The sequence below is a fragment of the Pseudomonas sp. R11F genome, from assembly GCF_050312575.1.
Classification (GTDB): Bacteria; Pseudomonadota; Gammaproteobacteria; order Pseudomonadales; family Pseudomonadaceae; genus Aquipseudomonas; species Aquipseudomonas palleroniana.
The window spans coordinates 57,316-112,455 of record NZ_JBNPJU010000006.1 but is presented as its reverse complement, the minus strand read 5'-3'; the positions used below and the strand labels follow the sequence as shown (position 1 = coordinate 112,455).

Annotated in this window: 52 protein-coding genes (1 of these 52 only partly in view); 24 read left to right on the top strand and 28 right to left on the bottom strand. The window is 59.2% G+C overall.

Annotation, left to right across the window (positions count from 1 at the left end; translation table 11 throughout):
- Positions 1 to 28 precede the first annotated feature (28 nt).
- Together sulA and lexA are read right to left on the bottom strand one after the other, a co-directional pair.
- Complete coding sequence (gene sulA / locus ACQRBV_RS01485; RefSeq protein ID WP_090366160.1) at positions 29 to 502, bottom strand: SOS-induced cell division inhibitor SulA; 474 nt, start codon at positions 500 to 502, stop codon at positions 29 to 31.
- A gap of 10 nt (positions 503 to 512) precedes the next feature.
- Entirely contained in the window at positions 513 to 1,121 is a 609-nt protein-coding gene (gene lexA / locus ACQRBV_RS01480; RefSeq protein WP_060753147.1) for a transcriptional repressor LexA, read from the bottom strand.
- Positions 1,122 to 1,383: 262 nt separating this feature from the next.
- Here lexA and ACQRBV_RS01475 point away from each other — a divergent pair, with 262 nt between their 5' ends.
- Together ACQRBV_RS01475 and nagZ are read left to right on the top strand one after the other, a co-directional pair.
- On the top strand, positions 1,384 to 2,091 hold the full coding sequence (locus ACQRBV_RS01475) for a TetR/AcrR family transcriptional regulator (RefSeq protein WP_053255043.1): 708 nt from the start codon (positions 1,384 to 1,386) through the stop codon (positions 2,089 to 2,091).
- Positions 2,092 to 2,244: 153 nt separating this feature from the next.
- Positions 2,245 to 3,255 carry a beta-N-acetylhexosaminidase gene (gene nagZ, locus ACQRBV_RS01470; protein ID WP_411984501.1) on the top strand — a complete coding sequence of 337 codons (1,011 nt, stop codon included), beginning with the start codon at positions 2,245 to 2,247 and terminating at the stop codon, positions 3,253 to 3,255.
- A 111-nt stretch (positions 3,256 to 3,366) separates the two neighbouring features.
- On the opposite strand, the gene ACQRBV_RS01465 is transcribed toward nagZ, so the two are convergent.
- The 3 genes from ACQRBV_RS01465 to mfd are packed head-to-tail and all read right to left on the bottom strand — an operon-like array spanning position 3,367 to position 10,097.
- On the bottom strand, positions 3,367 to 6,057 hold the full coding sequence (locus tag ACQRBV_RS01465; protein WP_244697968.1) for a DEAD/DEAH box helicase: 2,691 nt from the start codon (positions 6,055 to 6,057) through the stop codon (positions 3,367 to 3,369).
- 9 nt (positions 6,058 to 6,066) lie between these two features.
- Complete coding sequence (locus ACQRBV_RS01460; protein ID WP_411984502.1) at positions 6,067 to 6,636, bottom strand: CsiV family protein; 570 nt, start codon at positions 6,634 to 6,636, stop codon at positions 6,067 to 6,069.
- An 11-nt stretch (positions 6,637 to 6,647) separates the two neighbouring features.
- On the bottom strand, positions 6,648 to 10,097 hold the full coding sequence (gene mfd / locus ACQRBV_RS01455) for a transcription-repair coupling factor (protein ID WP_411984503.1): 3,450 nt from the start codon (positions 10,095 to 10,097) through the stop codon (positions 6,648 to 6,650).
- A gap of 340 nt (positions 10,098 to 10,437) precedes the next feature.
- Between mfd and ACQRBV_RS01450 the strand changes: the two genes are divergently transcribed.
- Entirely contained in the window at positions 10,438 to 11,901 is a 1,464-nt protein-coding gene (locus ACQRBV_RS01450) for a glyceraldehyde-3-phosphate dehydrogenase (RefSeq protein ID WP_411984504.1), read from the top strand.
- A 62-nt stretch (positions 11,902 to 11,963) separates the two neighbouring features.
- Here the strand turns inward: ACQRBV_RS01450 and ACQRBV_RS01445 are convergent, their stop codons facing one another.
- The gene (locus ACQRBV_RS01445; RefSeq protein WP_060753153.1) at positions 11,964 to 13,256 is read right to left on the bottom strand and encodes an MFS transporter; all 1,293 of its coding nucleotides are present in this window, start codon (positions 13,254 to 13,256) and stop codon (positions 11,964 to 11,966) included.
- A gap of 359 nt (positions 13,257 to 13,615) precedes the next feature.
- Here ACQRBV_RS01445 and sthA point away from each other — a divergent pair, with 359 nt between their 5' ends.
- Complete coding sequence (gene sthA, locus ACQRBV_RS01440) at positions 13,616 to 15,010, top strand: Si-specific NAD(P)(+) transhydrogenase (protein WP_060753154.1); 1,395 nt, start codon at positions 13,616 to 13,618, stop codon at positions 15,008 to 15,010.
- Positions 15,011 to 15,052: 42 nt separating this feature from the next.
- Here the strand turns inward: sthA and ACQRBV_RS01435 are convergent, their stop codons facing one another.
- Both ACQRBV_RS01435 and ACQRBV_RS01430 read right to left on the bottom strand, forming a co-directional pair.
- Positions 15,053 to 15,775, bottom strand: a complete 723-nt coding sequence (locus tag ACQRBV_RS01435) for a glycerophosphodiester phosphodiesterase (RefSeq protein WP_060753155.1) — start codon at positions 15,773 to 15,775, stop codon at positions 15,053 to 15,055.
- 43 nt (positions 15,776 to 15,818) lie between these two features.
- Positions 15,819 to 16,403 (bottom strand): PilZ domain-containing protein, encoded by a 585-nt coding sequence (locus tag ACQRBV_RS01430; RefSeq protein ID WP_411984505.1) that lies wholly within the window; start codon positions 16,401 to 16,403, stop codon positions 15,819 to 15,821.
- A gap of 94 nt (positions 16,404 to 16,497) precedes the next feature.
- On the opposite strand from ACQRBV_RS01430, the gene ACQRBV_RS01425 reads away from it, so the two are divergent.
- The 3 genes from ACQRBV_RS01425 to ACQRBV_RS01415 are packed head-to-tail and all read left to right on the top strand — an operon-like array spanning position 16,498 to position 19,742.
- The gene (locus tag ACQRBV_RS01425) at positions 16,498 to 17,748 is read left to right on the top strand and encodes a lipoprotein-releasing ABC transporter permease subunit (RefSeq protein WP_060753157.1); all 1,251 of its coding nucleotides are present in this window, start codon (positions 16,498 to 16,500) and stop codon (positions 17,746 to 17,748) included.
- Between the two features lie 7 nt (positions 17,749 to 17,755).
- Positions 17,756 to 18,439 carry a lipoprotein-releasing ABC transporter ATP-binding protein LolD gene (gene lolD, locus ACQRBV_RS01420; protein WP_162843511.1) on the top strand — a complete coding sequence of 228 codons (684 nt, stop codon included), beginning with the start codon at positions 17,756 to 17,758 and terminating at the stop codon, positions 18,437 to 18,439.
- 58 nt (positions 18,440 to 18,497) lie between these two features.
- On the top strand, positions 18,498 to 19,742 hold the full coding sequence (locus ACQRBV_RS01415) for a lipoprotein-releasing ABC transporter permease subunit (RefSeq protein ID WP_161548747.1): 1,245 nt from the start codon (positions 18,498 to 18,500) through the stop codon (positions 19,740 to 19,742).
- A 105-nt stretch (positions 19,743 to 19,847) separates the two neighbouring features.
- Here ACQRBV_RS01415 and ACQRBV_RS01410 read toward each other — a convergent pair whose 3' ends face one another.
- A complete protein-coding gene (locus ACQRBV_RS01410; protein ID WP_411984506.1) occupies positions 19,848 to 21,194 on the bottom strand; it encodes a heavy metal sensor histidine kinase in 1,347 nt (448 codons plus the stop codon).
- On the bottom strand, positions 21,191 to 21,871 hold the full coding sequence (locus tag ACQRBV_RS01405; RefSeq protein ID WP_411984507.1) for a heavy metal response regulator transcription factor: 681 nt from the start codon (positions 21,869 to 21,871) through the stop codon (positions 21,191 to 21,193). The genes ACQRBV_RS01410 and ACQRBV_RS01405 overlap by 4 nt, the downstream gene beginning before the upstream one ends.
- A 156-nt stretch (positions 21,872 to 22,027) precedes the next feature.
- Between ACQRBV_RS01405 and ACQRBV_RS01400 the strand changes: the two genes are divergently transcribed.
- Both ACQRBV_RS01400 and queF read left to right on the top strand, forming a co-directional pair.
- Positions 22,028 to 22,549, top strand: a complete 522-nt coding sequence (locus tag ACQRBV_RS01400; RefSeq protein WP_411984508.1) for a cupredoxin domain-containing protein — start codon at positions 22,028 to 22,030, stop codon at positions 22,547 to 22,549.
- Positions 22,550 to 22,618: 69 nt separating this feature from the next.
- Positions 22,619 to 23,449 (top strand): NADPH-dependent 7-cyano-7-deazaguanine reductase QueF, encoded by an 831-nt coding sequence (gene queF, locus ACQRBV_RS01395; protein ID WP_244384029.1) that lies wholly within the window; start codon positions 22,619 to 22,621, stop codon positions 23,447 to 23,449.
- Positions 23,450 to 23,524: 75 nt separating this feature from the next.
- Here the strand turns inward: queF and ACQRBV_RS01390 are convergent, their stop codons facing one another.
- Together ACQRBV_RS01390 and ACQRBV_RS01385 are read right to left on the bottom strand one after the other, a co-directional pair.
- Positions 23,525 to 23,791 carry a DUF4404 family protein gene (locus tag ACQRBV_RS01390; RefSeq protein WP_060753164.1) on the bottom strand — a complete coding sequence of 89 codons (267 nt, stop codon included), beginning with the start codon at positions 23,789 to 23,791 and terminating at the stop codon, positions 23,525 to 23,527.
- Positions 23,792 to 23,901: 110 nt separating this feature from the next.
- Positions 23,902 to 24,510: an HAD family phosphatase gene (locus ACQRBV_RS01385; RefSeq protein WP_244384028.1), complete on the bottom strand. Its 609-nt coding sequence runs from the start codon at positions 24,508 to 24,510 to the stop codon at positions 23,902 to 23,904.
- Positions 24,511 to 24,757: 247 nt separating this feature from the next.
- Between ACQRBV_RS01385 and ACQRBV_RS01380 the strand changes: the two genes are divergently transcribed.
- A complete protein-coding gene (locus ACQRBV_RS01380) occupies positions 24,758 to 25,396 on the top strand; it encodes an MlaA family lipoprotein (RefSeq protein ID WP_372241670.1) in 639 nt (212 codons plus the stop codon).
- Positions 25,397 to 25,458: 62 nt separating this feature from the next.
- Here the strand turns inward: ACQRBV_RS01380 and ACQRBV_RS01375 are convergent, their stop codons facing one another.
- The gene (locus tag ACQRBV_RS01375; RefSeq protein WP_060753167.1) at positions 25,459 to 25,755 is read right to left on the bottom strand and encodes a PilZ domain-containing protein; all 297 of its coding nucleotides are present in this window, start codon (positions 25,753 to 25,755) and stop codon (positions 25,459 to 25,461) included.
- 276 nt (positions 25,756 to 26,031) lie between these two features.
- Between ACQRBV_RS01375 and rssB the strand changes: the two genes are divergently transcribed.
- Complete coding sequence (gene rssB / locus ACQRBV_RS01370; protein ID WP_060753168.1) at positions 26,032 to 27,213, top strand: two-component system response regulator RssB; 1,182 nt, start codon at positions 26,032 to 26,034, stop codon at positions 27,211 to 27,213.
- A complete protein-coding gene (gene rssC, locus ACQRBV_RS01365) occupies positions 27,213 to 27,695 on the top strand; it encodes an anti-sigma factor antagonist RssC (protein ID WP_010212025.1) in 483 nt (160 codons plus the stop codon). Before rssB ends, rssC begins: the two co-directional genes overlap by 1 nt.
- A 197-nt stretch (positions 27,696 to 27,892) precedes the next feature.
- Here the strand turns inward: rssC and tal are convergent, their stop codons facing one another.
- Positions 27,893 to 28,819 carry a transaldolase gene (tal, locus tag ACQRBV_RS01360; protein WP_411984509.1) on the bottom strand — a complete coding sequence of 309 codons (927 nt, stop codon included), beginning with the start codon at positions 28,817 to 28,819 and terminating at the stop codon, positions 27,893 to 27,895.
- 410 nt (positions 28,820 to 29,229) lie between these two features.
- On the opposite strand from tal, the gene ACQRBV_RS01355 reads away from it, so the two are divergent.
- The gene (locus tag ACQRBV_RS01355) at positions 29,230 to 29,970 is read left to right on the top strand and encodes a hypothetical protein (RefSeq protein ID WP_411984510.1); all 741 of its coding nucleotides are present in this window, start codon (positions 29,230 to 29,232) and stop codon (positions 29,968 to 29,970) included.
- Between the two features lie 110 nt (positions 29,971 to 30,080).
- Here ACQRBV_RS01355 and dusA read toward each other — a convergent pair whose 3' ends face one another.
- The 3 genes from dusA to ACQRBV_RS01340 form a co-directional block, all read right to left on the bottom strand.
- Complete coding sequence (dusA, locus tag ACQRBV_RS01350; RefSeq protein WP_411984511.1) at positions 30,081 to 31,067, bottom strand: tRNA dihydrouridine(20/20a) synthase DusA; 987 nt, start codon at positions 31,065 to 31,067, stop codon at positions 30,081 to 30,083.
- A gap of 317 nt (positions 31,068 to 31,384) precedes the next feature.
- The gene (locus ACQRBV_RS01345) at positions 31,385 to 32,398 is read right to left on the bottom strand and encodes a hypothetical protein (protein WP_411984512.1); all 1,014 of its coding nucleotides are present in this window, start codon (positions 32,396 to 32,398) and stop codon (positions 31,385 to 31,387) included.
- A 108-nt stretch (positions 32,399 to 32,506) separates the two neighbouring features.
- Positions 32,507 to 33,832, bottom strand: coding sequence for a hypothetical protein (locus tag ACQRBV_RS01340; RefSeq protein WP_411984513.1), 1,326 nt, complete (start codon positions 33,830 to 33,832; stop codon positions 32,507 to 32,509).
- A 596-nt stretch (positions 33,833 to 34,428) separates the two neighbouring features.
- Between ACQRBV_RS01340 and ACQRBV_RS01335 the strand changes: the two genes are divergently transcribed.
- Positions 34,429 to 34,794 carry a DUF6124 family protein gene (locus ACQRBV_RS01335; RefSeq protein WP_411984514.1) on the top strand — a complete coding sequence of 122 codons (366 nt, stop codon included), beginning with the start codon at positions 34,429 to 34,431 and terminating at the stop codon, positions 34,792 to 34,794.
- Between the two features lie 151 nt (positions 34,795 to 34,945).
- Here ACQRBV_RS01335 and ACQRBV_RS01330 read toward each other — a convergent pair whose 3' ends face one another.
- A complete protein-coding gene (locus ACQRBV_RS01330; RefSeq protein ID WP_411984515.1) occupies positions 34,946 to 36,025 on the bottom strand; it encodes an SDR family oxidoreductase in 1,080 nt (359 codons plus the stop codon).
- Between the two features lie 74 nt (positions 36,026 to 36,099).
- On the opposite strand from ACQRBV_RS01330, the gene ACQRBV_RS01325 reads away from it, so the two are divergent.
- The gene (locus tag ACQRBV_RS01325; protein WP_060753175.1) at positions 36,100 to 36,504 is read left to right on the top strand and encodes a MerR family transcriptional regulator; all 405 of its coding nucleotides are present in this window, start codon (positions 36,100 to 36,102) and stop codon (positions 36,502 to 36,504) included.
- A gap of 128 nt (positions 36,505 to 36,632) precedes the next feature.
- A complete protein-coding gene (locus ACQRBV_RS01320) occupies positions 36,633 to 36,854 on the top strand; it encodes a hypothetical protein (protein ID WP_060753176.1) in 222 nt (73 codons plus the stop codon).
- Between the two features lie 76 nt (positions 36,855 to 36,930).
- Here ACQRBV_RS01320 and ACQRBV_RS01315 read toward each other — a convergent pair whose 3' ends face one another.
- Complete coding sequence (locus tag ACQRBV_RS01315) at positions 36,931 to 38,118, bottom strand: MFS transporter (RefSeq protein WP_090366124.1); 1,188 nt, start codon at positions 38,116 to 38,118, stop codon at positions 36,931 to 36,933.
- Between the two features lie 484 nt (positions 38,119 to 38,602).
- On the opposite strand from ACQRBV_RS01315, the gene mqo reads away from it, so the two are divergent.
- Positions 38,603 to 40,249 carry a malate dehydrogenase (quinone) gene (mqo, locus tag ACQRBV_RS01310; RefSeq protein ID WP_060753178.1) on the top strand — a complete coding sequence of 549 codons (1,647 nt, stop codon included), beginning with the start codon at positions 38,603 to 38,605 and terminating at the stop codon, positions 40,247 to 40,249.
- A 66-nt stretch (positions 40,250 to 40,315) separates the two neighbouring features.
- Here mqo and ACQRBV_RS01305 read toward each other — a convergent pair whose 3' ends face one another.
- Positions 40,316 to 41,029 carry an NADPH-dependent F420 reductase gene (locus ACQRBV_RS01305; RefSeq protein ID WP_411984595.1) on the bottom strand — a complete coding sequence of 238 codons (714 nt, stop codon included), beginning with the start codon at positions 41,027 to 41,029 and terminating at the stop codon, positions 40,316 to 40,318.
- A gap of 50 nt (positions 41,030 to 41,079) precedes the next feature.
- On the opposite strand from ACQRBV_RS01305, the gene ACQRBV_RS01300 reads away from it, so the two are divergent.
- Positions 41,080 to 41,976: a LysR family transcriptional regulator gene (locus ACQRBV_RS01300; protein WP_411984516.1), complete on the top strand. Its 897-nt coding sequence runs from the start codon at positions 41,080 to 41,082 to the stop codon at positions 41,974 to 41,976.
- Positions 41,977 to 42,104: 128 nt separating this feature from the next.
- Positions 42,105 to 42,434 (top strand): YXWGXW repeat-containing protein, encoded by a 330-nt coding sequence (locus ACQRBV_RS01295; protein WP_060753181.1) that lies wholly within the window; start codon positions 42,105 to 42,107, stop codon positions 42,432 to 42,434.
- 7 nt (positions 42,435 to 42,441) lie between these two features.
- On the opposite strand, the gene ACQRBV_RS01290 is transcribed toward ACQRBV_RS01295, so the two are convergent.
- From ACQRBV_RS01290 to ACQRBV_RS01270, 5 genes are all read right to left on the bottom strand, one after another.
- Positions 42,442 to 42,786 carry a hypothetical protein gene (locus ACQRBV_RS01290; RefSeq protein WP_060753317.1) on the bottom strand — a complete coding sequence of 115 codons (345 nt, stop codon included), beginning with the start codon at positions 42,784 to 42,786 and terminating at the stop codon, positions 42,442 to 42,444.
- A gap of 100 nt (positions 42,787 to 42,886) precedes the next feature.
- Complete coding sequence (locus ACQRBV_RS01285; protein ID WP_104995849.1) at positions 42,887 to 43,282, bottom strand: PIN domain-containing protein; 396 nt, start codon at positions 43,280 to 43,282, stop codon at positions 42,887 to 42,889.
- Positions 43,279 to 43,536 carry an AbrB/MazE/SpoVT family DNA-binding domain-containing protein gene (locus ACQRBV_RS01280; RefSeq protein ID WP_060753183.1) on the bottom strand — a complete coding sequence of 86 codons (258 nt, stop codon included), beginning with the start codon at positions 43,534 to 43,536 and terminating at the stop codon, positions 43,279 to 43,281. Before ACQRBV_RS01280 ends, ACQRBV_RS01285 begins: the two co-directional genes overlap by 4 nt.
- 286 nt (positions 43,537 to 43,822) lie before the next feature.
- Positions 43,823 to 45,196, bottom strand: coding sequence for a nucleotide 5'-monophosphate nucleosidase PpnN (ppnN, locus tag ACQRBV_RS01275; RefSeq protein WP_060753184.1), 1,374 nt, complete (start codon positions 45,194 to 45,196; stop codon positions 43,823 to 43,825).
- 151 nt (positions 45,197 to 45,347) lie between these two features.
- Positions 45,348 to 46,172: an aspartyl/asparaginyl beta-hydroxylase domain-containing protein gene (locus ACQRBV_RS01270; protein WP_060753185.1), complete on the bottom strand. Its 825-nt coding sequence runs from the start codon at positions 46,170 to 46,172 to the stop codon at positions 45,348 to 45,350.
- Between the two features lie 263 nt (positions 46,173 to 46,435).
- Here ACQRBV_RS01270 and fabV point away from each other — a divergent pair, with 263 nt between their 5' ends.
- A complete protein-coding gene (gene fabV / locus ACQRBV_RS01265; protein ID WP_411984517.1) occupies positions 46,436 to 47,629 on the top strand; it encodes an enoyl-ACP reductase FabV in 1,194 nt (397 codons plus the stop codon).
- Positions 47,630 to 47,775: 146 nt separating this feature from the next.
- Positions 47,776 to 48,399, top strand: a complete 624-nt coding sequence (locus ACQRBV_RS01260; protein ID WP_198761434.1) for an HAD family hydrolase — start codon at positions 47,776 to 47,778, stop codon at positions 48,397 to 48,399.
- On the opposite strand, the gene ACQRBV_RS01255 is transcribed toward ACQRBV_RS01260, so the two are convergent.
- Positions 48,396 to 49,301: a LysR family transcriptional regulator gene (locus ACQRBV_RS01255; RefSeq protein WP_198761435.1), complete on the bottom strand. Its 906-nt coding sequence runs from the start codon at positions 49,299 to 49,301 to the stop codon at positions 48,396 to 48,398. The two genes, ACQRBV_RS01260 and ACQRBV_RS01255, sit on opposite strands and share 4 nt — an antisense overlap.
- A gap of 103 nt (positions 49,302 to 49,404) precedes the next feature.
- Here ACQRBV_RS01255 and ACQRBV_RS01250 point away from each other — a divergent pair, with 103 nt between their 5' ends.
- Complete coding sequence (locus ACQRBV_RS01250) at positions 49,405 to 50,574, top strand: aspartate aminotransferase family protein (protein WP_411984518.1); 1,170 nt, start codon at positions 49,405 to 49,407, stop codon at positions 50,572 to 50,574.
- A gap of 38 nt (positions 50,575 to 50,612) precedes the next feature.
- Here ACQRBV_RS01250 and punR read toward each other — a convergent pair whose 3' ends face one another.
- Positions 50,613 to 51,527 (bottom strand): DNA-binding transcriptional activator PunR, encoded by a 915-nt coding sequence (punR, locus tag ACQRBV_RS01245; protein ID WP_060753190.1) that lies wholly within the window; start codon positions 51,525 to 51,527, stop codon positions 50,613 to 50,615.
- Positions 51,528 to 51,649: 122 nt separating this feature from the next.
- Here punR and punC point away from each other — a divergent pair, with 122 nt between their 5' ends.
- On the top strand, positions 51,650 to 52,834 hold the full coding sequence (punC, locus tag ACQRBV_RS01240; RefSeq protein ID WP_411984519.1) for a purine nucleoside transporter PunC: 1,185 nt from the start codon (positions 51,650 to 51,652) through the stop codon (positions 52,832 to 52,834).
- 15 nt (positions 52,835 to 52,849) lie between these two features.
- Here the strand turns inward: punC and ACQRBV_RS01235 are convergent, their stop codons facing one another.
- Positions 52,850 to 53,683: a nucleoside-binding protein gene (locus ACQRBV_RS01235; protein WP_161548800.1), complete on the bottom strand. Its 834-nt coding sequence runs from the start codon at positions 53,681 to 53,683 to the stop codon at positions 52,850 to 52,852.
- Positions 53,684 to 53,841: 158 nt separating this feature from the next.
- Between ACQRBV_RS01235 and ACQRBV_RS01230 the strand changes: the two genes are divergently transcribed.
- Positions 53,842 to 55,140, top strand: the 5' portion of a protein-coding gene (locus ACQRBV_RS01230) for a nucleobase:cation symporter-2 family protein (protein WP_244384011.1). 204 nt of this gene lie beyond the right edge of the window; the window shows 1,299 of its 1,503 coding nt (coding positions 1-1,299); the start codon lies at positions 53,842 to 53,844; its stop codon lies beyond the right edge, outside the window.

Sequence of the window (55,140 nt, the reverse complement as noted above, 5' to 3'; positions counted from 1 at the left end):
CCCCCGCATTGAATGCAGCATCCCGCTTTTACCCTAATCGAATATTCAAGCTTTGCGCGTCGCCTTCACGTGCGGCATTGATCAACTGTTGCTTTGCGCTAGCGTTCAGCGGGTTCAACCAGCTGACGACTGTATGGCTACGGCCCAGTCGCAAGGCTTCACAGGTCAATTGTTGCGCACTTTGCGTACCGCGCGGTTGCAACAGCAGGATGCGTTCGCGGTTGAGGCCGGCGTCCCGCAGCCAGGCCTGGGTCAGGCTGGCGGGCGGGGCGATCAGCGTCAGCCAGCGCGCGTCTTTCTCCTCGCTTAATTCGCGAAGGATCGGCGCCAGCAGGTTCAGGCAGCTCTCGGCAGCACCGCGCAACGACAGCTCGCTGAACGCCTCAGGTTCGGCGCTCCAAGGCGCTTCGACTGCTTCCTTGAGGATTGGCACAAGAGGTTGGGCCATGAAGGCCTCGAACAGCGACAGTTGAGTGTGCTGTGGGGTGTGCACGAGCTGCATGGTGCCTCCTTTAGCGGCGAATGACGCCGACGCTCAGGCCTTCGATCACCAGGTCCTGATCTTTCAGGTTGACTTCGATCGGGGCGAACTCAGGGTTTTCGGCTATAAGCCAGACCTTGCTGCCTTCGCGCTTGAAGCGTTTGACGGTCACTTCATCGCCAATACGGGCAACGACGATCTGGCCATTACGGGCTTCGCGGGTGGTGTGGACGGCCAGCAGGTCTCCGTCGAAAATACCCACATCCTTCATGCTCATGCCTTGGACCCGTAACAGGTAATCGGCGCGCGGATGGAAGAAGGTCGGGTTGATGTTGCAGGACTCCTCGACGTGCTGCTGCGCCAGGATCGGCGCGCCAGCAGCGACGCGGCCGATAATGGGTAGCGTCGACTCATCGGCCTTGGCTTCGAAGCCAGGGATGCGGATACCGCGTGAAGCGCCTGGGGTCATCTCGATCGCGCCTTTGCGAGCGAGGGCCTTGAGGTGTTCTTCGGCGGCGTTGGGAGACTTGAATCCCAGTTCCAGCGCAATTTCCGCTCGGGTCGGCGGGTAGCCGTTGTCATCGAGGCAGCGCTTGATAAAAGCCAGAATCTCAGCTTGGCGTGGCGTCAGTTTTAGCATGTTGATCGCTCTGTCTTTTTATACAGTGACTGGGATTATATACAGTGGACTGCGCTTGGCAATCATCCTTTTCGAGCGCTCCGCTGGACGGTCATTTGTCGGTACTCCTGCAGGGCAGCGACAGCGCTGCCTATAGAGCCGCCAGGATGTGATTAAATAGCGCTGAAACAGGTGACTGCCCGGCCGGAAAATGGACCGCACGCTTGACAAGACATACTCTGAAACGTATGTTTCAAACAAGTGTTTGTCAGGCGGAGTAGCCATGGCCCAGTCGGAAACCGTTGAACGCATTCTCGATGCTGCCGAGCAGTTGTTCGCGGAAAAAGGATTTGCTGAAACCTCATTGCGTCTGATCACCAGCAAGGCTGGGGTCAACCTCGCGGCAGTGAATTACCATTTCGGCTCGAAAAAAGCCCTGATCCAGGCGGTATTCTCGCGCTTCCTGGGGCCGTTCTGCGCCAGCCTCGACCGTGAACTGGAGCGTCGCCAGACCAAGCCGGAAAACAAGCCAAGCCTGGAAGACCTGCTGGAAATCCTGGTTGAACAGGCGCTGGTGGTGCAACCGCGCAGCGGCAACGACCTGTCGATCTTCATGCGCCTGTTAGGCCTGGCGTTCAGCCAGAGTCAGGGCCACCTGCGGCGTTATCTTGAAGATATGTACGGCAAGGTATTTCGCCGTTACATGTTGTTGGTCAATGAAGCCGCCCCACGTATTCCGCCGATCGAATTGTTCTGGCGTGTGCACTTCATGCTCGGTGCCGCCGCGTTCAGCATGTCCGGGATCAAGGCATTGCGCGCCATTGCCGAGACCGATTTCGGCGTCAACACATCCATTGAGCAGGTGATGCGCCTGATGGTGCCATTTCTCGCCGCCGGCATGCGTGCCGAAACCGGTGTGACCGATCAAGCCATGGCCGCCGCCCAATTGCGTCCACGCAGCAAATCGACACCGGCCGTCGCCAAAGCATGACCGTGCCGGGTGTGCGTGGCTGCTGGCATCCGCTAAGCTAGCCACCATGCCGATTTCAGCTATTGACTCGCAACCCGTTGCTTTCACTCAGCGCCCAGGATGAATGGGGCTGCGTGAGGGCAACGGGTTGTGTGCGTTATTTAAGGAAGGTTTATGACTGCTGCCCTGCAAGGTTCTTTGATGGTCGACGTTGCCGGTACCTGGCTGACGGCCGAGGATCGTCACCTGTTGCGTCAGCCGGAAGTGGGTGGGCTGATCATTTTTGCACGCAATATCGAGCATCCGCGCCAGGTCCGCGAGCTGAGCGCGGCCATCCGTGCGGTGCGCCCGGACTTGCTGCTGGCGGTCGACCAGGAGGGCGGGCGCGTGCAGCGCCTGCGCCAAGGCTTCGTGCGTTTGCCGGCGATGCGCGCCCTGGCGGATAACCCCAATGCCGAATACCTGGCCGAGCAGTGTGGCTGGATCATGGCAACCGAGGTGCTGGCTGTGGGCCTTGACCTGAGCTTTGCCCCGGTACTGGATTTGGATTACCAGCGCAGCGCCGTGGTCGGCACGCGCTCCTTCGAGGCTGACCCCGAGCGTGCGGCCGTGCTCGCCGGGGCTTTTATCCGGGGCATGAACAGCGCCGGCATGGCCGCTACCGGTAAACACTTCCCGGGGCACGGTTGGGCTGAGGCTGATTCCCACGTTGCTATTCCGAATGACGAACGCAGCCTGGAACAGATTCGTGAGAATGACCTGGTGCCTTTCGCACGCCTGAGCAAGCAGTTGGCGGCAGTGATGCCTGCGCACGTGATTTATCCGCAAGTGGATTCCCAGCCCGCCGGTTTCTCGCGCCGCTGGTTGCAGGACATCCTGCGCGGCGAATTGCAGTTCGACGGGGTCATCTTCAGCGATGACCTGTCCATGGCCGGGGCGCACGTGGTGGGCGACGCTGCGAGCCGTATTGAAGCGGCGCTGACAGCGGGTTGCGACATGGGGTTGGTGTGTAACGATCGTGCCGCCGCCGAGCTTGCACTCAGCGCGGCACAGCGTATGAAGGTCAAGCCATCGGCCCGCATTGCACGCATGCGTGGCCAGGCGATTGCATCGACGGACTACAAGCAGGACCCGCGTTGGTTGGTGGCACTCACTGCGTTGCGCGAGGCTCAGTTGATCGACTGAACACTGCGTCGCGGCCATCGGGAGCAAGCCCCCTCCCACACTGATCGCGTTTCTTCAGATGAAACGCGGTCAAGTGTGGGAGGGGGCTTGCTCCCGATGACGGTCTGACCGTCAGCGCTTTTCCTGTTTGTTGGGCAACGGTGCAAACAACGCCTCGATATCCTCGTTGCCCAATTGCCAGTCCCCGGTCGTGCGACCATCCAGCACGCCTGCCGCCAAGTCGGACTTCTCCTTCTGCAGGTGCTGGATTTTCTCCTCCACCGTGCCTCGGGCAATCATCTTGTACACGAACACCGGCTTCTCTTGCCCGATGCGATAGGCGCGGTCGGTGGCCTGGTTTTCCGTGGCCGGGTTCCACCATGGGTCGTAATGGATCACAGTGTCGGCTTCGGTCAGGTTCAAGCCTACGCCACCGGCCTTCAGGCTGATCAGGAAAATCTGCAGTTTGCCGCTCTGGAAATCCTTCACTGGTGTACGCCGATCCCGGGTCTGGCCGGTCAACAAGGCATAGGCGATGCCACGGTTTTTCAGCTCGGTCTCGATCAAGCTGAGCATCGAGGTGAACTGGGAAAACAGCAGGATTCGACGCCCCTCTTCAAACAGCTCCTCGAGCATCTCCATCAGGCTGTCGAGCTTGCCGGAGCTGCTGCCCCGTACGGGCAATGTCGCGTCGTTGACCAGGCGCAGGTCGCAGCACACCTGGCGCAGCTTGAGCAGTGCTTCAAGAATGATGATCTGGCTGCGGGCCACCCCCTTGCGGGTGATCTCGTCGCGCACCTTCTTGTCCATGGCCAGGCGCATGGTCTCGTACACATCGCGCTGGGCCTCATTGAGATCGACCCAGTGGATGATCTCGGTCTTGGGTGGCAACTCGGTTGCCACCTGCTCCTTGGTGCGGCGCAGCAGGAACGGTTTGATCCGACCATTGAGATGCTGCAATCGCACATCACTGGCGCGCTTTTCGATGGGCACGCGGTAATCGCGGTTGAAGCTTTTTACATCGCCCAGCCAGCCCGGCAGCAGGAAGTGGAACAACGACCACAGCTCGCCCAGGTGGTTTTCCAGTGGCGTACCACTCAGGCACAGGCGCTGCCGTGCATTCAGTTCGCGCGCCGCCTGGGCCGCCTTGCTGTTGGGGTTCTTGATGTATTGAGCTTCGTCGAGGATCAGCACATGCAAGGGCAGGGCGGCGAGCCGTTCGATATCCTTGGGCAACAACGCATACGTGGTCAGCAGCAGGTCATAGTCCTGCAGGTTCGGGAAATGTTTCTTGCGTCCCGCACCGTACAGCGCCAATACCCTGAGTTGCGGTGTGAAGTGCGCCGCCTCATCCAGCCAGTTGGGAATCAGGCTGGTGGGCATCACCACCATGCACGGCCGGTCCAGGCGCCCGGCGGTTTTTTCACTGAGAATATGCGCCAGGGTTTGCAGGGTTTTACCCAAGCCCATGTCATCCGCAAGAATCCCACCGACGTCCAGTTGGCGCAGCGACTGCATCCAGCTCAAGCCTTCCAGTTGATACGGGCGCAGGGTTGCGTTCAGCCCCTCGGGCGCTACGCAGGTGAAATCCTTGATGTCGCGCAGGCGTTGGGCAAAGTTGCGGATTTTCTCGCCACCTTCCCATTGCAGCGGCAGGTCTTCCAGTGGGTTCAGGCGAATCGCGTCGGCCTTGGCCAGGCGCAGTGTGGTGGTGCCGGGATCTTGCAGATAAAACTCGCCAAGGGTGGCCAATACCGGTTTCAACCGGCCATAGGGCAGCGCTACTTGCAGCGGCCCATGACCATTGGGCAGCCCTGGGATATTCACCAGGATCAGCTCGTCATCGCGGCGCCGTGCGAGTTTTTCCGGGTTGAGAATTTCGGTGTGGGAGCGCATCAGGTTCAATAGGATCGGCAGCAGGCTCAGGCGCTCACCGTTGACGATAATCCCCAACTCCAGGTCGAACCAGTCGCGCTCCGGCCCTTCATCGACCGTGGCGTACCAATCATCGACGGCGCTCAGGTCGAAGCCGAAATCTTCATCGATCTGCAGCTCCCAGCCGTCGCTGCGCAAGGTGGGCGATGCATTGAGGGTGAAGTTCAGCCAGGCGCTGTCATTGACCATTTCGAACAGTTCGCCGGCGCTTTCCGGCAGGGCTTTGCTCTGCCGCGTGGCGATCTTGAAGCCCAGCAGGCGCAGTTGCTCGCGATAGCGCTGTTCCAGCTCGGGATGCCGCTTGATACGCAGGCTCTGGGTTTCCTGGCGCACGATGATGTCGGCATTTTTCTGCCCGCTGACATAGTTGCCCAAATAATTGAACGACAACGCCGCACGGTGCTGGATATAACGCTGCATCTTGCCGTTGCGCGGCTCGAACGCACTGAATTCGGCACTGGCCAGCCATAAGCGCGGCACGGGCGGCACATCTTCCATCACCACTTGCGGCAACACCACGCGGTTATCCAGTACGGCCTGGAGCTTTTCCAGCAGCTCGGCGTCCTGGGCGGCGGCCGGGTAAGCCAGGGTTTCCTGAACCTTGAGCAATACCGCCGCGATGTGTTTGCAGTTGGTGTGCACCGGGCAGGTACAGCGGCTGTCCACCAGAATCAGTGTGCCCTTGGCCGATTCGCGCAGTGAGATGGTCTGCCGGTAAACGTTGCTGCCGGAGCCTTCACAACTGGCGATGATGGTGCTGTCGCCGGACTCGACGATGCGCACGCGATTTTCCAGTGCATAACGCCGCCCGCGCTCCAAGCTCTGCTCTTTAAAGCGGTTGGCCCACGAAGGGGCCAGTGGTTTGGTCAATGACGACGTCAGGGGCATGGCGCTGGATCAGTCCTGAATGTCGGGCGGTGGTGCGCTGGGTGGCTTGGCGGTCAGCGAAGTGATCTTGATCAGCAGCGCCAGATGGCCGCCATCCAGGTAGTTGAGCTGGTTGTTCTTGGTGCGCACGTCTTTCTGGGCCAGGTGCTCGCTGGCGATCACGCTGCCATTGCTGTCGAACTGGTTGATCCAGAAGTCGGCGTCGATATCGGTGAAACGGCCCAATTGCAGGTTCAGCACGCCTTCGATAGGGAACTGGCCGAATTGCTCCTGGCCGTCGGTCATCGCGACTTTCACCGGCTGGTCGCCAAGGTTCTGCTCCCAGGCTTTGTGCGCCAGCACGGTGTAGCTGTTGTCCGCATTGAGTTTGTCGACGATGTTGTTCAGGCGCGGCGGGCTGATTTTATCACTGCCCAGGTGAACGGCACCGGCATCCCAGTTTTCCGGTGCGGCGCGGCTGTTGATCACCGGCTCCGCGTTCTGGCGTACCAGGATCATTTCCACCTGATACGGGCTGTCGGCAAAGGCCGCCGGTGCGAGTACCACCAACAGCAGGCTTAGGGTGCGGAGCAGGCGCATGGGGGCGTCCTTCAAGCGGATTTCGGGATGAGGCGCTCAAACAGCGCCTCCAGGGTATTAAAGCGTTCTTCGGCGCGTTCCATCGGGACCATGAATTTGAACAGCGTAGCCCCTTCGAACTTGTAACGGTTGGGCTGCCCCTGGATCAGCTTGATCAGCACCAAGGGGTCAACCGGCGTTTGCGCTGCAAATTCGATGCGCCCACCTTGAGGCCCGGCGTCGACCTTCTTGATCCCCAACTGCTCGGCCTGCAATTTGAGCAAGGTCAGGCGCACCAGGTTCTTGGTCGGTTCAGGCAACAGGCCGAAGCGGTCGATCATTTCCACCCGCAGGTCCTTGAGACCTTCTTCATCGGTGGCCGAGGCAATGCGCTTGTACAGGATCAATCGTGCATGCACATCCGGCAGATAATCCTCGGGGATCAGCGCCGGCAAGCGCAGGTTGATTTCCGGACCGCCACCCAAGGGTTGGTCGAGGTTCGGTTGCTCGCCCTTGCGAATGGCCTTCACCGCGCGTTCCAACATTTCCATATACAGGGTGAAGCCCACCGCCTGGATCTGTCCGCTCTGGCCGTCGCCCAGCAATTCGCCGGCACCGCGGATTTCCAGGTCGTTGGTGGCCAGTACAAAACCGGCCCCCAGGTCCTGGGTGTTGGCGATCGCTTCCAGGCGCTTTTCGGCATCCCCGGTAATCTGCTGGCGTGGGGGTGTCAGCAGGTAGGCGTAGGCCTGGTGGTGGCTGCGCCCGACGCGGCCACGCAACTGGTGCAATTGGGCCAGGCCGAACTTGTCGGCGCGCTCGATGATGATGGTGTTGGCGCTCGGCACGTCGATGCCGGTCTCGATAATGGTCGAGGCGATCAGCACGTTGAAGCGCTTGTGATAGAAGTCGCTCATCACCTGTTCGAGTTCACGTTCGCGCATCTGGCCGTGGCCGATGGCAATACGGGCTTCCGGCACCAGTTCGGCGAGGTCGGCAGCGCATTTCTCGATGGTTTTCACATCGTTGTGCAGGTAATAAACCTGCCCGCCGCGCAGCAATTCGCGCAGCAGCGCTTCCTTGACCGTGCTTTTGTTCTGCTCCATGACGAAGGTGCGTACCGACAAGCGGCGCGCCGGCGGCGTGGCGATGATCGACAGGTCGCGCATGCCCGACACCGCCATGTTCAGCGTGCGCGGAATCGGCGTGGCGGTAAGGGTCAGGATGTCGACTTCGCTGCGCAGGGCCTTGAGCTGTTCCTTCTGGCGCACCCCAAAGCGGTGTTCTTCGTCGATGATCACCAGGCCCAGGTTCTTGATCTTCACATCGTCCGACAGCAGCTTGTGGGTGCCGATCACGATGTCGATCTTGCCTTCGGCGAGATCGGCGACGGCGGCACTCACTTCCTTGGCCGACTTGAAGCGGCTCATCACTTCCACGGTCACCGGCCAGTCGGCAAAGCGGTCGCGAAAGCTGTTGTAGTGCTGTTGGGCGAGCAGGGTGGTCGGCACCAGAATCGCCACTTGCTTGCCCGCGTGTACGGCAATGAACGCTGCGCGCATGGCCACTTCGGTCTTGCCGAAGCCCACGTCGCCGCACACCAGGCGGTCCATCGGCTTGGGTGCGAGCATGTCGGCGCGCACGGCTTCAATGGTGGTTTGCTGGTCCGGGGTTTCTTCGAAGGCGAAGCCGGCGCTGAAGGTGGCGTAGTCGGCTTTCGGGTCGGCGAACGCATAACCTTCGCGGGCGGCGCGGCGGGCGTAGATGTCGAGCAACTCGGCGGCCACATCGCGCACCTGTTCGGCGGCTTTGCGCTTGGCTTTCTGCCAGGTCTCGGAACCCAGGCGATGCAGCGGCGCCAGGGCGTCGTCGCTGCCGGTGTAGCGGGCGATCAGGTGCAGGTTGGCCACGGGCACGTAGAGCTTGGCGCCCTCGGCGTATTCCATGGTGAGGAATTCGGCGGCCTGGTTATCAATCTCCAGGGTCTGCAGGCCCAGATAGCGACCTACGCCATGGTCGATATGCACCACCGGTGCGCCTTCGCGCAGCTCGGTGAGGTTCTTGATGACGGCATCGTTGTTGGCATCGGCACGTTTTTCTCGGCGGCGGCGCTGCATCACGCGTTGGCCGAACAGCGGGCTCTCGGCGATCAGTGCCAGGGCCGGGTCATTCAACAACAGGCCCTCGTCCAACGGCGCGATGGTGATCGCCAGGCGATCTTTGCCCGCAACGAAGTCCGGCCAGTTGTCGACGGTTTTCGGGCGCAGCTTCAAGCGTTCCAGCAGCTCCAGCAGCACTTCGCGGCGACCGGCGGATTCGGCGGTAAACAACACGCGGCCGGGGAAATCGCCGAGGAAATTCGACAGCGCTTCCAACGGCTGATTGGCCTTGGCTTCAATCGCCAGGTCCGGCAGCGTTTGCGCGGGGAAGCGCTCGCGGCCGCTGCCGGCTTCCACGTCTTGCTGGCTGGCAACCACGCGCGGCCAGCTTTTCAGGCGCGCGAAGCAGTCTTCCACCGGCAGGAACAATTCGGCGGGCGGCAATAAAGGACGGGACGGATCGACGCGACGCTCTTCATAGCGGTTACGCACATCGTTCCAGAAATTTTCCGCCGCTTGTTCGATACCCGGTAGCGAGAACACCTGGGTGTCCTGGGGCAGGTAATCGAACAGGGTGGAGGTTTCGTCGAAGAACAGTGGCAGGTAGTACTCGATACCGGCCGGTGTAATCCCGCTGCTCAAGTCCTGAAAGATCGGGCAGCGGCGGAAGTCCACGTCGAAGCGCTCGCGAAAGCGCGCCTTGAAGCGGGTCACCGCATCCTTTTGCAGGGGGAATTCCCGCGCCGGCAGCAGCTTGACCGAATCGACCTTGTCGATGGAGCGTTGGTTTTCCGGGTCGAAGGTGCGCAGGGTCTCGATTTCGTCATCGAACAGGTCGATGCGATACGGCAGTTTGCTGCCCATGGGGAACAGGTCGATCAGTGCCCCGCGCACGGCGAACTCGCCGTGTTCGTACACCGTGTCGACGCAGCGGTAGCCGCTGGCTTCCAGGCGCGTGCGCATCTGGTCCACGTCGAGTTTCTGGCCGACATCCAGCACCAGGCTGCTACCGAGCAGGAACTTGGTCGGCGCCAGGCGGTGCAGCGCCGTGGTGATCGGCACCACCAGCACACCGTGGGCCAGCTCCGGCAAGCGATACAGGCTGGCGATGCGTTGGGAGATGATGTCCTGGTGCGGCGAGAACAGGTCGTAGGGCAGGGTTTCCCAGTCGGGGAAATGCAGCACCGGCAAATCGGGGGCGAAGAAGCTCAGCTCCTGCTCCAGCCGTTCGGCACTTTGGCTGTCGGCGGTGAGCAGCAGGGTAAAGCGCTTGGCTGCGCTGGCAGCCTCGGCAATGGCCAGGCTCAGGGCGGCACCGGGCAGGTTGCCCCAGTGCTGTTTACCTGCCGCGGCAGGGAGAAGCGGTAGACGCAGAACGGGCACGGAAGGTTGAGCTCCAAGCGTTGCGACAAAGTCGGTAATTGTAACGGCCCAAGGTGCCGCCTGTCAGTTGCTGACTGTGCCTAATGCGGTTTGTAGGAAATGTAGTGGCTAAGACAAACAAAGCTGCGTTTTGACTCAATATGTAGTGCCAAACGGTGCATGGTTTTCGGAGGGTTACGGACAAGTCGCCTGGGTCGCCTATCCGGCGGCCTTCTGGAAGCCGCGTATTTACTGGGCTGCAGCGGGGTGTCTGTTTTTGGCAAGCACTTTTTGTTGGCTTTGGCGCATTGCTCCGAGGGCGGTCGGGCGTCATAATGTAGCCCCTTTTTTCTGCCCCTACATGTGGAAGGTTCCCGTGACTCAGAAGCCCGACCAGTGTCTTGGTGAATGGATCGACCGTGAAGCACTCGCAGAAGCGATGATTCCGCTTATCGGCCAGCTGTACCGCAATAACAATGTGGTGAGCTCGATCTATGGCCGCAGCCTGATCAACCAGTCTGTCATTGCGATTCTCAAAGCCCACCGCTTTGCACGCCATCGCTCCGCCGACGACAGCGAACTCTCCGTCCACGAAACATTCCCGCTGCTCAAGGCCATGAGCGAGCTCAAGCTCGGCGCGGCCTCGGTAGACCTGGGCAAGTTGGCCTATAAATTCCGCAACGAAGGCAATGGCCGCAGCGCCGAGCAGTTCGTGCGTGAAGAAATGGCCGAGGTGATTGGCCAGCAAAACGCCGCTGCCCGTAAAGGCATCGACGTTGTCCTGTACGGCTTCGGTCGTATCGGCCGCCTGCTGGCGCGTATCCTGATCGAGAAAACCGGTGGTGGCGATGGCCTGCGCCTGCGTGCCATCGTGGTGCGCAAAGGCGCAGAGAACGACCTGACCAAGCGCGCAAGCCTGCTGCGTCGCGACTCGGTACACGGCCCGTTCAATGGCACCATCGTCATCGACGAAGAAAACAACACCATCACCGCCAACGGTAACCTGATCCAGGTGATCTACGCGAAGAACCCGTCCGAGGTGGATTACACCCAGTACGGTATCAAGGACGCCCTGCTGGTGGACAACACCGGCGTATGGCGTGATGCCGACGGCCTGGGCCAGCACCTGGCCTGCCCGGGTATCGATCGCGTTGTGTTGACCGCGCCTGGCAAGGGCAAGCTGAAGAACATCGTTCACGGCATCAACCACGGCGAAATCACCGCTGACGACAAGATCGTGTCCGCCGCTTCCTGCACCACCAACGCCATCGTGCCGGTGCTGAAGGCTGTGAATGACAAGTTCGGCATCGTCAATGGCCACGTCGAAACCGTTCACTCGTACACCAACGACCAGAACCTGATCGACAACTTCCACAAAGGCGATCGCCGTGGTCGTAGCGCCGCGTTGAACATGGTGATCACCGAGACCGGTGCCGCCACCGCTGCTGCCAAGGCATTGCCTGAGCTGGCCGGCAAGCTGACCGGTAACGCGATCCGCGTTCCAACGCCAAACGTGTCGATGGCCATTCTCAACCTGAACCTCGAGAAAGCCGCCACCCGTGAAGAAATGAACGAGTACCTGCGTTATATGGCGCTGCACTCCGATCTGCATAAGCAGATCGACTTCGTCAATTCGCAGGAAGTGGTATCCACCGACTTCGTTGGCTCGCGCCACGCCGGTGTGGTGGATGCCGAGGCGACCATCACCCAGGACAACCGCGTTGTCCTGTACGTGTGGTACGACAACGAGTTCGGCTACAGCTGCCAGGTGGTTCGCGTGATGGAAGACATGGCTGGGGTCAACCCGCCTGCGTTCCCGCGCTAAGCATCAGCCGTAATGAAAGCGCCCCGACATGTCGGGGCGTTTTTTTGTCTGCGGTTCAGTGTTCAGCGAACGATGGCGGCCTCGGCAGTGCGCAGCGCATGCCGGTTGCCCTTGAACAGGACCAGGGTCGCAATCAACCCCAGCACGGCCGCGCCACTGAGCCAGATCCCGGGTGCCGCCTTGTTGTCCAGTACGTGGATCAGGTAGGTACAGGCCGCAGGGGTAAACCCGCCGAACGTTGCGGTCGCCAGGCTGTAGGCCAGGGAGAAACCGGTGGTACGCACCTCGACCGGCATGATCTCGGTGAGCGCGACTACCATCGCACCGTTGTACGAACCGTACAGGAACGACAGCCACAACAGCACGATCAGCAGATGGCTGAAGCTTGGGTTGGCCACCAGCCAAGACAGCGCCGGATACGCTGTGAGGATCGCCAGAATCGTCGCCCCCATCAGCAGGGGTTTACGCCCGATCTTGTCGGACACAGCGCCCATTACCGGCAGCCAGATGAAGTTGGAAATCCCCACGCACACGGTCACCAGCAGGGCATCGAAGTCCGACAAGTGCAACTCCGCCTTGCCGAAGGTCGGTGTGTAGGCCGTGATCAGGTAGAACGACACGGTGGTCATCACCACCAATGCCATGCCGGCGATGACGATGCCGAAGTTCTGGCCGATCGAGCGGACGATTTCCTGCAGGGTAGGGCGGTGTTTACGTGCCTGGAATTCAGGGGTTTCCTCCAAGGAGCGGCGAATCACAAAGATCACCGGCACGATCAGGCAGCCGATCAGGAACGGCACGCGCCAGCCCCAGTCACCCATTTCTTCGGGGCTGAGCCAGTGGTTCAGGCCCACGCCGAGCAGGCCGGCGAATACCACCGCGGCCTGTTGGCTGGCGGACTGCCAACTGACGAAAAAGCCCTTGCGGCCCGGTGTGGCGATTTCCGCCAGGTATACCGAAACGCCGCCCAGCTCCACGCCGGCGGAGAAGCCTTGCAGCAGGCGGCCAAGCAGTACGATCAGTGGCGCCGCGACACCCAGGGTGGCATACCCCGGCACGCAGGCAATCAGGATGGTGCCGGCGGCCATCAGCGCCAGGGTGATCACCAGGCCTTTTTTGCGGCCGTGACGGTCAATGTAGGCGCCGAGGAAGATCGCACCCAGCGGGCGCATGAGGAAGCCGGCACCGAACGTCGCCAGGGACAGCATCAGGGACGCGAAGGCGCTGTCGGTGGGGAAGAAGGTCTTGGCAATGGCCGTGGCGTAGAAGCCGTAGACCATGAAGTCGAACATTTCGAGGAAGTTACCGCTGACAACGCGAAAGATCGCTTTGCCTTTGCCCGTTGACGTGGACATGTCATGCACTCATTTTGGCTATCTTATTGGTGATCCCTGGTCGCTGGTCATCCTTGCTGCAAAGTCGCTACGCGAGGCTTCACTGAACAGTTTTGTAACCATATGTGTATTAGCCATGCCAGGCAATAAAAACCGATAGTCAAGTGACTGGTTGTCGCAGTTATTGCAATTTCCTGGATCTGTCGTTAAGTCAATACTGGCCTATGACGCGACCAAGGGTTAATGTGCGCGGCGTTGAGCCTTATATAGACTGTGCCCCGGTTCACACACTTGAGCCGAATTGTCCTTCATGACCGCTGGCCGCGGCATGATTTAGCCAGGCGTCCAACCGTGCGCCTGGCCTGTTCTGAGGAGTACGCATGGCTGTCTACAACTACGACGTGGTGGTACTGGGTTCCGGCCCGGCTGGAGAAGGTGCGGCGATGAACGCTGCGAAGGCAGGGCGCAAGGTGGCGATGGTCGATAGCCGTCGCCAGGTCGGCGGTAACTGCACCCACCTGGGCACCATCCCGTCCAAGGCTTTGCGTCACTCGGTGCGCCAGATCATGCAGTTCAACACCAACCCGATGTTCCGGGCCATTGGTGAGCCGCGCTGGTTCTCGTTTCCGGATGTGTTGAAAAGTGCCGAGAAAGTCATCGCCAAGCAGGTGGCCTCGCGCACCGGTTACTACGCCCGTAACCGTGTCGACCTGTTCTTCGGCACCGGCAGTTTCGCCGACGAGCAAACCGTTGAAGTGGTGTGCTCCAATGGTGTGGTCGAGAAGCTGGTGGCCAAGCACATCATCATCGCCACCGGTTCGCGCCCGTATCGCCCGGCCGATATCGATTTCAACCACGCCCGTATCTACGATAGCGACACCATCCTCAGCCTGGGCCATACCCCGCGCAAACTGATCATCTACGGCGCCGGCGTGATCGGCTGTGAATACGCCTCGATCTTCAGCGGCCTGGGCGTGCTGGTGGAGTTGGTGGACAACCGCGACCAGTTGCTGAGCTTCCTCGACTCGGAAATTTCCCAGGCGTTGAGCTACCACTTCAGCAACAACAACATCACCGTGCGCCATAACGAAGAGTATGAGCGGGTCGAAGGCCTGGACAATGGTGTGATCCTGCACCTCAAGTCCGGCAAGAAGATCAAGGCCGACGCCTTGTTGTGGTGCAACGGCCGTACCGGCAACACCGACAAGCTGGGCATGGAAAACATCGGGGTCAAGGTCAACAGCCGTGGCCAGATCGAGGTGGACGAGAATTACCGCACCTGCGTGCCGAACATCTACGGCGCGGGTGACGTGATCGGTTGGCCAAGCCTGGCCAGTGCGGCGCACGACCAAGGCCGTTCGGCGGCGGGCAGCATCGTCGACAATGGCAGCTGGCGCTATGTGAACGACGTGCCGACCGGGATCTACACCATTCCGGAGATCAGCTCGATCGGCAAGAACGAGCACGAACTGACCAAGGCCAAGGTGCCTTATGAAGTGGGCAAGGCGTTCTTCAAGAGCATGGCGCGTGCGCAGATCGCCGGCGAGCCGCAAGGCATGCTGAAGATCCTGTTCCATCGCGAAACCCTGGAAGTCCTCGGCGTGCATTGCTTCGGCTACCAGGCGTCGGAGATCGTACACATCGGCCAGGCCATCATGAACCAGCCGGGTGAGCAAAATACCCTCAAGTATTTCGTCAACACCACCTTCAACTACCCGACCATGGCCGAAGCCTATCGGGTAGCGGCCTACGACGGCCTCAACCGGCTTTTTTGAGCGGCTCCGGCCGGTGGCCTGAGCCGGCCGGGGAGACCGATTTCAGTAATTCTCTAGGGTGGCAGTGGCCAAACCGGGAAAGTCTGTAATCAGGCTATCTACGCCGAAGTCGGCGAGCCTGCGCATCAGCGCAGGTTCGTTGACTGTCCACACGGACACGTGCAGGCCCTGACGCTGGGCTTTTTCCAGGCGCTCAGGGGTGCACAACGTCCAGTTCAACGCCAGGATCTCACAGCCATAGTTCTGCGCGATCTTCAGCGGGTCGAGCCAGGCATACTCGGCAACCAGGCCGCGTGACAGGTCCGGGGTCAGTTCCAGCGCCGCCTTCAACACTTCCCGCGAGCTTGAGGTCACGGTGACCTTGTCCATCAGGCCAAAGCGTACAGCCATTTCCCGGATCGCCAGCACGGTGGTGGCGGCGCGGGTGCGTGAAGCGCTTTTGACTTCCAGTTGCCAGTGATCGAAGTCGCACTGTTCGAACAGTTCTTCCAGGCGGGGAATCGGGCACGGCTTGACCCAGCCCGGGCCGCCTTTGCGTGCGTCCATCTTCACAAGGTCGGCCGCCGAATACTCGACGACTTTGCCGCGCCGGTCGGTGGTGCGCTTGAGGGTCGGGTCGTGGATGACCATCAACTCGCCGTCCATGGACAGGTGCAGGTCCAGTTCGCAACGGCGTACACCGTGCTTGAGGCACTCCTGAAAGCTGGTCAGGGTGTTTTCCGGTGCTTCGCCTTTGGCACCGCGATGGCCGTAGATCAGGGTCACAATTGCTCCTTAATGCCAGGTCTGCTGGCCGGGTAAAGATGAATCAGGTGTCTGGGGCGTCGCTCTTTTCCCGCGCCAAGCGGCGTTCCTGTGCTTGTTTCTGCAGGATATAGCGCGCCAGCAATTGGCGTTGGGCATCGGTCATGGCTTCGAATTCGGTGCCCACGTCAAAACCACTGCCCTTGGGGTCGCAATGGGTTACCCGCGCACGCAGCAGCAGGCCAAGGGCCTGGGGCATGAGCACCAGCTTGACGGCGAGGTGAGTGCCGGTAGCCAGCGGGGTGGGGTGTTGGAAATCGATGCCCCCTTCGGAAATGATCACCGGCTGCGGTGCGCCGACCTCATCGAGCAGGCCACGGGCCATGATCTGGCTGAGCAGGTCCAGGCGTTTGTTCTGCACGCGCAGGAACGCGGCGAGGGTACGATCCTTCTCGCTGAGCTGGCGTAACAGGTGTTGGGCTTCGAATTCACTGAGGTGCAGCTCGCTGAGCAGATTGAACAGCGGCGAATCATCCTGCAACACTTCCTTGCTCGCGGCTTCGGGGGCGGACAGGCATTTGATTTGGAGTGCGATCATGTCGTCGATACGGTAGTATTCGCGGCGCTCTTCTTCATCTAATGTCGACATGGCGAACCCCAGGTAACGGTAATGGTCAGAGTGTAAAGCTGCTTACCAGACCCCGCCACCGGGACGTCTTCTTTTCCTCCGAACAAGCCCCGACATGTTCAGACCTCTCTTCGTATTCATTGGCACGCGTTATACCCGTGCAAAGCGCCGCAATCATTTTGTGTCGTTCATTTCCTTGACCTCGATGATCGGGCTCGCCTTGGGCGTGGTCGTGATGATCGTGGTGCTGTCGGTCATGAACGGCTTCGACCATGAGATGCGCACCCGCGTGCTGGGCATGGTGCCCCACGCGACCATCGAGGCCGATTCGCCCATCAGCGACTGGCAAAGCCTGGCCGACAAGGTCAAGCAGAACCCCAAGGTAGTGGCCGTGGCGCCCTTTACCCAGATGCAGGGGTTGCTGACCAACGACGGCAAGGTGCAGAAGATCCTGCTCAATGCCATCGACCCGGCCGAGGAGCGCAAGGTCTCGATCATCGATAAGTTCATGCTGCAAGGCAAACTCGACGACCTGGCGCCCGGCAGCTTCGGCATCGTGATCGGCGACAAGGCTGCGGCCAAGCTCGGTGTGGGGGTGGGCGACAAGCTGACCTTCGTCGCGCCGGAAGTCACCGTGACCCCGGCGGGCATGTTCCCGCGCATGAAGCGCTTCACTGTGGTCGGCACCTTCCACGTGGGCGCCGGCGAAATCGACGGCTACCTCGGCCTGACCAACCTCACCGACCTGGCCCGCCTGCACCGTTGGCAGCCGGATCAGGTGCAGGGGCTGCGGCTGAAGTTCAACGACCTGTTCGATGCACCGCGCGCGTCGTGGGAAATCGCCCAGCACTTGGGCGACAGCCAGTACTACGCACGCGACTGGACCCGCACCCACGGCAACCTCTACCAGGCCATCCGCATGGAGAAAGCCATGATCGGCCTGCTGTTGCTGCTGATCGTCGCCGTGGCGGCCTTCAACATCATTTCCACGCTGGTGATGGTGGTGAATGACAAGAAGGGTGACATCGCGATCCTGCGTACCCTCGGCGCCACGCCGGGGCAGATCATGGCGATCTTCATGGTGCAGGGCACCGTGATCGGCGTGGTCGGCACGTTGATCGGCACCGCTGTCGGCATTCTCGCCGCGCTGAATGTCAGCGCCGCCATCGCTGCGCTGGAAAAAGTCATCGGCCACAAGTTCCTCAACGCCGACGTCTACTTCATCGACTACCTGCCGTCCCAGGTTCAGGCCCAAGACGTGTTGATGGTCGGCGGTGCCGCGTTGGTCTTGAGTTTCCTTGCCACCCTGTATCCAGCCTGGCGCGCGGCACGTACCCAGCCAGCACAGGCCTTACGTTATGAGTGAATCGGGCATGAGTGAAAAAGCAATCCTGAGCTGCCGCAACCTGGGCAAATCCTACGAGGAAGGCCCGGAGTCGGTGGTGGTGCTGTCCAACCTGCAACTGGAACTTCATCCTGGCGAGCGCGTGGCGATCGTCGGCAGTTCCGGTTCCGGCAAGAGTACCTTGCTCAACCTGTTGGGCGGCCTGGATACGCCGTCGGCGGGCAGCGTCTGGCTGGCCGGTGAAGAATTGTCGGCGCTGGGCGAGAAGGCCCGTGGCCAACTGCGCAACCGTTCGCTCGGTTTTGTGTACCAGTTCCACCACCTGTTGCCGGAATTCACCGCCCTGGAAAACGTGTGCATGCCGCTGCTGATCGGCAAGACCGCCATCCCGGAAGCGCGCCAGCGCGCAAAGGCGCTGCTGGAGCGTGTCGGCCTGGGGCATCGCCTGGAGCACAAACCGGCCGAGCTGTCCGGCGGTGAACGCCAGCGCGTGGCGATTGCTCGTGCCCTGGTCAACAACCCCGGGCTGGTGATGCTGGATGAGCCCACCGGCAACCTCGATACCCACACGGCCCAGGGCATCAAGGACTTGATGCTGGAACTGAGTACCCAGATGCGCACCGCGTTCCTGGTGGTCACCCATGACATGAGCATGGCCCGCCAGATGGACCGCGTGTTGCACTTGCAGGAAGGTCATCTGGTCGCCATCTGACCCGTTTCAAGCCCGGCGCCGGACGTCGGGTTTTCCATTTTTTCAACGGTGCCCGCGAATGTTCAGACCGTTATCGATTTTCATCGGCACGCGCTATACCCGCGCCAAGCGCCGCAACCGTTTTGTTTCGTTTATCTCGATGACCTCGATGATCGGTCTCGCCCTGGGCGTATTGGCGATGATCGTGGTGCTGTCGGTGATGAACGGTTTCCAGCGCGAAATGAGTTCGCGCATCCTGGGCATGGTGCCCCACGCCACCATCGTCGGCGTGAACCCGATCAATGACTGGCAGCCGGTGGCTGCGGCCGCCATGAAGAACCCTGAAGTCACGGCGGCCGTGCCGTTCACGCAGATGGATGGCATGTTTTCCTACAAAGGTGCGATGCAGCCGATCGAGATCAGCGGCGTCGACCCGGCCCAGGAAGGCAAGGTATCCATCGTGGCCCAGCACATCGTGCGCGGCAAACTGGATGACCTCAAGCCAGGCGAGTTCGGTGTGGTGGTGGGCGAAATCACCGCACGGCGCTTTCGCCTGAACGTGGGGGACAAGCTGACCCTGATCGTGCCGGAAGTCAGCACTGCACCGGGGGGCATCACGCCGCGCATGCAGCGTTTGAACGTGGTCGGTATCTTCAAGGTCGGCGCCGAGCTGGATGGCTCCATGGCCTTGATCCACATGGCTGACGCGGCACAGATACAGCATTGGCAGCCGAACCAGGTGCAAAGCGTGCGCCTGGCGGTGAAAGACCTGTACGCAGCGCCCAAGGTCTCGGCGGATATCGCCGCCAGCCTGGGCGCCGCCTACAAGGCCGATGACTGGACCCACACCCAGGGCAGCCTGTTCAGCGCGATGAAGATGGAAAAGACCATGATCGGCCTGCTGTTGCTGATGATCGTCGCCGTCGCTGCGTTCAACATCATCGCCACCCTGATCATGGTCGTGAACGACAAGGGCGCGGATATCGCGATCCTGCGCACCATCGGTGCCACGCCGCGCCAGATCATGGCGATCTTCATGGTGCAGGGCACGGTGATCGGCATCGTCGGCACCTTGATCGGTGGCGTGCTCGGTGTGATCGCGGCATTGAACGTGAGTGAACTGGTGGGCTGGCTGGAGCGGGTGACCGGGCAGCATATCTTCAGCTCGGATGTGTATTTTGTCAGCAACCTGCCCTCGGAGCTGCAGGGCGGCGATGTGTTGCTGATTTGCACGGCCGGGTTTGTGCTGAGCTTTTTGGCGACGTTGTACCCGGCTTATCGGGCGGCGAAGATCGAGCCGGCGCATGCGCTGAGATATTCGTAGGTTTCGAGACCGCTATCGGGAGCAAGCCCCCTCCCACATTTTGATTTGTGAATACATCCAAATGTGGGAGGGGGCTTGCTCCCGATAGCGCCGGCCCATCTTGCATCAAATCCCGGCGGGCAACTCAATCACAAACCGCGTCCATCCCGCCTCGGACTCACAGAAAATCCTCCCCCCATGCGCCCGCACAATCGACTGGGTAATCGCCAGCCCCAGCCCCGCATGCTCGCTACTGCCTTCACGGCGCGCCGGGTCGGCGCGATAGAACCGGTCAAACAACCTCGGCAGCACTGCCGCTGGAATACCTTTACCGGTGTTTTCCACGCAAAGCCTCACCCCGTTCTGCAGGCGCACACGCACTTCGCCCCCCGCAGGCGTAAAGCGCAGCGCGTTATCCAGCAGGTTCGACAGTGCCCGGCGCAACATCCCGCGATCACCCGTCGTCTGGGCTGTCCCCTCGCGAACCAGGCTGATCTGTGCGTCTTCGGCCAGCAAGGTGAAGAACTCCAGTAACGCATCCACTTCATCCGCCAACGCCAACGCTTCCCGCTTGGGTACCAGCAAACCGTGATCCGCCTTGGCCAGGTACAACATGTCATTCACCAACTGCGCCATCCATTGCAGCTCTTCCAGATTGCTGTGCAGGGCCTCCCGATAGTCCTCGAGCGGGCGCGGTTGGGTAAGGATGACCTGGGTCTGGGTCAACAGGTTGGACAGAGGCGTGCGCAGTTCATGGGCGATGTCGGCGGAGAACGCCGACAGGCGTTGGAAGGCATCATCCAGGCGGCCAAGCATGGCGTTGAAAGCCTGCGCCAGTTCGGCCAGTTCCACCGGCATTTGTTCCTGGGGCAGCCGCTGGGTCAGTGAGTGCGCGGACACGCCGGCGGCCACTTCCCCCATGCGCCGCAATGGCCGTAACCCACTGCGTGCCGCCCAGGCGCCGAGCAGGGCGGTAGCCAGGGCTGATAGCCCGACGGTGAGCCAGATCAGGTGTTGCATGCGTTGCAGGAAGTGCTGGTGGTGGGTGATGTCGAGTATCAGGGTCAGTTGCGGCGAGTCGGGCTGGCCTGCTCTCAGGGGCGCGTTATACACCCGGTACTCGGTGCCTGCACTTTGCAGGCTGTGCAGGCCGGGGGCCTCGGGTAGGCTAATGCTGGGCGCGTTGTCCAGCCAGCGCTGGCCGGCGGCGCTGATGCGCAGCGTCAGGTCCTGCTGGTGAAGGAGTTCGGTACGCAGTTGTGCTTCGCGTTGGGCGAACGACTGCGGCGAGTCGACACCCTGCAAAGTCGCACGCAAGGCCAGCAGCTTGTTGTCGAGCTGTTGTTGGTCCAGTTCAAGGAAATGCGCTTCGCTGGCACGGTTGAACAGCACGCCGGCCAGCAACGAGACCACCGCCGTGCAGGCGGCAAACAACAGTGCCAGGCGGCTGGCCAGGGATAAACGCTTGATCAATTGGCGCGTTCCTCCAGCACATAACCCATGCCGCGCACGGTGTGGATCAGTTTGTTGGCGTAGTGATCGTCGACTTTCAAGCGCAGCCGGCGGATGGCCACTTCGATGATGTTGGTATCGCTGTCGAAGTTCATGTCCCACACTTGGGAGGCGATCAAGGTCTTGGGCAGCACTTCGCCCTGGCGCCGCAGTAACAGTTCGAGCAGGGCGAATTCCTTGGCGGTCAGGTCGATACGCTGGCCGTCCCGTTCGACACGGCGGCGGATCAAGTCCAGGCGCAGGTCAGCCAGTTGCAGTGCCGTTTCCTGCGGGGCGCTGCTGCCACGGCGCAACAGGCTGCGTACGCGGGCCAGCAGTTCGGAAAATGCGAAAGGTTTGACCAGATAGTCGTCGGCTCCCAGTTCCAGGCCGTGCACGCGGTCTTCCACGGCATCGCGGGCGGTCAGGAACAACACCGGGAGCTCCAGGCCGGCGCTGCGCACCGCTTGCAGGATCTGCCAGCCGTCGCGGCCCGGCAGCATCACATCGAGGATCAGCAAGTCGTAGTCACCGGTCAGTGCCAGGTGCTGGCCCGTGGTGCCGTCAGCCACCAACTCGGTGGTAAACCCAGCTTCGGCTAGGCCCTGGCGCAGGTATTGGCCGGTCTTGGGTTGGTCTTCGACGATCAGCAGTTTCATGGGCAGCTCTTGGCAACGGGGCTCGACGGGCTTTATACCGTGGGCGCCGGGGGAAGGGCGCAACCTGACAAAGTTGTAATCTAGCAGTCAGGTAGCTGGCAGCGGCGTAATCTTAAAGTGCGGGTCAAGCGAGTCACACATTTTTGGAGAAGAACCATGGCGTTGCGTACACCCCTGATCCTGGCGGGTTGCTTGTTGGCGTTGAGTTTCGATGCGGCTGCCGATGCAGCCCACACCTTCGCATTTGGCCAGCCGGCGCCGGCGAGCAAAGCCACGCGCACCGTGGAAGTGGTCCTGCAGGACATTTCGTTTGCGCCCAAGTCACTGGACGTAAAAGCCGGTGAGACGGTGCGTTTTGTGCTCGTCAACAAAGGCCAGTTGCTCCACGAGTTCAACCTGGGCGATGCGGCGATGCATGCCGAGCACCAGAAGGAAATGTTACAGATGCAGGCCAGCGGCATGCTCACCGCTACCGGCATGGGCAAGATGAACCACAGTGCCATGGGGCATGGTGACGGGGCCGGCATGCAGCATGATGATCCCAACAGCGTGCTGGTCGAGCCGGGTAAAACCGCCGAATTGACTTGGACGTTCAGTAAATCCACCGGCCTGGAGTTTGCGTGCAACCTTCCCGGGCACTACCAGGCGGGTATGGTCGGCAAGCTCAACGTCGATTGATCCGGTGCCGTTTAGGCGCGGGAGCAAAGGCTGATAGACTGGCGCGGTTTATTTAGCCAGGTTTCCGCCATGCATCCCGCAGCCGAACATTCGCCGCTGGGCAAGTCCAGTGAATACATCTCCACTTACACGCCGTCGTTGCTGTTTCCGATCCCTCGTGCCGCCAAATGGGCCGAGCTTGGCCTGAGTGCCGAGACCCTGCCTTACAAGGGCGTGGATTTCTGGAACTGCTTCGAATTGTCCTGGCTGTTGCCGTCGGGCAAGCCGGTGGTGGCCATCGGTGAGTTCAGCATCCCGGCCGACTCGCCGAACATCATCGAGTCCAAGTCTTTCAAGCTGTACCTCAACTCGCTGAACCAGACCGCCTTTGCCGACATCCAGGGCCTGGAAGCGACGCTGCGCGACGACCTCAGCGCCGCCGCCGGCAAGCCGGTGACGGTACGCATCCGCAGTCTGGCCGAGATAGAGGCCGAGGGCGTGATGGCCTTACCGGGCGTGTGTATCGACGGCTTGGATATCAGTGTCAGCAACTACGAGCATCCGCGCCCCGAATTGCTGCGCTGCGACGATTCGCGCATCGTCGAAGAGAGCGTGCACAGCCACTTGCTCAAATCCAATTGCCCGGTCACCAGCCAGCCCGATTGGGGCAGCGTAGTGGTGGAGTACCGGGGTTCGGCGCTGGATCACGCCAGCCTGCTGGAATATATCGTGAGCTTTCGCCAGCACTCGGACTTCCATGAGCAGTGTGTGGAACGCATCTTCCTGGACCTGCAGCGCTTGCTCAAGCCGGAGAAGTTGACGGTATATGCGCGGTATGTGCGCCGTGGCGGGTTGGATATCAACCCATATCGCAGTACCGAGAATGTGACGTTCCAGAACGTGCGCCTGGCTCGTCAGTAGCCTGTACCCAGGTTCAAAGTGTGGGAGGGGAGTTTGCCCCTCTCACATTGGATCTGCGCTTGGCTGACGGGGAGATCAGATCCCGATGTTGCCCAAGGTGATCACGATATTGCGCAGTGTCCCGGCAATGCCTGGATGATCCAGTTCAAAACCCTCCAACGCCCGGTTTACATCGTCAGCAATGCTGGGTGTCTGCGTCGCCGGTTCCAATTCAAGTTGCACTTCGAATCGGGCAATCAGCTCTTCCAGTGCTTCACGTTTTTCCAGCGACAGCGGCGGTTCCTGTTCCAGTTGCCCGCGCAGGATTTCGACCTGTTCTTCCAGTTTTTTGCGATCAGGCATGACATTTTTCCTTTTATCGATAGGCACTGGCATAGACCGCGGCACGCCGAGAAAGGTCTACGGGCTGACCTGTAGATTAATCCACCGGCGCCGACTGTGCATGATCTCGATCAGGGCTTTTCGCCTTTGAGCCGGCGCCGGCTGATGTCTGCCAGGCAAGTGCCGAGTTCGCCCAGGTGATCGATCACCGAGTGCACGCCCAGCCCATACAGCGCTACCGTGGCTTTGGCGCGTTTGTGCTCGCGCTGTTGCTCGGTAAGAGCCTGCCATGGCTCGGGCGCCAAGCCGCAGAGTGAGCCACAGGAGGCCAAGCCAATGGTCCACAGCCCGGCATTGAGCCCCGATTGCAGCAGGCGTGGTTCACCGCTGACCAGCACGCAGCCGTCCAGGCGTTCGATGTTGAGTTCCATCAAGGCTTGCCAGCACGCATGCGGCGCAGGCCAGCGGATGGAGGAGGGAGGTGTTGCCTTCAACCAACTGGGCAATCCGGAAGCCAGTGGCTGAGTCACTGCCGGGGGCAGCTCATCCAACCAGGCGCAAGGCACGCCCTGATCCTTGAGGCTGCGCAGGATCTTCAGGGCGCCCGGGGTGGCCTGGGAGTCGGGAGAGGACGAATCGGTGCGTGCCTGGGAACCGAAATCCACCAGGCAGCCACTCAGGCCGAATAGGACAGCAGTCAAGGCGGGGGCGCTGGCGACGGCAATTTCGGCGTGAGGCATTTCGACATCCCTGAAATAGCTGTGACGCTAGCGAGGCGCGATGACAAGCAGATGACACTGACAGGAGATTGTAGGAATTTTGTTCGTTTTCCATATGACATTTCCTACTAGCTGCCTAAATTGATACTTCCGTCATATACTGACGATCTTCTTCAGGGCATAGCGCCCATGACAGACTATTCAAGGAGCCAAAGCTATGCGCTGGAGCCAATATTTCGCTCAGCTATCTGTGTGTGCCACTATTTTAATGGCCCCGTTCGCCGCCCAGGCTGCGTCCGAAGACGATCCATGGGAAAGCGTCAACCGCCCAATCTTCACCTTCAACGACACCGTTGATACCTACGCGCTCAAGCCATTGGCCCAGGGTTATCAGTTTGTCACCCCGCAGTTTGTGCAGACGGGCGTCCATAACTTCTTCCGCAACATCGGCGACGTGGGCAACTTTGCCAACGACGTGTTGCAGCTCAAACCGCATGCGGCCGGCGTCGACACCGCGCGCCTGCTGGTGAACACCACATTCGGCGTGCTGGGCTTTATTGATGTCGGCACCAAAATGGGGCTGCACCGTAACGACGAAGACTTCGGCCAGACCCTCGGCTACTGGGGCGTGGGCAGCGGCCCTTACGTGATGCTGCCGTTGCTGGGCCCGAGCACATTGCGTGATGCGCCGTCCAAGTACGTGGACACCTACACTCAACCGTATCGCTACATGAACGATATCGGCTGGCGCAACAGCACCTTCGGCCTGAACGTGGTTGATACCCGTGCAAGCTTGCTCGACAGCGAGAAGTTGATCACCGGCGATAAATACACCTTCATCCGTAACGCTTACCTGCAGAACCGCGAGTTCAAGGTCAAGGACGGCAAGGTCGTCGACGACTTTTAAGTCGTGACATTTTGAAATGGAAAAAGGCGACCCTCAGTGGTCGCCTTTTTTATGAGCGGTATTCAGCGCATTTTCAAGATTCTGAGGCCCAAATGCTGCTCCTCCCCCATGGCCTTGGTCCATACCACCTCGGTGTCCGCCTCTAGCCCCTTGAGAGCCGCGTGCTCTGAATCGATGCGCACGGTCAGTTGGTCACCCACGTTGAACTGGCGAGGGGCCTGCACCTGCATGCCGGAGCTGGAAAGGTCCAGGCATACCCCGGCAATCTCCTGCCCGGCGTGTATCAACGACACATCGGCATCCACCCGCATGCGGATGAAATCGCGTTTTTCGGCGTAGTCGCGCTCGTGTTCGCTCATGGGTTCCATCCTTACTTTGTGTTGTGGTGTTGGCTGTTCTTATAACTCCCGGTGATTTGCGGTGTAAAGACGCCCGGCGACCATCGGCATGAGCTTGAAACCCCTGACGGATGGGAGTACCGTCTGCGCCTTAGAAGGGCACCTCTGCATTACAGTTGTGCGTGGGCTAATTGCCTATGCTTTGTAGGACAGAGAGGCTAGAAAGCGAATCCAGTACGTGAGCCCGGCCATTGTCGAGCCACCTACGCCAACCTAATTCTGGCGCCGTTTGCCCACATGCAAAAAACCAGTGCCACGCTGCTGATAATCGATGACGACGAAGTAGTGCGCGCGAGCCTCGCGGCCTATTTGGAAGACAGTGGCTTCAGCGTCCTGCAGGCCGGTAACGGCCAACAGGGTCTCCAGGTGTTCGAGCGCGACAAGCCCGACCTCGTGATCTGCGACCTGCGCATGCCCCAGATGGGTGGCCTTGAGCTGATCCGCCAGGTGACCGAGCTTGCGCCGCAGACGCCGGTGATTGTCGTGTCCGGTGCCGGCGTGATGAACGATGCCGTGGAGGCCCTGCGCCTGGGCGCCGCCGATTACCTGATCAAGCCCCTGGAAGACCTCGCCGTGCTGGAGCACTCGGTGCGCCGCGCGCTGGACCGTGCCCGCCTGCTGGTCGAGAACCAGCGCTACCGCGAAAAGCTCGAAACCGCCAACCGCGAGCTCGAGGCCAGCCTCAACCTGCTTCAGGAAGACCAGAACGCCGGTCGCCAGGTGCAGATGAACATGCTGCCGGTCAGCCCGTGGACCATCGACGAGTTCAAGTTCGCCCATCAGATCATCCCGTCGTTGTACCTGTCGGGTGATTTTGTCGACTACTTCCGTGTGGATGAGCGACGTGTGGCGTTCTACCTGGCCGACGTTTCCGGCCATGGCGCTTCATCGGCTTTTGTCACCGTGTTGTTGAAGTTCATGACCACGCGGTTGTTGTTTGAATCCAAGCGCAATGGCACCTTGCCGGAGTTCACCCCCTCCGAGGTGCTGGGCCACATCAACCGAGGCCTGATCAGCTGCAAGCTGGGCAAGCACGTGACGATGGTCGGCGGCGTGATTGACGAAGAAACCGGTCTTCTGACCTACAGTATTGGCGGTCACCTGCCGATGCCTGTTTTATACACTCCCGACAGTGTGCGTTACCTGGAAGGGCGTGGTCTGCCCGTAGGCTTGTTCAATGAAGCCACCTACGAAGACCACATCCTGGAACTGCCGCCGACCTTCAGCCTCACGCTGATGTCCGACGGTATCCTGGACCTGCTTCCAGAGCCTACACTCAAGGAGAAAGAAGCCGCCTTGCCCCAAAAGGTCAAGTCGGCGGGCGGCAGCCTGGATGGCCTGCGGCAAGTGTTTGGATTGGCCACGCTAGGGGAGATGCCGGATGATATCGCCCTATTGGTGTTGAGCAGGAATCTTTGATGAGTACCGGAAGAATCCAATTCGCCGAGCAAGACGGGACATTCGTCCTGAAATTTGTCGGTGAAGTGCGCCTGACCTTGTGTTCGGCGCTGGATGCGACGATTGAGCGGATCTTCACAGCGCTGAACTTCTCGGCGATCGTGATCGATCTGACCGAAACCCGCAGCATCGATAGCACCACCCTGGGCCTGCTGGCCAAGTTGTCCATTCTGTCTCGGCAGAAGGTCGGCCTGTTGCCGACTGTGGTCACCACCCACGAAGACATCACCCGTCTGCTGCAGTCCATGGGCTTCGACCAGGTGTTCAACATCGTTGACCGCCCGATCCCGTGCCCTGAGTGCCTGACCGACTTGCCTTCGCAAGACCAGTCCGAAGAAATCGTACGGGTCAAGGTGCTCGAAGCACACAAGATCCTGATGGGCTTGAACGAGTCCAACCGCGAAGCCTTCCACGACCTCGTCAACGCCCTCGAACGTCACTGATCGCCAGTTGAAACCCTATCCAACTGTGGGAGGGGGCTTGCTCCCGATTGCAGTGTGTCAGCCACTGAATTCATAACTGACCCACCGCCATCGGGAGCAAGCCCCCTCCCACCGTTGGACTGAGGTCGGTTTGAGATTGGCGAACACAAAAAAGGGCGGCACCCTCACAGGTGCCGCCCTTTTTGCTGCCGTCTGTCTTACAGCTTGGCCGACAACAACGCTTCCAGCTTCTCCTGGTCGCGAGCAAACTGGCGAATACCTTCCGCCAGCTTCTCAGTCGCCATGGCGTCTTCGTTGGATGCCCAGCGGAACGCCTTTTCGTCCATATGGATACGTGCCTCACCGGAATGCCCCGGCGACAGCTTGCGCTCAAGCTTGCCGGTATCGGCCGCCAGCTTCTCCAGCAGATCCGGGCTGATGGTCAGGCGATCACACCCCGCCAACTCCTCGATCTGGCTCAGGTTACGGAAGCTCGCACCCATCACTACCGTCTTATAGCCATTGGCCTTGTAGTAGTTGTAGATGCGCGTCACCGACTGTACGCCCGGATCATCCGCGCCGGTGTATTCGTTGCCGGTGGCCTTCTTGTACCAGTCGTAGATACGGCCCACGAACGGTGAAATCAGGAATACCCCGGCTTCGGCGCAGGCCACGGCCTGTGCGAAGGAGAACAGCAGGGTCAGGTTGGTCTGGATGCCTTCTTTTTCCAGCTTCTCTGCCGCGCGGATGCCTTCCCAAGTAGAGGCGATCTTGATCAGTACACGGTCACGACCAACCCCGGCTTTTTCATACAGGTCGATCAGACGGTGCGCACGCTTGAGAATGGCGTCTTCGTCGAACGACAGGCGCGCATCCACCTCGGTGGAAATACGGCCCGGCACGACTTTGAGGATCTCTTGACCCACTGCCACCGCAAAACGGTCGCTGGCCAGGCCCACATCGCCATTGCAGTCCTTCACGCACTCGTCCAGCAGCGTGGCATAGCCTGAAATCGATGCGGCCTTGAGCAGCAGGGAAGGGTTGGTGGTGGCGTCCTGTGGCTTGAGCTTGGCGAGTGTCGAAAAATCGCCGGTATCGGCAACGACAGTGGTGAATTGCTTGAGTTGTTCCAGCTTGGAAGTCATGGGCGTGCTCTGTCCTATGGGTCTGATGACATTACCCGAGCACCGGCAGGCGCTCAAGGGCGCAAACGCGTTCGAGCGTTTGCGAGGGCGATAACCTGAAAACAGCCGTTTGAATCCTCGGCTCTGCTGCTCAATAGGAGGCCAAAATCGAGGGGAGGTTCAACTGGATTTTATGTGAGTCGCTCCCTTGTCATTAAGCTATTGCTATGGGGAATATGCATGTTTTGAAGTTGTGAAAACTTTATTTTTATTGACGTTGATTGTTGCTTTTTCTACCTGTGCTATACCTGACTGGCAAACGCCAAAGTAAGCCGATAAAAATTCTTGTGATATCACCGTTAGCGGCGAAGCGCGTGTGCCTGTTCATTAAACCTGTTTGTTAGTTAGTTGCGAAACAAAGGAGAGATGTAATGAAACGGAATATATCAACGCTATTCGCTGCCATGGGTTTTATATGTTCCACCGCAGCATTTGCCGAGGTAACGGTGCAGCAGGCACTCAGTGCCGGTTGTTACGATACCCAGGAAATGCGCGCAATCATCGACACTGCCAAGGCCGGTAAACCGATAGGGAGCCGAACCCTTGAAAAGGAAAATGAACTGACCTCGACCTACGGAGGCAAGATCACCGATTCCAGAGTGACGGCGCCTGCCACCTGGGTGTATCGCGCGTATGAAAACGCAGACACCAACAACTGGCATGTCCAGAAGCTCAAGGAGGGCGTGATCTACGCCAAGGCCCAGAATGACCTGGAGAAGTTCGTCAAGCGAGGGGGGACGCCCAAGGAGTATTGGGCAATTGACGGACCGGACCTTCACCAGCCGGGTTTTAGCAGTGCCACCTACACGACAATGCGACTGCTCGCACTGCAATCGAGCGACACCCCGCAAAGCCAGTTTGTAAGTTTTGCACTGGACTACGCCACCACCGGAACCTTTGGAGAAGCGGTGTATGCACTCCAAGTCAATCCAGACTCGCCCATTCTAGGGCTGGTTAACTGCAAAACCGCAGGCGGTGAAGTTCAAGTCCAAATTCTGGGCGGTACGACATTCAATACGCTATATCGAAAACTTAGAACGGAGAATGATTGGAAGCGATATGACCGCAATACCGGAAAATGGATAACTGTACCCAACGGAACAGTGCCATAAAAGTTTAACGCTATAGCAAGGGCTTGCAGCTGAAGCCGAGCCCTTGCACAGTGTGGGAGGGGGCTTGCTCCCGATAGCGGCAGCTCAACCACCCAATCCCCAACTGACTCTCACCGTCCTTCCAACAACTCTCCAGCCTGATCCAACAAAGCCAGCGGGTCAGCCGCCTTATGAATATCCACCGACAACAACTGCCTGAACTTGCGCGCCCCCGGGAACCCGGTGCCCAGCCCCAACACATGCCGCGTAATATGATGCATCGTGCCGCCACTGGCCACATGCTCAGCAATATAAGGCCGCAACTGCGCCAGCGCCTCGGCCCGGCTGATCACCGGCGCCTCACTGCCAAACAACTGCTGATCCACCCCGGCCAGCAAATATGGATTGTGATAGGCCTCGCGCCCCAGCATCACCCCATCAAACGTCTGCAAATGCTCCCGGCACTGCTCCAGCGTCTTGATGCCGCCGTTGAGATTGATCTCCAACTCCGGGAAGTCCCGCTTCAACTCCGCCGCCACGTCATAGCGCAACGGCGGAATGTCGCGGTTCTCCTTGGGCGACAACCCCTCCAGAATCGCAATCCGCGCATGCACCGTAAAACTGGTGCAGCCCGCATCCCTCACCGTCCCGACGAAATCACACAACTGGGCATAACTGTCGCGCCCATTGATCCCGATACGATGCTTCACCGTCACCGGAATCGACACCGCATCGCGCATCGCCTTGACACACTCGGCCACCAACGCCGGATGCGCCATCAGGATCGCGCCAATCATGTTGTTCTGAACGCGGTCGCTAGGGCAGCCGACGTTCAAATTCACCTCATCGTAACCGGCCGCCTCAGCCATGCGCGCACACGCCGCCAGGTCGGCCGGGACGCTGCCGCCCAACTGGAGGGCAAGCGGGTGCTCGGCTTCGTCGTGACGCAAAAAGCGCTCGTGATCGCCGTGGAGGATCGCACCGGTGGTGACCATTTCGGTGTAGAGCAGGGCGTGCTTGGAGAGCAGGCGCAGGAAGTAGCGACAGTGGCGGTCGGTCCAGTCCATCATCGGGGCGACGGAGAAGCGGCGGGAGAGGGGAGCGGTTTGTAGGGGCATGGGGGATCTGAGTCAGCAAGGCGAATGGGGCGCAGTTTATCAGGGATGCATCGTGGGTGTCGGGTAGGTAGGTGATGGGCCTCCGGCAGCATTGCACTTAGCCTCATCGAGGATCAGAAGCCTGCCGTTGCGTCAGGTATCGTGGTCTGACTAGGACACCTTTCTTACCGTTTTGAAAAAGCCGAGGAGCTCTAGGTTTTCACTGTATTGGATATCGTGGTCTGACCCCGATATCTCTCAAACTTGGCGCTAAAAGGCTCCCGCATCCCGTTGAGATGCGATCGCCATTTTGTGAATAGCACATGGGTAATGGAGCGCTACACTTCCGCTCTCAGTCGCTTGAGATAATCCGCCTTTGATTCAAGAAGGATTTTCTGAATTTTTGCTTCGAGATGGCGATATCCATTTCCCGTGATCATACCCACACGCTGATAGTGAACATCAATTTCTTTTTCTAGATATATGGAAAATGCTTCTTCAGAGGCTTTAATTGCTAATAATAACTTTTTCATGTTGGTATCCTCAATGCACCATTCAACTTTCCATTTTTCCACTAGCTCGAGCCATAAGCCCTCTATTGTGGAGTATAGCGCCCCTGAGTTTTGTAACGCTTGAACCGAGCTTCCGAATGCGGCGCGTGATGCACCTGGTCTAACCTTTTGCTCGATAATTTCGTGCGTAGCAGTTGCGAAGGTTATTGCGCTTTCAAACCAACGACGCAGTTGATCGAACGTGACCAATGTAAAGTTTGCTTCATGGGCAGCTATATGCCGAGCTGAAAATATATCTTGGATGTCACAGATTAGCTGATTGGCATCGTTAACAATAAGTTCTCCATATTCTATTTCATACTTGTCTGGATCATCAAGAATGGCATCTTCAGGTGGTTCTATAAATTCACGAATAGTCGACAAGCTATCCTTAAAGTTTCGATAGCCTGTGTCACCTTCAAATAGCGTGTCAAAATGTTTTATTATTTGATCAGCGCTGCTGATCCCCACGTTATGGCTGACCAAATCGCCAAAGGTTATCTCCTTACGACTCAGCGCTTTCGTAAGTTCAAAGTCAAATGTAAGGTCTTTGAACTTTTTTGCTCTTTCCAAGTATGGACTATCATCGCCATCAATCAGGATCTTCAAGCACGCTCGAGAAAAGGCTTCTATGCAAGATGCGATGGCCACTACATGGAGAGACATTTGATATGGTGCAGGAGAAACGAGCGAGGAGAATCCACTGTGCAGCGAAGCTAGCTCCGTCCAGCCAGCATACTCCCAGTTTTGAGTCCGAGATTTCTTTTCAGCGATGAAATTGAGTTGACTTTTTTTGGACATGCTTACCTCGCCCCTTCCTTAATGATGGAAAATTTCTCAAAGTGCTGCGATATGACGACGATAATTCCTAGCAGCGTCTGAAGGTTATCTGAGATTTCTTGCTTGTGTTTAAATTGGCTCAGCTGAACCGTTTAATATTGCGCGTATTGTTTCAACTGGGCGTTGAATATGGAACATGATTCTTAAAAATATACCATCCATAAGCGCCATTTCTTGATGTTCGTTACCTATATAAATAGCTTTGCCATTGTGACGGTAAGGGGCGAATCCTTGTTGATCAAGCTGGCTGGCCTCTCTGTTTGTGCCCTCACGTACCTTAAGTCCTGATGTAATAAGTTTTCCGAGTAGGGCGCTTATATTGAGTCCGATGCAAACATTTTTTCTACCAAATAGGATGTCAAATTTGTGATCTGACGAAATATTCAAGTTGAAGATGGGTAGAGCTAATGGATGTGTCATAGAATCGAATAATCTGAATCTTGGACTGTTTTTAGCTCCGTCGAAGTCATCAAACCATATGTTGAAAGCTATATGCCCTTTGCCGGCAAATGAATTTTTTGAGTATGAAGCTATGAATAAACAATCGTCGATTATATCTATAGCCCATCCCTTTGAGTCAGATTTTTCTAGAATTGCATTCAATTCATCATGCCAATCGGGCATGTAAATAAATTCGTCTGGAATGTGTATCTTTTGATTTGTATCTGGATCAAGTGATGATCCATTCGTCATGACCTCCTTCACGTGGCCCATCCTTTCCACCTGCCGAGACATTCTCTGCAGTTGCTTAATTCCAGATTTTCCATGTTCTTGTGCGAAATAGTGGAGTGAGCGTGGGCATCCACTTTTCGCAAAAAACTTCATGAACTCAAATATTTCATGGTTTTTTTTGCCCTCTTTGACTTCGCCAATTCCTAAGCCGCCGAGAGACCCCATCGTAATCAAGTCTCCAATTTGGATAAAAGAAGTTAAGTCGGAAATTAGTGAAAAGCTACCAGGGTCTCTGCTCATCGTTTGGTTGGCTGCTAAAACAACTGAGTTGAAATTTGACTGCTTCAGATCTATCGGTTGCTGCTCTTTGTAGAAGCGTCGGGCGTAGCAGAGTTGATTTCCAATCATCTGCCATGCCATGTTGTCCGCAATGCCTTTCAGTAAAACATCGTGTGAGTCTGTCAGGTTCTCATTGGATTGGATGATTTCAATGATCATATTCTGAGCCTCACACATTCCGGCATGTGCTGACGCTAGAAATTTCTTTCTTAAATCGGGATTTTCTTTTATATCCCCGGTTTTAATTTCGTCCCATGTAGATTTCGAGCCTTCGCTGGAAAACTCATAGAGTTTTCTTGCTAGCTCTTCCAAATGGCTATCAAGTGATACCGGGTGTAGTGCAGTAAAAGGATCGTATTCTGGTTTTTTTTTCTTGTTCGTCATGCATGGACTCCCTAGCTCCAAAATCAGATGACCGACTTTTCCAAGCGAATTTTTGGCCTATTTTGCCAAGTACACCGGATAATGGATGTCGGTACTGCCTAGATTCCGTTCATATGAAGCCTTAAGCATAGCAATGCGGCTAGTCTGTTGCATCTGATCAAATAGACCAAGCGAATCTAGGCGGTACGAAAGTGGTAAGAGTGGTTTGGAGTGATGCTACAGGCGCCGGAATATAAGGCCTGTAGGTTTAGGTGTTCCAATCCATCATCGGAGGGCAGCATGATCTAGTGGCCAGTCCAAAATAGTCTGGGAAATCTCCCACAATTTTCTCAGCTTGCCCCTCAGACCACCCCTCGCTAACCTCCCCAAACCGCTGCAAAACCAGCGGTCGGATGTGGAAGTCCGTACCAAGCTAAGACGCAATCGTCATAAACACCTGTCGGCGTTTTTTTACGTCTGTATCATGTGTTTCGGCGGCTGTGCGCGGGGCACTTCGGTGCGCCGGGTCCTTAGCCCTGGTCTTCCACACCTGCGTACAGCTGCCACCCTCATGTGGAAGTGAGTTGGCAGTTCCTGAATAGTTAAGGAGCTTCGCCATGTACAAGGTCACGCCTAATCCGCCGTATGCTTCAAACGCTGCACCCAATGACGCCAAGCTTCATGCAGCGGCTCAACGAGCGATTCATCATTATTTGCCGGCTTCCGACGACGTAGCGCCCACCGATCAACCACCCGGCAACCTATTCCTCGTTAGCCCCAACATCGACACCGAAACCCTCTTGGCCAACGCCTCCGAAAACCTCGAATCCGCCAACCAAATGGCCGCCACCCTGGCCTTCGATCTCGAAGACCCCCACCGCGCCATCGTCTTGGGCATCCAGCAGCTTATCGACCTGAGCGCGTTACTCGTCGACCGAGCCCAGGAGCAAGCTGCCCCTGCCGCCAGCAAAGCTAACGTCTGACAACTCCTCCCGCCGCCTTACCGCAAGGCGGCAGCCTGAACTCGTGTTGTCCCTTCGTTATTTCTTGTGTCTTTGAGGTCTACGATCCTCTGCAAGAAAGGACCCTTGAGCCTCAATGGAATACACGATCTCCGGATGCCCGCAAAGTAAGTCAACGAGTCTCGCCTGTGGCTACGCCCTGGACCTTGACGAACACCGCCGTACGCCGCAAAGCCTCACCTACATCCGGTTTGGCTATCCCATGCCTTTTGGCAAACTGCTCCACCGCCTCCGTATCAAAACGCGTGGTCTGAATGAAGTCCAAAGCCTCCACACTAGTATTCAAAAACCGCGCGACGGGAGGAATCTTCAGCAGCCATTTCAGCAATCGCAGCGGAATGTGATGCCTGGGAGGCTTCAAGCTGATCGCTTGCGCCACCTGTGCCAAAAGCTCGCGCAAGTTGGGCGTTTGGGCATCCAGTGCCAGCAGTTCCTGGCCTTTCATGGCCGGGTCAAAAGCACTGGCCACCACCAACTCGACCAGATAATCCACGGTGACCAGCGGCAGCCAGTGTTCGGCGGTGCCGGGCACGGCGGTCAGCTTTCCCTGCATAAGGCTTCGTATCAGCTCCATCAGTGGCTGACCTTCGAGGATATGGCCGGTGTGGCTGTGGCCACACACCGTGGCGGGATGGACGATGGTCACGTCTGCGCCCATGGCTGACATCAGCTCCAGGGTGGCAAAGTGTGCCTCCAGCTTGCTCCCCTCGTAAGCGCCGACGCGCCGGTAGAGGGCGGGCCAATCGGTCAGCTCGGGATGATGAGAATCAATGCCTATGCGTTGCAGGTGTTCATGGTTTTTCAGCATGAAGCCGCCGATCATCACGAACCGGCTTTTTTGCTCAGCCGCCAATAGCGCCACGCGCTTGGCGCCTTCCACATTCACGGCACGTGAATGCTCCAATGAGAGCCCCCAGGCAAAGTGGGCGCCCAGGTGAAATACCACGCTGGCTTGCCTCAGCCTTTCGCGGTCGGCAAGGCTCAGCCCGAGGTTGTCCTGCTCCAGGTCGCCAGCCACGGCAAATACCCGGGACGCGTTCCCTCCCAACTGGTCGACTTGTTCGCGCAGTGCGGCAAGGCGCTCTGGCCGACGCATCAACACCTGTACGGTGTGACCTTTTGCACTCAGGTGCGCCACCAGATGTTGGCCGATGAAGCCGGTACCCCCTGTGACGAAGCACTCCACGCTCATTTCTATGTTCCTTGGGTCAGGTGAGAAATCAAGCGTAAACTGTCGACCCAACTCTATAGTCAAGTGTTGTTTTCATGAAAATAGGCGAACTTGAGGCGCGCAGCGGTGCCAGCCGCCATACGCTGCGTTACTACGAACAGATCGGCTTGATCTCAGCGCAACGGCGAACCAACAATTATCGTATTTATACCGAGCAAACCCTGCAGGACCTGGACTTTATCCAGCGTGCGCAAAGCATGGGGTTTTCCCTCGGGGAAATAGGCGAGATTCTCGATGCGCAGCGCAACCAACTGATCGATTGCGCTGACGGCGCCAAGTTGATTGAAAAGAAGATGGCGCAGATCCAGCAGAAAATCGCCAACCTCCAAAGCATTTATCAGTATCTGGATCAAGAGCGCGCCAACCTTGAGGCCAGTGCGGCCAGGCAGCTTGAACTTCAGCGACTGAGCAACACTTCCCCTTCAACGCTTGGCGGCTAGATAGCGAAGGCGGCAACCTGAACCCCTGCTGTCGCGCAGTGAAATTTCATCATTCCCCGTGCCTTTGAAGTCTACGATCCTCTTCAAGAGAGGACCCACGCGCCTCCAGCCCACAGGGAACTGAAAACATGATCTCGAACCTCGTCAAAATCGTGATGGTTGCAGGCACGTTGCTGTTGAGCGCGTGTTCGTCCGGGTCGTCCGGCGTGAGTAGCGACCCGTGTTTCTCGGGCGGATGCCAGGCGTTTGGCGACCACAGCCCGAGCAAAGCCGCCAAGATGAATTTTGGCGGCAGTGGGCTGGGGAGCAGTTATGGGGAGTATGGGTCGGGGTTGTTGCATGATGATTGAGGAAGGCGGGGTCAGCCGTTAGTGTGTTGACTGACCCACTGCTCTCGGGAGCAAGCCCCCTCCCACCGTTGGCGTTTCAGTGGCCGCCTTTCATGCGGCGGGCGATGAGGTAGAGGCCCAGGCCGACCAGGGCGGTCGCCGCGCCGATGTAGCCGGTGCTTGTCCAGCCATAACCCGCCGTGATTGCCATGCCGCCGAACCACGGCCCCAGTGCGTTCGCCAGGTTGAACGCGGCATGATTCGACGCCGCCGCCAGGCTCGGGGCTTCGTGGGCGATGTCCATCAGGCGGATCTGCAGCGGTGCCGCCAGGGCCACCATGGTGCCGACCAATCCCATGCTCAGCAGTACGCTCCACAGTGACGCCGCCGCGAAGGGGAAGAACAGCAACACGGCCATCGACCACACCAATATCAAGCCCACCGCACGAAACTGCAGGCGGTCAAACAGCTTGCCGCCGGCAATGTTGCCGATGATCCCGCCCACGCCAAACGCTGCCAGCCCGAACGGAATCCACTGTGGCGACACTCGGGTCACTTCGAGCATGGTCGGGGCGAGGTAGCTGAATACGCAGAACATCCCGGCAAACCCGATGGCGCCAATCGACAGCGCCATCCACACCTGCGGTTTGGTGAACGCGCGCATCTCCTTGCGCGGGTCGCTGCGTTGTTCATCGTGGCGGTGCGGCACGAATTGCCAGACCAGCGCGATGGTGCACAAGGCAATCACGCTGACCAGCCCGAACGCCGAGCGCCAACCCAGGTGCTGGCCGAGGAAGGTGGCGATGGGGTTGCCCAGCAGCATGGCCAGGGTCAGGCCCATCATCACGCGGGCGACCGCGCCGGCGCGTTTGTCGTTGGGCACCATGCTGGAGGCGACCACGGCGGCAATCCCGAAGTAGGCACCGTGGGGCAGGCCGCTGATAAAGCGGAAGGCCACCAGCGAGCCGAAGGTCGGGGTGAAGGCGGTGGCGAGGTTGCCCAGGGCATACAGGCCCATCAGTAACAGCAACATGTGTTTGCGCAGCAACTTGGCGCCGAGAATCGCCAGCAATGGGGCGCCGACCATGACGCCCAGGGCGTAGGCGCTGATGGCGTGGCCGACTTGCGGTTCACTCAAATTCAGATTGTGGGCGATATCGGGCATCAAGCCCATGATGGCGAATTCGCCGGTGCCGATCGCGAAAGCGCCCACGGCCATGGCCGCTTCCATTTTGGCGGCGCTACGCGCGGGCAGCACATGCCCGGGTGTTTGCTGGATAGTCATGGGTAACTCTAGTTTGGATGGAACGCACGAAGGAGAGCCGTCGATGCTACGCAAGCGGCGGCGAAACTGTCTAGAACAGCCTTTTGCGTAAACGTTCCAACCCTGTGACTCCACGTCGCGCCTGCCAGGCTTGACACGCGCGCGCCAAAACCGGCGATTTAGAGCTGTCAATTGGCCAAACGACGCATAAACACTGTTCAGCGTGATATTCTGCACGCCGTCTTGGTCTAGTCTTGCCCTGGTGCGTACACCCGTATACGTCCCGGCGGTTGGCTGTCGCCCAGGTAGCTGAAGCCAATAATGATAAGAAGTCAGCGCAGAAGGGACATAACAGTGAGGCCGATCCAATCGGCCTTGTGTGCCCACCCTGCGGTCCTCATGTGATTGTGCGAACCCCGCGCTACGTTGCCTGACGTAGCGTGATCGAGGGTTGCCCAGGATCAGGGGCGGCGGGGCGGATGGCGTTTTATCATAGGTGCTACAGATGTTTAAGAAAGTAAACACTGCCCTGCTGGGGCTGGCTTTGTCGATGGGGATCACGTCCGTTCACGCGGAAGAGGCAAAGAAAGTCGATGTGCTGCTGATCGGCGGCGGCATCATGAGTGCGACCCTGGGTGTCTGGCTCAACGAGCTGGAGCCGGGCTGGTCGATGGAGATGGTCGAGCGTCTTGATGGCGTGGCCGAAGAAAGCTCCAACGGCTGGAACAACGCCGGTACCGGTCACTCGGCCCTGGCTGAGCTGAACTACACCCCGGAAAACAAGGACGGCGTCGTTGAGATCCCGAAAGCGATCGAGATCAACGAAGCGTTCCAGATTTCCCGTCAGTTCTGGTCCTGGCAGGTCCAGCAGGGCGTGCTGAAGAACCCACGTTCGTTCATCAACTCCACACCGCACATGAGCTTTGTGTGGGGCGATGACAACATCAAGTTCCTCAAGAAGCGCTACGAAGCCCTGAAGGCGAGCCCGTTGTTCGCCGGCATGCAGTACTCCGAAGACCCGGCGCAGATCGCCAAATGGGTTCCGCTGATGATGGAAGGGCGTGACCCGAACCAGAAAATCGCGGCCACCTGGTCTCCGATCGGTACCGACATGAACTTCGGCGAGATCACCCGCCAGTTCGTTGCCCACCTGCAAACCACGCCGAAGTTCGACCTGAAACTGTCGAGCGAAGTGCAGGACATCACCAAGAACGCCGACGGTTCGTGGCGTGTGAGCTACAAAAACCTGAAAGACGGCACCAAGACTGAAACCGACGCCAAGTTCGTGTTCATCGGCGCTGGTGGCGGTGCACTGCACCTGCTGCAGAAGTCGGGCATTCCTGAAGCCAAGGAATACGCAGGCTTCCCAGTGGGTGGCTCGTTCCTGGTGACCGATAACCCAGCCGTAGCCGAGCAGCACCTGGCCAAGGCTTACGGTAAAGCCTCGGTAGGTTCGCCGCCGATGTCGGTTCCGCACCTGGACACCCGCGTGCTGGATGGCAAGCGCGTGATCCTGTTTGGCCCATTTGCAACCTTCTCGACCAAGTTCCTCAAGGAAGGCTCGTACCTGGACCTGCTGACCAGCACCACCACCCACAACATCTGGCCAATGACCAAAGTCGGTATTCGTGAATACCCACTGGTTGAGTACCTTGCCGGCCAGCTGATGCTGTCGGACGACGACCGCTTCAAGGCACTGCAAGAGTACTTCCCGAACGCCAAGAAAGAAGACTGGCGCCTGTGGCAAGCCGGTCAGCGCGTGCAGATCATCAAGCGTGACGAAGAGCAGGGCGGCGTCCTGAAACTCGGTACCGAAGTGGTCAGTTCCGAAGACAACACCATCGCCGGCCTGTTGGGTGCATCGCCAGGCGCGTCCACCGCGGCTCCGATCATGCTGACCGTGCTGCAGAAAGTGTTCAAGGACAAGGTGGCGACCCCTGAGTGGCAGGCCAAGCTGCATCAGATCGTACCGAGCTACGGTACCAAGCTGAATGACAGCCCTGAGGCGGTTGCCAAGGAATGGGCCTACACGGCCGGCGTCCTGCAACTGACCCCTCCGCCAGCCATCCCGCAACTGGCCGCACCAAAGGCCACCGAGGCTGCCAAGCCTGCGGCTGAGCCGAGCAAGCCTGCATCCGACCTGGCGCTGTAAGCCAAGCCTGATGTAAACAGCCCGCTGAACCGGTGACGGTCAGCGGGCTTTTTTGTGCACGGGCGTTTACCGGCGGGTGCGTTCGACGGCAGGCAGTTCAACGGTACGTTCGGCCTTGGCCAGCGCGGCTTCCAGGCCCGCCTTATCAAGCGGGATGCAGTACGCGGGTTTACCCCGTTCAAAGCACCAACTGTCATCCAGCCCGCCGGCATCCACGGCATCGAAGCCGAGTTCGTCGAGCAAGCTGATCACCTGCGCCTTGGCGGCCGTATCGTCCGCAGCCACCGGCAGGGCACGCCGGTCCGACGCACCGTGGGGGCGAGCGTCCTGGGTCAGGTCGGGGGCAAATATTGCGTTGAACACCTTCACCACCTGCGCGTGCGGCAGGTGCTCGGCGAGCAGCCGGCTGGTGGTGGTTTCAAAGCGGTCCAGCGCCGGGATATGCCCGTCACGGTTCGGGTAGTAGTTATTGGCGTCCATCACCACCTTGCCCTCCAGCCATTGCGCCGGGACGCTGCGGTAGTGCTTCAGGGGGATGGCCACCAGCACCACATCGCCAAATCGGGCGGCATCCTCCGCGCTGCCCACCTGCACGCCCGGGATACCGCTGAGCACGCTGCTCATGGTTTGCGGGCCACGGGAGTTGCTCAACATCACCTCATGCCCGGCGGCCAGGGCCAACTCGGCCACGGCCCGTCCGATAAAGCCTGCGCCTATTACGCCAATCTTCATGTCCTTGCTCCTGTGAATGGGGGAGCGGTTATGATGATTGGCAATCAACTGTCGATAAACGAGCGTTTTGGGGTCGATGTTGTTACTGGGAGTAGGCAATGATGGACCGTCTTTCAAGCATGCACGCCTTTGTCATGGCCGCCGAGTCGGGCTCCTATGCACGTGCCGCCGAGCGTTTGAATATGTCGCCGCAAATGGTCGCCAAGCATGTCACCGCGCTGGAACAGCGCCTGGGTGCGCGCCTGCTTAACCGCACCACACGCCGGCAAAGCCTGACGGAACTGGGGACTGCGTACTACGAGCGTTGCAAGCACATCCTCACCGAAGCCGACGCCGCCGACTCGCTCGCGCAGATTATGAACGACACGCCGCGTGGCAAGCTGAGGATCACCGCCCCGGTAACGTTTGGCTCCTATAGCCTGATGCCACTGATCACGGCGTTCCTGCGTGATCACCCGGAGGTGGAAATCGACCTGCACCTGACAGACCGTTTCGTCGACCTGGTGGAGGAAGGTTATGAGGTTGCCTTTCGCATCGGCCCGCTGGCCACCACCAGCCTTACGGCGAGGCCTTTGGCACCTTATCGCCTGGTGGTCTGCGCGGCACCGGCTTACCTCGCGGCACGCGGTACACCGCTGATACCGGCAGACCTTGAGCAGCATGAATGCCTGGGTTACGCCTACTGGTCGCGCCCGGCAGATCGCAAATGGCTGTTTCACCAAGGTGCGGCCACTCACGAGGTGGAGGTTTCCAGCCGTTTGCGGATCAATGAAAGCCGGGCCTTGATGTCGGCTGCGCTGGATGGTTTTGGTATTGTCCTGGGCCCCGAGGATTTCTTGCGTACGGCGCTGGCCAGGGGCGAGCTGGTGCGTGTATTGCCGGCCTTCGACGCACCGAGTCGCCCGATGCACCTGGTCTACACCGCAAACCGGCAGCGCACGGCCAAGCTACGGCGTTTTGTCGAAGCCGTGGTGCAACGTTTTGGCGCGCCTTAAGGCGCCCGCCGTTCAGCCCGCCGACAGACACTACCTGTTAAAAAGAACTCAGAGCCAAGCAGGAGCGAGGCTGCAGGAAGGGGGAATTTTCAGCGTGTTTGTGGGGCGATAACGCCCGAGGATTTTTTATGTTGCTACGTTATGCGGCATTGGCGGCAGTCGTCGTCGCGGCGTCCGGGTGTGTGCAAGAGCGTGTGGTGCATGAGCGCGGGCCGGTACAACGTGAGTATGTCGAGGTCGTTGCGCCGCAACCGCCGCCGGTTCAAGTGATCGAGGTCGAGCCGCCGGTACGTTACGGCTATGTCTGGTCGCGCGGTTACTGGCGTTGGCAGGGCGGGCGTTACGTGGCGGTGCATGGCCACTGGGAGCCGGTACGCGAAGGCTACCGCTATGTGCATCCGCACTGGGTGCAACGTAGTGACGGCTACCACTGGCAGGGTGGTGGCTGGGTCCGCTGAGTCTGGGCTAGCTCGGCTTCTGGGTACCTAGAAGCCGAACCTCGCGCAGCAATGCGGCGCCGAGTTGCTCGGTGCCCAGCTCCCGATAGCCCACGGCCTTGATGTCGCCGTTTTCTTCGGCCTGGATGATGATCACCGGCGTTTCCTTGCCGGTGGCCTCGTCGATGTGCAAGGCGTACTGCGGGATATCCACTTTGATCGGCGTACCCGCCGCCTTGCCTTTCACGTTGATCAGGAAGGCCGCACAGCCCGTATCGACATCTACGCTGGTGGCAGAACGGCCGCTGACGAAACAGCTTTGCGGCAGATCGGGCCAGGTGATGCTGTCGGCAATGGCCAGTGCAGGGGCCATGCTCAAGATTGCGAAAAGCAGCTTGCGCACGTGAGTGTTTCTCTTGATCAGGTCTGAACGCGGTTTTACCAAAGCCTGGGCGCTACCGCAACGCGATGGCTCAGTTCAGGCGTTTCATCCCGGTGGCCTTGGCTGCATCCAGATCAAATGTAGCGGTGTATTCACACCCTGCCGAATGGGCGCAGCGCTCGATCAGGCAGTCGGCAAAATCGGCCTTGCTCGCGATGAATCGCCGCAGTGCCTGCCAAACGATTTCCGCCTGTTCGATGATCAATTCGCGGGTGCGCAACAGCGTCTCCAGAACCGTCACCAATTCACTTTTGGTGCATTGGTAGCAGCTTTGTAAAACCCACACCAATTCCACTACTGACACCAGGCCGACAAAGCCTGGCGAAAGCGTGGTGAGCGATTCGATCAACTCGCACGCCTTGGGGGATTGCACGGGGTCATCCTGGGTGACGTAGCGCACCAGCACATTGGTATCCAGGCCGATCATCCGGCTTTTGCTCCTTGCGTGGCGATGGCGCGGTTCATTTCTTCGATCGAGACCGCCTTGGCAGGTTTGCGGACCAGGCCCTTGAGGTCGTGTACGGTTTTGCTGGCGGCAATAATGGAAAACCGGCCGTCTTCCATTTCGACGAACTCTACGCGGTCTCCGGTTTCCAGGCCCAGGGCTGTTCTGACCTGGACCGGAATGGTGATTTGCCCTTTTGAGGTCAGTGTGGCGGTTGCCATATTGAATATCTCCATCGTTATGCTCCTTACCTTAGGGTAAGGAATTATGGAGGACAAGATCCGTTGGTCCATAGGTGCTCTGCTGGTATGAGTTGATCGGGACAGTTAAAAAACATAGCCCGATTTATTCGGTCGACACGCCCGAAAACGCCTGCAAAGAGATACAGCATATGACCGACCGCCTTTTCCCACGCGGGCATTGCGCCCTGGACCACGGCCGGGGTGGCCGAACTGGCGCACCCCGGCCCGCGGGTGGAAATCAAGGGTGTGGCGATGCTGCGCGGATTACTCAGCCAGCTTTTTATTGAACCACGCGATAACACGGCACATACGCCGCGCCACCCGGTAGTTTCATGCGGTGTTGGGCTACGAATGCCTTCAACAGCTCATCCAGCGGTTTCATGATGGCCGGGTCACCATGGATCTCGTAAGGGCCGTTCTGTTCGATCAGGCGGATGCCTTTATCCTTGACGTTGCCGGCCACGATCCCGGAAAACGCGCGGCGCAGGTTGGCGGCCAGTTCATGCGGCGGCAGCGCGTGGCTCAGTTGCAGGCTGGCCATGTTGGCGTGGGTCGGGTCGAACGGGCGCTGGAAGCCTTCGTCGATCTTCAGCAGCCAGTTGAAGTGGAACGCGTCGTTGCGTTCGCGGCGGAACTGCTTCACAGCCTTGAGGCCGGCGGTCATCTGCCGTGCCACTTCGGCTGGGTTGTCGATGATGATCTGGTAGTGCTTCTGCGCCGCCTCGCCGAGGGTGGCACCGACGAACGCGTGCAATTGTTCCAGGTAGGGCGCGGCGTGTTTCGGCCCGGTGAGGATCACCGGGAAGGGCAGGTCCTGGTTGTCCGGGTGCATCAGGATGCCCAGCAGGTACAGGAACTCTTCGGCCGTACCGGCGCCGCCCGGGAAGATGATGATGCCGTGGCCGACGCGCACGAAGGCTTCCAGGCGTTTTTCGATGTCCGGCAGGATCACCAGCTCGTTGACGATCGGGTTCGGCGCTTCGGCGGCGATGATGCCGGGCTCGGTCAAGCCCAGGTAACGGCCGTTGATGATGCGTTGCTTGGCGTGGGAAATGGTCGCGCCTTTCATCGGGCCTTTCATTACGCCCGGGCCGCAGCCGGTGCACACGTCAAGGCTGCGCAGGCCCAGTTCGTGTCCGACTTTCTTGGTGTATTTGTATTCTTCGGTGTTGATGGAGTGGCCGCCCCAGCACACCACGATCTTCGGTTCGACCCCGGCGCGCAGCGTACGGGCGTTGCGTAGCAGGTGGAACACGTAGTCGGTGATGCCTTGGGAGTTGCTCAGGTCGATGCGCTGGCTGTCCAGCTCGTTCTCGGTGTAGATGATGTCACGCAGGGCGCTGAACAGCATCTCACGGGTGCTGGCGATCATTTCGCCATCAACGAATGCGTCGGCCGGGGCATTCAGCAGCTCCAGGCGCACGCCGCGATCCTGCTGGTGGATGCGCACTTCAAAGTCTTTGTAGGCGTCGAGGATGGTCTTGGCGTTGTCGATATGCGCGCCGGTGTTGAGGATGGCCAGGGCGCATTGGCGGAACAGGGTGTAGATGCTGCCGGTGCCGGCTTCACTCAGTTGTTGCACTTCACGCTGGGACAGGGTTTCGAGGCTGCCCTTGGGGCTGACGGAGGCATTGATGACTTGACGTTGGGGCATTCTGATTCCTTGAAAGCACAGCCATCGCCTGCCACGGGAGCGGCGATGGCCTGAGAATGGTGGGCGCCCGAATTCGGTCGCACTGGACGGTTATTCTGGCCGCCTCACAGGCTGGGCGCAAACACCGTCCGGCACCATCATGCCGCAGAACTTACTGAATCAGCTTCCAGTTTTTGTAGAAAACCCGACGCAGGGTGAAGACCAGGCCGGCAAAGCCCGAGATCACGGCGTTGAGCACGCCCGGCAGCGGGGTCGGCCGCACGATGTCGATGAACAGGCAGTAGCGTTTTGCATCGTTTTTGTTGAAGGACGCATGCATCAGCGTGTCATCGAAAATAAACAGCGGGTCGTCGTGCCAGTAGTGCTTGTGCTTGCCCACCTGGATGTAGACGCCTTCATGGTGCGGTGCCGGTGCCATGTTGTAGAGCACGCGGAACATCATGCGCAGGGGGCCGAAGTGGAAGGAGGTCGAGCGGTTCTCGTTGAATACCGAGACGCCGATGGTCTTCACAAATGGCAGCTTCTTGCGCAACTGCGGGATATCCAGGGTGGTTTCGATCGGTCGGCCGTACCATTGGAAGAACAACATGCCGCGTTTCTTCTCGGCCATGCGCTCATCCAGATAGCTGATGATTTCATCCTTGTTGGCCATGGCGTCATCGATCACCTGTTGCAGGTCCTCACGCCAGGCCGGCGGCAGGTCGCGCATGGTGTAGACGTGGCGGTTGCGGCTGCTCAACAGGTCGAACAAGGTGTTGAACGGGGCCAATATCCACGTATTGCGGCCGTTGCCGATGAAATACTTTTTGATGGTGTCGCGGTCATACAGGCCGTTGCGCAGGAAATCGTACAGGCCGCAGAACACCACCAGCAGCAGAAACACCAGGCTGGTGCGCGGGAAACAGTAGATAAACAGCAGAACGCCAAGCACCCAGGCAACTGATACCAGCTTTTTGCGAACAGCACTTTTACTCATGAAACATGGCTCCGGACCCGAAACAAAACGAAACAATCCGTCATGATAGGACTTTATAGCGGCGCCTGGCGGTTTAAATATTGCGAATTTGTGAAGCCCCGGTACATTTTTTTACAAGTGCGCTGGCCTTTATGCATTGAATTTTGAGAACAGAAGATTTGCGTCTATCGTGACGCTTCGGTTTTTCGGACGTCATAGACCGGTACGATTGAAGTTGAATGGCCACCATTGGCCTTCGGCACCTTGGAAGAGGCAGAATTTTTATGATCATCAAACCGCGGGTTCGTGGCTTTATCTGTGTGACCGCTCATCCTGTTGGCTGTGAAGCGAACGTCAAAGAGCAGATCGACTACGTAACCCAGCACGGCACCATTGAAGGCGGTCCAAAAAAGGTGCTGGTCCTCGGCTCCTCCACCGGTTATGGCCTGGCCGCGCGTATCAGCGCTGCGTTTGGTTGCGGCGCCGCCACCCTGGGCGTGTTTTTTGAGAAAGAAGGCGAAGACGGCAAGCTGAGTTCCGCCGGCTGGTACAACAGCGCCGCGTTCGAGAAGTTTGCCGTCGAAAAAGGCCTGTACGCCAAGAGCATCAACGGCGACGCATTCTCCGACGAGATCAAGCGCCTGACCATCGAAACCATCAAGAAAGACCTGGGCAAGATCGACCTGGTGGTCTACAGCCTGGCCGCACCACGCCGTACCGACCCGCAAGGCGTGGTGCACAATTCCACCCTCAAGCCAATCGGCAAGGCAGTGACCCTGCGTGGGATCAACACCGACAAAGGCGTTGTCGTCGACACCACCCTTGAGCCTGCCACCCAGGAAGAAATCGACGGCACCGTGAAAGTCATGGGCGGCGAAGACTGGCAGCTGTGGATCGACGCCCTGCGTGACGCCGATGTGCTGGCCGAAGGCGCCAAGACCACGGCCTTCACTTACCTCGGTGAGAAGCTGACCCAGGACATCTACTGGAACGGCTCTATCGGCGAAGCCAAGAAAGACCTGGACAAGAAAGTCCTGACCCTGCGTGACAACCTCGCTGCGCTGAAGGGCGACGCCCGTGTGTCGGTACTCAAGGCCGTGGTCACCCAGGCCAGCTCGGCCATCCCGATCATGCCGCTGTACCTGTCGCTGCTGTTCAAAGTGATGAAAGAGCAGGGCACTCACGAAGGGTGCATCGAGCAGGTCTATGGCCTGTTCAAGGACAGCCTGTACGGCAAAGAGCCTAAGCTGGACGCCGACGGCCGCCTGCGCGCCGACCTGGCTGAGCTGGAACCGAAAGTCCAGGACGCCGTGGCGGCCCTGTGGAACCAGGTCACTGATGAAAACGTCAACGAGATCAGCGATTTTGCCGGCTACAAGGCGGAATTCCTGCGCTTGTTCGGCTTTGAAATCGACGGCGTGGATTACGAAGCCGACGTGAACCCGACTGTGAAGATCAATGGCCTGATTCAAGCCTGAGACGCAGCCTGAAAGTGGGAGGGGGCGTACCCCTCCCGCTTTTCCTTGTCTGAAATTGGAAGTTTCCTACCTTCCCTCGCGCTCCCCCCCTTGCTCACAATCTGCCAGACTCCTACGGCTATCAAGCCACGCTAACGGAGGATCTGATGACGATTCGTGCAGTCGTTTTTGATTTTGGCGGTGTCCTGTTCGACTGGAGCCCGCTGCATCTGTACCGCAAGCTGATTGCCGACGATCACGAACGGCAATGGTTTCTCGACAACATCTGCACCCAAGCCTGGAACACCGAGCAAGACGCTGGTCGTACCCTGGCGGAGGGCACCCGCAGCCTGATCAGCCAATACCCTCAACATGAACCCCTGATCCAGGCCTACTACGATCGCTGGCACGAGATGTTGCGTGGCCCGCTGCCGGAAGGCGTGGCGATTCTCGAAGCGCTGCATGCAGCCGGCATGCCGTTGTTCGGGCTCACCAACTGGTCCGCCGAAACCTTCCCGTATGCGCGCGCCAACTACCCGTTCCTGCAACGTTTTCGCGACATCGTGGTGTCAGGCGAGTTGAAGCAGATCAAGCCGGATGCGGCGATCTATCACGCCAGCCTGGACCAGGTGCGTGCGCATCTGCCGGATATCCAGCCAGGCGAAGTGGTGTTTATCGACGATGTCGCCGGCAATGCCGAGGCGGCTGTTGCACTCGGCTGGCAGGGCATTCACCACGTGTCGGCCGAGCGCACGGCTGCGCGTCTGCGCGAGTTGGGCGTGGCGTTCTAGCGCGCCCACTTTTCCATGACGAAGTCGACGAACGCGCGCAGTTTGGGCAGGCGATAGCGATCCTGGCGGTAAAGCAGGTGCATGGGGCGGCAGGGCAGTTGATAGTCGGTCAACAGCGCCACCAGTTTTCCGGCCTGCAGGTCGGGTTGTACGAGGGCATCAGGCAGCATCACGATGCCCATGCCCTGGACCGCCGCCTGGTGCAGGCCTTGGGAGCTGTTGATCGTCAGCGAGCCGGACACGGCAACTTCCACTTCGCCTTCCTGGCCGGTCATGCGCCATAGCTTGTCGGCATTGCGCCAGTCGTCGGTCGAGGGGTAAGCGAACGCCAGGCAATCGTGCTGTCGCAGGTCCTCAGGCACCTGCGGCGTACCGCGTCGCGCCAGGTAAATGGGCGAGGCGCAGAGGGTCAGGGTGTAGTCGCGCATGGGCCTGGCGATCAGGCTTGAGGGTTCCAGCTCGCCCAGGCGAATCGCCACGTCGAAGCCGCTGTCGACCAAGTCCATCCGTTGATTGTTCAGGACCACGTACAGGTTGATCAGCGGGTAGCGTTGGGAAAACTCGCTCAAGGCCGGCGACAGTCGTTCGGTGCCGAACACCGGGGGGGCGGTGATGCGTAAGGTGCCTTTGGGGACGTCGCTATGAGCTTGTTCCGCCCACTGCTCCGAGTCAGCCACCAGCCCGAGCACTTCCAGGCAACGCTGGTAGTACTGCCCGCCGAATTCCGTAAGGCTCTGTTTGCGCGTGGTGCGTTTGAGCAGGCTGACCCCCAGCCTCTGTTCCAGGGCACGCAAGTGGTTGCCTACCATGGTGGTCGACATGCCGCAGGCGTGGGCGGCGGCGGTCATGCTGCCGGCCTCCACCACCTTCACGTACACCGTCATTGCCTGGAACAGATCCATTATCAAGCCCTGATTTAAAGTCCTTGCACGATTGCACAGTTTATCCAGCATGAGTGGCTAACGATACTGCATCCATCACAACGATGCACTGGAGCCTGCCACCATGACCGCCGCCTGCCTGATGGACACTTACCAACCCTTGGCCCTGAGTTTCACTCGTGGCCTGGGCACGCGCCTGTGGGACCAGCAGGGCCGTGAATACCTGGATGCGGTGGCCGGTGTGGCGGTGACCAATGTCGGGCATTCCCACCCGAAACTGGTGACGGCCATCCGTGAACAAGCCGGTTTGTTGCTGCACACCTCCAACCTCTACAGCATCGACTGGCAACAACAGCTGGCTCGGCGCCTGGCCCAGTTGTCCGGCCTGGACCGTGCATTCTTCAACAACTCCGGCGCCGAAGCCAACGAGACGGCGCTGAAGCTGGCGCGGCTGCATGGCTGGAAAAAGGGCATAGAGCAGCCGTTGGTGGTGGTGATGGAAAACGCCTTTCATGGGCGAACCCTCGGCACCATGGCGGCCAGCGATGGGCCATCGGTGCGCTTGGGTTTCCAGCGCTTGCCGGGGGATTTTCTCAAAGTGGGCTTTGGCGACATGGCGGCCCTGGAAGCGCTTACTCAACAGTTCGGCCCACGTATCTCGGCCGTGTTGCTGGAGCCGATCCAGGGCGAAAGCGGCGTGCTGCCTGCCCCGTGCGGCTACCTGAAAGCCCTGCGTGAGCACTGCACGCGCCACGGCTGGCTGATGATGCTCGATGAAATCCAGACCGGCATCGGCCGTACTGGCACCTGGTTTGCCTTCCAGCATGAAGGCATTACCCCGGACGTGATGACCCTGGCCAAAGGCCTGGGCAACGGCGTGCCCATCGGTGCTTGCCTGGCGCGTGCCGCCGTGGCTCAGTTGTTCACCCCGGGCAGCCATGGCAGTACCTTTGGGGGTAACCCGTTGGCCTGCCGTGTGGGCTGCACCGTGCTGGATATTATTGAAGAGCAAGGCTTGCTGCAGAACGCCGCGCAACAGGGCGAACGCTTGTTGGCGCGGCTGCGGGTGGAGTTGAGCGAACACCCGCAGGTGCTGGCCATTCGCGGGCAGGGCTTGATGATCGGCATCGAGCTGGCCCGCCCTTATCGCGACCTGGCCCAGCGCGCCGCCCAGGAACATGGGCTGTTGATCAACGTGACGCGGGGCAAGATTATCCGTCTGTTGCCGCCATTGACCCTGGAGGGCAAGGAGGTCGATATGATCGTGCGGGCAATCAGTCGCCTATTGGGCTGAAATGCCATCATCCTGTGGGAGGGGGCCATCATCGTCTTCTAAAGGTCGTGCCCGTTGAGCCACTCCTGGTTCAGGGTCTCGGTATCGCCCAGGTACTCCAGCAGCCACGCCATGGCCGGCGACAGTTTGTTCTGGGCCCAGGCCACGCACGATGGGCTGGCCGGGAACGGTCGGTGCAGTTGCAGCGCGACCAGTTCGCCGCGTTCGATCCACGGCAATACCTGATGCGCCGGCGCCATGCCCACGCACAGGCCGTCACGCAGGCAATCGAGCGCCGAGGCCCAGTTGGGGACCACCAGGCGCCGTTGGTTGTCCAGGGTCCAGGTGTCGCGCTTGGGCAGGTTGCGCGAAGTGTCGGTCATGCACAGTGAGGCGAACGGGCGCAATTGATCGTCACTGAGCAAGCCCTCAACCGCCGCCAACGGGTGCCTGGCGCTGGCCACGCACAACCAGTTCAACAAGCCCATGTCGCGAAAGGTGAAGTGGCTGGCCACCGGCACCGCACTGGTGGCGCCGATCACAATGTCGGTGCGTTCATCGGCCAGGGCGTCCCACACGCCGTTATACACTTCGTACTCCAACAGCAATTCCACTTCGGGAAACTGCCGGTAGAAGTCCAACACCAACTGACGGCAGCGCTGGGGTTTGACGATGGAGTCCACGGCGACTTTCAATTGGCCGCTCCAGCCATTCGCCACTTGCTGGCACAGGCGCCGGGTACCGAGCATTTTTTTCATCACACCGCGAGCTTCGTCGATGAACAGCCGACCGGCCGGGGTCAGTTCGACATCGCGATGGCGTCGCACAAACAGCGGCACCGCCAGCCACTCTTCAATCTGACGCACCGTATAGCTGATGGCCGACGGTACGCGGTGCAATTCCTGGGCGGCGGCGCTGAAGCTGCCATGGCGTGCCACGGCATCGACGACATCCAGGGAGTATTCGGACCACATGGGAATTGCCTTCAAAAATATTGATATGAGTGTCCAATTATTATCGCTTCACAGCAAAACTGTCAGCTTCATAATGGACGCCGGTCAACAAATAGTTTGATGGCAAGTTCTTAAAGGTTTCGATGAAAAATTCGTTGGGTTTTACTGGGTATCTGGCGGGGCTGAGCATGCTCGGTTATCTCGCCATGGATATGTATTTGCCGGCGTTCGGCGCCATGGGCGAGCAGTTGCAGATTGGTGCGGGGGCCGTGGGCGCCAGCTTGAGTATTTTCCTCGCCGGTTTTGCCGTGGGGCAATTGCTGTGGGGGCCGTTGTCTGACCGCCTGGGGCGCAAGCCCATCCTGCTCACGGGCCTTGGCCTGTTTGTGTTGGGCTGCCTGGGCATGTTCTGGGTCGAGACCGCGCCGCAGTTGCTGGCATTACGCTTTATCCAGGCGATTGGCGTGTGTTCCGCCGCCGTGAGTTGGCAGGCCCTGGTGATCGACCGCTATCCGGCTGACCAGGCTCACCGTGTGTTCGCCAGCATCATGCCGCTGATGTCGCTGTCGCCGGCCCTGGCGCCCTTGTTGGGGGCCGTGGTGCTGAATCACTTTGGCTGGCAGGCGATCTTCGGGGTCTTGCTGGGGGTGTCGCTGTTGTTGCTGCTGCCGACGCTGTTCCTGCGCAAGATGCCGACACATCAGACAGGGCAGGGTGAGCCTTCACGCCTTGGCTACGGCCAACTGCTGACCTCCCGTGTGTTCACCGGCAACGTGATGATCTTCGCCGCGTGTTCCGCCAGTTTCTTCGCCTGGCTGACCGCTTCCCCCTTCATCCTTGGCGGCATGGGCTATAGCCCGAATGACATTGGCCTGAGCTATGTGCTGCCGACCTTGGCGTTTCTGATCGGTGGCTACAGCTGCCGCAGTGCACTGCAGCGTTACCAGGGTAAAACCCTGCTGCCCTGGTTGCTGCTGGCCTATTGCATCAGCATGGCGGCGTTGTACCTGGTCGCTACGTTGACGGGGCCGACCCTCACCACGCTGTTGATTCCGTTCTGCCTGATGGCGCTGGTCAACGGTGCCAGTTACCCCATCGTGGTGGCGAATGCGCTGATGCCGTTTGCGGAAAATTCCGGCAAGGCGGCAGCCCTGCAAAACACCCTGCAATTGGGGCTGTGCTTTCTCAGCAGCCTGCTGGTCTCGTCGATGCTTGAACAGCCGCTGCTGATTACCGTGATCGTGATGCTGGCGACCGCACCGCTGGCGGTGTTGGGTTACTGGCTGGCGCGGCGCAAGACGGATGATTCGGAATTGGCCAGTGCTTGAGCTGGGTTCCTGCCGTTAGAACGTCACTTCCATATTCAGCGTCGGCGTGGATGTGCGGCTACCCCTGCCGCCGTCTACGCCGAATTTGTTGTACCAGTACTCGTAGCCCACCCCGAGATACAGGTTTGGCTTGACGCTTTTGCCCGGCCGCACCGCCACCATCAGCGCCGTGCGCATCAAGGCTTCCGGGGCGGTGTCGCGGCCGTGGTAGTCCTCGCCTTTTTCCCCGACGTAATTGATGAAACCCTGGAATTTGGCCGCGTGGCTGGCGACTTCAAACGGGCGCATCCACGCAAGGTTGAGCATGTAGGTATCGTCGAAGGTGTGATTGGATTCTTTCGCGCCGGGGATGCCGGTGTGGTTCCTTTCCTTGTAGTACATCAGGCTCAGGTCCAGCACGCCGACGGTGTTGAATTTCAAGGTCGGGCCGATCACCAGCGCGCGCTTCCTGGCCGAGGCGAAGTTGTTGTTGCGGTTGGCATCGAAGCCCAGGGTCAATGCGTAGTCCTTGACCAACCCGGTGCCGAGCGGCACGTCGAATACCCGTGAAGCGTACAACTGGTGGCGGTAGACGGCATACACCTCACTGCCACCCTGGTCGGTGCCCTTGCGTGGATCGCGGCTGTCGGAAAGGAACACATCGAGATTCAGGTAGTTGCTGCCGTACTGGTAGCCGCTGGCGTGGGTGAAGCTGTAGATGCGCTTGCTGAAATCATCGGGGTTGTTCGGGTTGGTGAAGTGTTCACCGTAGCGAAATCCCACGCTGTTGTTCATCCATTCCAACGCCACGGCCTCCCCGCCGCCGAGGAGGGTGAGGGCAACGGTGGCGCCTTGCAGTGTTTTTTTCATTGTTATAGGTCCTGTGGCGTTCAGGCTCGTGACGGCCGGATTATTTTTGTAACGCCGTTGGAGGGTATCTTGTTCGATTGATTGTATACAACTCTATGGACATCCAGTCCTAACATTGCATACAGTGCTCGCACAACAAAAACAGAGAACCCCTCACCATGACTATCCCGAAGGCGTCATCGCAGCGGCCGGAAGATGAAAATCTCGGCGTCGCCGCCAACATGGCTTACGGCCTGCAGCACGTGCTCACCATGTACGGCGGCATTGTCGCGGTACCGTTGATCGTCGGTCAGGCAGCCGGGTTATCCCCGGCAGATATCGGTCTGCTGATCGCGGCATCCTTGTTTGCCGGTGGTCTGGCGACCTTGTTGCAAACCCTTGGCCTGCCGTTTTTCGGTTGTCAGCTGCCGCTGGTGCAGGGTGTGTCGTTCGCTGGCGTGGCGACGATGGTGGCGATTGTTGGCAGTGATGGCGCCGGTGGCGTGCCGGCGATTCTCGGGGCGGTGATGGCCGCATCGTTTATCGGGTTGTTGATCACCCCGGTGTTCTCAAGGATCACCAAGTTCTTCCCGCCGCTGGTGACGGGCATTGTCATCACCACCATCGGTCTGACCCTGATGCCCGTTGCGGCGCGGTGGGCCATGGGCGGCAATAGCCGTGCAGCCGATTTCGGCAGCATGGCGAACATCGGCCTGGCCGCGCTGACCCTGGTTCTGGTGCTGCTGCTGAGCAAGATCGGCAGTGCGACCATTTCGCGCCTGTCGATCCTGCTGGCGATGGTCATCGGCACCGTCATCGCGGTATTGCTTGGCATGGCGGATTTTTCCGGGGTGACCCAGGGGCCGATGTTCGGTTTCCCGGCACCTTTCCATTTCGGCGTACCGACTTTCCATGTGGCCGCGATCATCTCCATGTGCATTGTGGTCATGGTGACGTTGGTGGAGACCTCGGCGGATATCCTCGCCGTGGGCGAGATCATCGATACCAAAGTCGATTCCAAGCGTCTCGGTAATGGCCTGCGGGCTGACATGCTGTCGAGCATGTTCGCGCCGATTTTCGGGTCTTTCACGCAGAGCGCGTTCGCACAGAATGTCGGGCTGGTGGCGGTGACCGGTGTGAAAAGTCGTTTTGTGGTGGCCACGGGCGGGGTATTCCTGGTGGTACTCGGCTTGCTGCCCTTCATGGGGCGGGTGATCGCAGCCGTGCCGACCTCGGTACTGGGAGGCGCTGGTATTGTGCTTTTCGGTACCGTGGCGGCCAGTGGTATTCGCACCTTGTCCAAGGTCGACTATCGCAACAACATGAACCTGATCATCGTCGCCACTTCGATCGGCTTCGGCATGATCCCCATCGCCGCGCCGAGTTTCTACGATCACTTTCCTGCCTGGTTCGCGACGATTTTCCATTCGGGGATCAGTTCGTCAGCGATCATGGCGATTTTGTTGAACCTGGCGTTC

What these genes read in the sequence shown, in the direction of transcription:
- sulA (WP_090366160.1), bottom strand. Translation starts at nt 502, where the DNA reads ATGCAGCTCGTGCACACCCCACAGCACACTCAACTGTCGCTGTTCGAG.
- lexA (WP_060753147.1), bottom strand. Translation starts at nt 1,121, where the DNA reads ATGCTAAAACTGACGCCACGCCAAGCTGAGATTCTGGCTTTTATCAAG.
- ACQRBV_RS01475 (WP_053255043.1), top strand. Translation starts at nt 1,384, where the DNA reads ATGGCCCAGTCGGAAACCGTTGAACGCATTCTCGATGCTGCCGAGCAG.
- nagZ (WP_411984501.1), top strand. Translation starts at nt 2,245, where the DNA reads ATGACTGCTGCCCTGCAAGGTTCTTTGATGGTCGACGTTGCCGGTACC.
- ACQRBV_RS01465 (WP_244697968.1), bottom strand. Translation starts at nt 6,057, where the DNA reads ATGCCCCTGACGTCGTCATTGACCAAACCACTGGCCCCTTCGTGGGCC.
- ACQRBV_RS01460 (WP_411984502.1), bottom strand. Translation starts at nt 6,636, where the DNA reads ATGCGCCTGCTCCGCACCCTAAGCCTGCTGTTGGTGGTACTCGCACCG.
- ACQRBV_RS01450 (WP_411984504.1), top strand. Translation starts at nt 10,438, where the DNA reads ATGTGGAAGGTTCCCGTGACTCAGAAGCCCGACCAGTGTCTTGGTGAA.
- ACQRBV_RS01445 (WP_060753153.1), bottom strand. Translation starts at nt 13,256, where the DNA reads ATGTCCACGTCAACGGGCAAAGGCAAAGCGATCTTTCGCGTTGTCAGC.
- sthA (WP_060753154.1), top strand. Translation starts at nt 13,616, where the DNA reads ATGGCTGTCTACAACTACGACGTGGTGGTACTGGGTTCCGGCCCGGCT.
- ACQRBV_RS01430 (WP_411984505.1), bottom strand. Translation starts at nt 16,403, where the DNA reads ATGTCGACATTAGATGAAGAAGAGCGCCGCGAATACTACCGTATCGAC.
- ACQRBV_RS01425 (WP_060753157.1), top strand. Translation starts at nt 16,498, where the DNA reads ATGTTCAGACCTCTCTTCGTATTCATTGGCACGCGTTATACCCGTGCA.
- lolD (WP_162843511.1), top strand. Translation starts at nt 17,756, where the DNA reads ATGAGTGAAAAAGCAATCCTGAGCTGCCGCAACCTGGGCAAATCCTAC.
- ACQRBV_RS01415 (WP_161548747.1), top strand. Translation starts at nt 18,498, where the DNA reads ATGTTCAGACCGTTATCGATTTTCATCGGCACGCGCTATACCCGCGCC.
- ACQRBV_RS01405 (WP_411984507.1), bottom strand. Translation starts at nt 21,871, where the DNA reads ATGAAACTGCTGATCGTCGAAGACCAACCCAAGACCGGCCAATACCTG.
- ACQRBV_RS01400 (WP_411984508.1), top strand. Translation starts at nt 22,028, where the DNA reads ATGGCGTTGCGTACACCCCTGATCCTGGCGGGTTGCTTGTTGGCGTTG.
- queF (WP_244384029.1), top strand. Translation starts at nt 22,619, where the DNA reads ATGCATCCCGCAGCCGAACATTCGCCGCTGGGCAAGTCCAGTGAATAC.
- ACQRBV_RS01390 (WP_060753164.1), bottom strand. Translation starts at nt 23,791, where the DNA reads ATGCCTGATCGCAAAAAACTGGAAGAACAGGTCGAAATCCTGCGCGGG.
- ACQRBV_RS01385 (WP_244384028.1), bottom strand. Translation starts at nt 24,510, where the DNA reads ATGCCTCACGCCGAAATTGCCGTCGCCAGCGCCCCCGCCTTGACTGCT.
- ACQRBV_RS01380 (WP_372241670.1), top strand. Translation starts at nt 24,758, where the DNA reads ATGGCCCCGTTCGCCGCCCAGGCTGCGTCCGAAGACGATCCATGGGAA.
- ACQRBV_RS01375 (WP_060753167.1), bottom strand. Translation starts at nt 25,755, where the DNA reads ATGAGCGAACACGAGCGCGACTACGCCGAAAAACGCGATTTCATCCGC.
- rssB (WP_060753168.1), top strand. Translation starts at nt 26,032, where the DNA reads ATGCAAAAAACCAGTGCCACGCTGCTGATAATCGATGACGACGAAGTA.
- rssC (WP_010212025.1), top strand. Translation starts at nt 27,213, where the DNA reads ATGAGTACCGGAAGAATCCAATTCGCCGAGCAAGACGGGACATTCGTC.
- tal (WP_411984509.1), bottom strand. Translation starts at nt 28,819, where the DNA reads ATGACTTCCAAGCTGGAACAACTCAAGCAATTCACCACTGTCGTTGCC.
- ACQRBV_RS01355 (WP_411984510.1), top strand. Translation starts at nt 29,230, where the DNA reads ATGAAACGGAATATATCAACGCTATTCGCTGCCATGGGTTTTATATGT.
- dusA (WP_411984511.1), bottom strand. Translation starts at nt 31,067, where the DNA reads ATGCCCCTACAAACCGCTCCCCTCTCCCGCCGCTTCTCCGTCGCCCCG.
- ACQRBV_RS01345 (WP_411984512.1), bottom strand. Translation starts at nt 32,398, where the DNA reads ATGTCCAAAAAAAGTCAACTCAATTTCATCGCTGAAAAGAAATCTCGG.
- ACQRBV_RS01340 (WP_411984513.1), bottom strand. Translation starts at nt 33,832, where the DNA reads ATGACGAACAAGAAAAAAAAACCAGAATACGATCCTTTTACTGCACTA.
- ACQRBV_RS01335 (WP_411984514.1), top strand. Translation starts at nt 34,429, where the DNA reads ATGTACAAGGTCACGCCTAATCCGCCGTATGCTTCAAACGCTGCACCC.
- ACQRBV_RS01330 (WP_411984515.1), bottom strand. Translation starts at nt 36,025, where the DNA reads ATGAGCGTGGAGTGCTTCGTCACAGGGGGTACCGGCTTCATCGGCCAA.
- ACQRBV_RS01325 (WP_060753175.1), top strand. Translation starts at nt 36,100, where the DNA reads ATGAAAATAGGCGAACTTGAGGCGCGCAGCGGTGCCAGCCGCCATACG.
- ACQRBV_RS01320 (WP_060753176.1), top strand. Translation starts at nt 36,633, where the DNA reads ATGATCTCGAACCTCGTCAAAATCGTGATGGTTGCAGGCACGTTGCTG.
- ACQRBV_RS01315 (WP_090366124.1), bottom strand. Translation starts at nt 38,118, where the DNA reads ATGACTATCCAGCAAACACCCGGGCATGTGCTGCCCGCGCGTAGCGCC.
- mqo (WP_060753178.1), top strand. Translation starts at nt 38,603, where the DNA reads ATGTTTAAGAAAGTAAACACTGCCCTGCTGGGGCTGGCTTTGTCGATG.
- ACQRBV_RS01300 (WP_411984516.1), top strand. Translation starts at nt 41,080, where the DNA reads ATGATGGACCGTCTTTCAAGCATGCACGCCTTTGTCATGGCCGCCGAG.
- ACQRBV_RS01295 (WP_060753181.1), top strand. Translation starts at nt 42,105, where the DNA reads ATGTTGCTACGTTATGCGGCATTGGCGGCAGTCGTCGTCGCGGCGTCC.
- ACQRBV_RS01290 (WP_060753317.1), bottom strand. Translation starts at nt 42,786, where the DNA reads ATGGCCCCTGCACTGGCCATTGCCGACAGCATCACCTGGCCCGATCTG.
- ACQRBV_RS01285 (WP_104995849.1), bottom strand. Translation starts at nt 43,282, where the DNA reads ATGATCGGCCTGGATACCAATGTGCTGGTGCGCTACGTCACCCAGGAT.
- ACQRBV_RS01280 (WP_060753183.1), bottom strand. Translation starts at nt 43,536, where the DNA reads ATGGAGATATTCAATATGGCAACCGCCACACTGACCTCAAAAGGGCAA.
- ppnN (WP_060753184.1), bottom strand. Translation starts at nt 45,196, where the DNA reads ATGCCCCAACGTCAAGTCATCAATGCCTCCGTCAGCCCCAAGGGCAGC.
- ACQRBV_RS01270 (WP_060753185.1), bottom strand. Translation starts at nt 46,172, where the DNA reads ATGAGTAAAAGTGCTGTTCGCAAAAAGCTGGTATCAGTTGCCTGGGTG.
- fabV (WP_411984517.1), top strand. Translation starts at nt 46,436, where the DNA reads ATGATCATCAAACCGCGGGTTCGTGGCTTTATCTGTGTGACCGCTCAT.
- ACQRBV_RS01260 (WP_198761434.1), top strand. Translation starts at nt 47,776, where the DNA reads ATGACGATTCGTGCAGTCGTTTTTGATTTTGGCGGTGTCCTGTTCGAC.
- ACQRBV_RS01255 (WP_198761435.1), bottom strand. Translation starts at nt 49,301, where the DNA reads ATGGATCTGTTCCAGGCAATGACGGTGTACGTGAAGGTGGTGGAGGCC.
- ACQRBV_RS01250 (WP_411984518.1), top strand. Translation starts at nt 49,405, where the DNA reads ATGACCGCCGCCTGCCTGATGGACACTTACCAACCCTTGGCCCTGAGT.
- punR (WP_060753190.1), bottom strand. Translation starts at nt 51,527, where the DNA reads ATGTGGTCCGAATACTCCCTGGATGTCGTCGATGCCGTGGCACGCCAT.
- punC (WP_411984519.1), top strand. Translation starts at nt 51,650, where the DNA reads ATGAAAAATTCGTTGGGTTTTACTGGGTATCTGGCGGGGCTGAGCATG.
- ACQRBV_RS01235 (WP_161548800.1), bottom strand. Translation starts at nt 53,683, where the DNA reads ATGAAAAAAACACTGCAAGGCGCCACCGTTGCCCTCACCCTCCTCGGC.